We start from the raw sequence: 57154 nt of genomic DNA, 5'->3' as shown, positions 1-57154 counted from the left end.
GAAGTCCTCCGGCATCAAGACGATCAAGGACGCCAAGGGCAAGAAGCTCGGCTACGCCGATCCGGATTCCACCTCGGGCTATCTCGTTCCGCTGACGCAGATCCCGAAGGACACGGGCATGCCGAACGACAAGTTCTTCGCTTCCACGCAGTTCAACGGCGGCCATGAGAACAACCTGCTCGCTGCTTACGACGGCAAGGTCGACGTTGCTGTTGACGATAGCTCGGGCATCGGCGACTTCAAGGACGGCTACACCTCCGGTACCTTCCGCAAGGAAGTCGACAAGGGCGCTGTCGATCCGAACAAGCTCGTTGAAGTATGGCGTTCGCCGCTGATCCCGAACGGCCCGCTCGTCGTTCGCAACGCTCTCGGCGAAGAGTGGCAGAAGAAGCTGACCGCCTTCTTCACGGCCCTGCCGGAGAAGGACCACAAGTGCTTCGCAGCTATCGAAGGCGGCGACTACAAGGGCTACGCCCCGGTCAAGCACGACTTCTACAACGCTGTCGTAGAAGTTCGTAAGGCTGCTATCGGCGGCTGATTGCGCCATCCGTATACAGGGCGGCCGGCAACGGCCGCCCTTTTTCTTGTGACTACAGCGCCGCGCGTCAGACGCGCAAAGGACGCTGTAGAACTCTAAATTGCCGCATAATTTCATCCTTAAATCGAGCCCGATTAAGGAATTATGCAGTAGGCGGGGCGTTCATGACTATTGCCGATACACAGCAGCATGTGCCGATGCAGAGCACGAAGGAAATCGCCACCGCTTGGGACAGGATGATCGCCAGACGGCGTTTCTATACCGCGCTTGGTCTGGTGATCCTCATCGTAGCTTTCGTCAGCTCCGTGCGCTTTGCCGACGAGAGCAATGCAGGTCACTTCTTCGAACGCCTGCCGCATTTGTTCGACTTCCTGAGCTGGCTTATCCCGAAAGACTGGACCGATGTCTGGCGCGCGCTTTTCGATATTGCGAGCCCGAACGACAAGGGTGGCGAAGAATTCAATTTCGCCAATGGCCGCGTCTATGTCTGGGGCAGCTTCTACATCCCCGAATATTTCGAGCTGATGATCGTCACGATCAATATCGCGCTCGTTTCGACCATCATCGCCTTCATCTTCGCCGTTCCGCTCAGCTTCTTTGCGGCACGCAATCTGACGAAGAACTGGCCGCTGCGCATCTTTACAAAGCGCATCATGGAATTCCTGCGCGCCTTCCCAGAAATCGTCATCGCCGGCCTGTTTTCGGCGATCCTCTCGATCGGACCGGTGGCCGCCATTATCGCGATCACGCTCCACACGATCGGCGCACTCGGCAAGCTCTTCTATGAAGTTGCCGAAAACATCGACATGAAACCGGACGAAGGCATGCGCGCCGTCGGCGCGAACTGGCTGGAGCGCGTGCGTTTCGCCGCCCTGCCGCAGGTCATGCCGAACTATGCGTCCTATGCGCTGCTGCGCCTTGAGATCAACGTGCGCGCTTCGACCATCATCGGCGCCGTCGGCGGCGGCGGTATCGGTGAAGAGCTCAAGCTTTCCATTTCCCGCGGTTTCGGCGCGAAGACCGTGGCGCTCGTGCTGCTGCTCTTCGTGACGATTGTCGCTGTCGACCAGTTCTCCGCCTGGCTGCGCCGCCGGCTCGTCGGCGAACACGCCTTCCTCCTGCAACATTGAGGCTGCCATGACGGTCATCGACGCAAACCGCATGCATGAGATCGAAACGCGCTATCCGGAATATTTTCACAAGTCCTTCCGCCAGCGTTTCGGCGGTCTCCTCATTGTGCTCGCGACAATCCTCTACGGCTTTTATGCCGTCTGGTTTTTCGACCTGCCGAAGCTCATCGCCGAAGCCCACTGGGAACGCTTCGGCATCTATATGAGCCAGTGGATCAGCTATGACGTTCAGCCGGAATTCCGTATCCAGGACGATGGCACGATCCAGACGCGCTACCCGCGCTTCTCACCACTTGGCGACGATCCGCATCCGGATTGGCTGAAAACCAACACGGACGGCAGCATCACGGTCCTCGTCGGCGGCAGCGGCCGCACAGTGACGGTCAGCAAGAGCCAGACGACGATCGTTGCCCATGGCATGACGGTGCCGGTCGATGTCAGCAGCGGCGCACCGAAAGTCGTCGGTCCGGTTCCCGGCTGGATGACGGTCTATGACGACAACGTGCTTGCCAATCTCGGTTTTGCGGGGGATGTCAGCATTTCCGTCGACCGCGTGAAAGTGCGCAAGCGATTTATCGGCTGGGCGAACTTCGTCTTCGATACGCAGTCGCCCTTCTTCGACAAGCCGGCAAGCGAGGTCATCAGTCTCATCGTCTCCGGCCCGCGTATCCATCCCGATCAGTCGAACCTGTCGCTTGCTTTCGACAATATCTGGAACAACAGCGAATGGCAGCATGGCGATGTCTGGACCAAGCTGTTCCAGACGATCGTGATGGCCTTCCTCGGCACGTTGCTCGGTTCGCTCGCGGCCTTCCCGCTCGCCTTCATGGCAGCGCGCAACATCACGCCAAACAGGTTCCTGAACCAGGCCCTGAAGCGCTTCTTCGACTTCCTGCGTTCGGTCGACATGCTGATCTGGGCGCTGTTCCTGACGCGCGCCTTCGGCCCCGGTCCTCTTGCTGGTTCCGGCGCCATCTTCCTCACGGAGACAGGCACGCTCGGCAAGCTCTACTCGGAAGGTCTCGAGAATATCGACAACAAGCCGCGCGAAGGCGTGAAGTCGACGGGCGCCTCGACCGTGCTGGTGCATCGCTACGGCATCATGCCGCAGATCGTTCCCGTCATCGTCAGCCAGACGCTCTATCAGTGGGAATCGAACGTACGCGGCGCGACGATCATCGGCGCCGTTGGCGCCGGCGGTATCGGTCTCAAGCTCTGGGAAGCCATGCGCACCAATTCCAATTGGGAAAACGTCGCATACATGGTCATCCTGATCCTGATCGTCGTCTTCCTGTTCGATACCGCATCGAATGCACTGCGCCATCGCCTGATGGGCACTAAGGCCGGCCACTAAGCCCGATCAAATGATGATGACGGCCCGCCGTCATCATCATTCTGTCATGGAAATCTTTTAGCCGGAGCGTGCTTGCGGTTCACCGCCAAATCAATGCACATTGCGCTCCCCATTCGGACGATCTCCAGGATAAAAGCCTTGCGCTACGCTCTCTATTTTTCGCCGTCTAAGGATCATTCCCTGACGGATGCGGCCTCTGTCTGGCTCGGCCGCAATGCCTTTACCGGCGAGACCTATCCTGCACCCGAATACAAGACATTGCCGTCAAACGAACAATTCGAATTGACCGCCGATCCGCGCCGCTACGGTTTCCACGCGACGATCAAGGCGCCCTTCGAGCTTGCCTCCTCCGTGACCGAAAAGGACCTGATGGCGGTCGTCGAAGATTTTGCCGCCAAGACGCCGGCCTTTGAAATCCCCGAGCTGGTGCTCGGACAGCTCGGTCGCTTCTTCGCACTTGTTCCGGGTTCGCTGCACCAGCCGCTTCAGGATTTCGCCGCAAAGGTGGTAAAGTCTTTCGAGCCATTCCGGGCGGCACTCTCCGAGGCCGATATTATCAGGCGCAAACCGGAAAGGCTCTCCGAGAGCCAGCGCAATAATCTCATGCGCTGGGGCTATCCATATGTCATGGATGACTTCGGCTTCCATATGACGCTGACCGGTCAGGTGCCGGAAGAGCGCGCGGAAGTGATGAAGGCGATCCTGACGGAGCGTTTTGCAGCTTTCACCGGCAGGCCGCTTCACATTTCCGGCCTTGCCGTCTTTAGCGAGGAGGCGCGCGGCGCGCCTTTCAAAGTTCACACATGGCTGCCTCTTGCTGGCGCCAAAAGCTGAAAGATTTTCTGACATGAGCAAAGAAACCGTTCTTTCAAATGCCCGTATCGTTCTCGAGGACGACATCCTTTCGGGCTCTATCCTGATACGCGACGGCAAGATCGCCGATATTTCAAAAGGCATTTCGGTAGCCGGCGAAGACTTTGAGGGCGACTACATCATTCCTGGCCTCGTCGAGCTGCACACGGACCATCTGGAAGGCCATTATTCGCCGCGTCCGGGCATCCGCTGGAACAAGACGGCGGCCATCCAGGCCCATGACGCGCAGATCGTCACCTCGGGCATCACCACGGTCTTCGACTGCCTGCGCATGGGTGCTGACGAAGACGGCGGCTTCGAGCACGGCGAGATGCGCGAGATGGCCGATGCCATCCAGTCCGCCGAAAAGGAAGGACGCCTGCGCGCCGAACATCTCCTCCATCTGCGTTGCGAGGTTTCGGCCGACAACGTGCTGCAGCACTTCGCGGATTTCGAAAACGATCCTTATGTCGGTCTCGTTTCGCTGATGGACCACGCGCCGGGCCAGCGCCAGTTCCAGACAATGGACCAGTACATCTTCTACTATCAGAAGAAGCGCGGTCTTTCCGACGAGGAGTTTGCCCGCTTCTGCGCCAGACGCATCGCCGAGTCCGATCGCAATTCGACGCCAAATCGCGACGCGATCTCCAAGGTCTGCGCCGAACGCGGCATCACCGTCGCAAGCCATGACGATGCCACATCTGCCCATGTCGATGAGGCGATCGAAAACGGCGTTCGCCTGGCCGAATTCCCGACCAGCATCGACGCAGCCCGGCTGTCGCACGAAAACGGCATGAGCGTGCTGATGGGCGCACCGAACATCGTGCGCGGCAAGTCGCATTCTGGCAATATCGCCGCGCGTGATCTGGCTCAGCTCGGCGTTCTCGACGTGCTTTCGTCCGACTATGTGCCGCTCAGCCTGCTTCATGCGCCCTTCATTCTTGCCGACGAGGTCGAGGGCATTACCTTGCCGAAGGCAATTGCAATGGTGACGGCAACGCCAGCACGCACCGTCAGCCTCAACGATCGCGGCCGCATCGAAACCGGCCTGCGTGCCGATCTCGTCCGCGTCCACCGTTCACATGGCGTGCCGGTGACGCGTTCCGTCTGGCGTGAAGGACGCCGTGTCGCATGATGATGTCACACGAACCCCATCCGGGCGCTGGTGCCGAACGCGGCATCATGGTCGTCGTCGTCGGCCCGAGCGGGGCTGGCAAGGACACGCTGATGAACCTTGCGGCCCGGCATTTCGATCGCCGCGAAGACGTGCATTTTGCCCGCCGTGTCATCACTCGCGATGGCGATGCCGGTGGGGAGGATCACCTCGCCGTTTCGGATGCGGGATTCGCATCGATGGAGCAGTCCGGCGCCTTTGCGGTGTGGTGGGAGGCGCATGGTCTCAAATACGCCATTCCGGCGGAGGTTTCCGTTGCACTTTCCAGGGGTCACCTCGTCGTGGCCAATGGCTCGCGCTCGGCCCTGCACCGTTTCCAGGCTGCTTTCCCGCGGCTAAAGGTCATTAATGTGACGGCCCGCCCGGAAGTGCTGGCCGGCCGCCTGGAGGCGCGCGGCCGCGAGACGCACGAGGACATCATGGCCCGCCTCGCACGCGGCCCGCTGACGGTGCGCGGCGATTACGATGTCGTGGAGCTCGACAATAGCGGCTCCCTGGAAGAGGCGGAGCGCAAGATGGTCGACATCCTGGATGGCTTCCTGAAGGAAATCGTCTAAACGAGACAGGAAACGAGAATGGCCATTCGTGTCGTCCCCTATGACCCGGAATGGCCGTCTCTCTTCCGCCGGATCGTCGGCGAACTGGAGCCGCTTCTCGCCGACCTCACCCCCGTCTTTCATCATGTCGGCAGCACGTCCGTCCCCGGATTGGCGGCAAAGCCGAAAATCGACCTGCACGCTGCCTTCGCTAATGCGGATGTGCTTCCCGAAGCGATCGAGCGCGTAGAATCGCTTGGCGCCTTCACCTTCCATGGCGACAAATACCAGCAGCAGACCTGGACCTTCACCAGCGGCAAGGGCTCCTACGGCGCACGACTATATCTCTGCTCGGCGAATAATGTCGTTTTGCGAGACCGGCTCGCGTTTCGGGACTATCTACGCTCGCACGCGGAGCGCGCGAACGCCTATGCCGCCCTTAAGATGAAGCTCATGGGCGAGGCCAATGACGACTGGGATTATTATACCGGCGGCAAGCGTAACTTCGTGCTCGAGACGCTGCGGCTGGCCTCCGAAGAAGGATAGCCAGCCGCGCTCCGATTATTCGTTGTCGCCGCGGCCCGAGACGATCTCCCGTTTACCGACGTGGTTTGCCGGGCCGACCAGCCCTTCCTTCTCCATGCGCTCGACAAGCGAAGCGGCTCTATTGTAGCCGATGCCGAGGCGGCGCTGGATATAGGAGGTCGAGCACTTCTTGTCGCGCAGGACGACCTTGACGGCCTGCTGGTAAAGCTCGTCGCCATCCTCGGCACCCATGGCGCTCTTGTCGAAGACGGCGCCGTCCTCTTCGTCCTCGGCTTCTTCATCCTCGCCGGCCGTGACCGTATCGAGATATTCCGGCCGACCCTGCGTCTTCAGGTGTGCCACGACCTTCTCGACTTCCGCATCGGAAACGAAGGGACCATGGACACGGGAGATGCGCCCGCCACCCTGCATATGCAGCATGTCACCCTGGCCGAGCAGCTGTTCGGCACCCTGTTCGCCGAGGATCGTGCGGCTGTCGATCTTCGAGGTCACCTGGAAGGAGATGCGGGTCGGGAAGTTCGCCTTGATCGTGCCGGTGATGACATCAACCGAAGGACGCTGTGTCGCCATGATGAGATGGATGCCGGCAGCACGCGCCATCTGCGCAAGTCGCTGGATCGCGCCTTCGATCTCCTTGCCGGCAACCATCATCAGGTCGGCCATTTCGTCGACGATGACGACGATGTAGGGCATCGGTGCAAGGTCCAGTTCCTGCTGTTCCTCGATCGGCGCACCGGTCTGCCGGTCGAAGCCGACCTGGACCATGATATGGATGGCCTCGCCCTTCTCACGGGCCAGGGAGACGCGCCCGTTATAACCGTCGATATTTCGTACACCGAGGCGCGACATCTTGCGATAGCGCTCCTCCATCTCGCGCACCGCCCATTTCAATGCCATGACGGCCTTCTTCGGATCGGTGACGACGGGCGTCAGCAGATGCGGAATGCCATCGTAGACCGAGAGTTCCAGCATCTTGGGATCGACCATGATTAGGCGGCACTGTTCCGGCGTCATGCGGTAGAGCAGCGACAGGATCATCGTGTTGATGGCGACTGACTTGCCCGAGCCGGTGGTGCCGGCAACGAGCAGATGCGGCATCTTCGCGAGTTCGGCGATCACGGGTTCGCCGCCGATCGTCTTGCCGAGGCCGAGCGCCAGCTTGTAACCGCTCTTGTCGAAATCGTCGCTCTCGATCATCTCGCGGAAATAGACGGTTTCGCGCGTCGCATTCGGCAATTCGATGCCGATGACGTTGCGGCCGGGAACGACAGCCACGCGGGCTGACAGCGCCGACATGGAGCGGGCGATATCATCGGCAAGGCCGATGACGCGGGATGATTTTACGCCCGGCGCCGGCTCGAATTCATAGAGGGTGACGACCGGACCGGGGCGGACATGGATGATCTCACCCTTGATGCCGAAATCCTCCAGCACGCTCTCCAGGAGGCCGGCATTCTGCTCCAGCGTTTCCTGCGACATGATCTCGCCGAGCCGCTCCGGCGGCTCCTGCAACAGGGCACGCGGCGGGAATTCGTAGCCCGATGCATCAACCTTCTCGACGATCATGCGGGCAGAGCGAACCGGGGATAGTGCAGGTGCGGTGATCTCGACGCGCGATGCGGGCGGTGCTTCTGCCGGTGCCTGGTTCGACTGGACCACAGGCGCCTGTATTTCCGGCGTCTGAACCATCGGACCTTGGGCGACGGGAGCTGAAGCGACCGGAGCCGGAGCAACGCGTACTGCCGGAGGGCGCGCGGGGCGGGCCGGCGCTGACGTTACGGGCAGCGATGCGCGCGGCGCCACCGGCGCCGGATTATGTCGGCCTGGGCGCCATTCCATGATGCGGAAGCGCGAAGTGATCGATTCTGGTTCGACCTGCTGCAACGCGATGACCGGAGTACGCGACGGACCGGCATCGGTCTCCTCGAAGGCCATGACCTCCCAGAAGGCGAAATCCGAAATGGATGAAAGTTCTGTCGCTGCGCGTAGCGTCGTTTCGACGGGAACCGCTGCAACGGGCTGCAGCTGAGGTTCCGGCTGTGGCGCGACCGGTTCAGCCATTTCGGGCAGGTAAATATCGAAGGGTACGTTCACCGCGATCGGCGCGCGCATCTGCGGTGCCGCCAGGGGCTGCGGAACTGCTACCGCCTGCGGGGCAGGCACAATGATTTCCTCGCGGACAGGCTTCTCCGGCGCGTGGCGCTTGCTGATCAGCGTTTCCGGGGTGCGGGTGAAGCGGACATTCGGGGCGAGCGAGAAATTGCTCTGCCAGAGCGGCGGAATCGGCTTTTCGCTTTCATATGCCACAGTGGCATCTTCCACGTGATGGTCAGCTTCAAGTCCCGAAGAAAACTCTTCGGCGTCCGTCAAATTGGTTCTGGGAAAACGCATGCGACAGCTACTCACTCACGTCTGGTAATTTCTGACATCCTTCCGGATAGAAAATGAAGGTTAATAAGTTCCTTCCAGCCGTCCCGTCGCGGGACGGCTAAAAAGATGAAACATCATCAATTTCAGAGGCTTGATGAGAAAGGAAAAATCTTTGGCCGAATGAGACAAGCGTCCTAAAGCACGCCGCGATCTTCCAGATTCGCTTGCCGCGCTTCAGGCCTTTGTTTTCGCATGTCGTTATCGCAAAACCGCTGCGCACTTTTGCGCGGCATGCCTTAGTGCGCTTCATCCCAATTGGTCGCGGAGCGGGCATCGACCCGAAGCGGCACGCGCATCTCCAGCGCCGGCGAGGTGGCGTTTTCCATGACCGAAACGATGATCGGCGTCGCCTTTTCGACCTCTTCGTCTTCGACCTCGAAGATCAATTCATCGTGCACCTGCAAGAGCATGCGCACCCTATCGGCAAGGCCGGCCTCGGCGAGCGCCGGCTCGATCTTGATCATCGCGCGGCGAATGACATCGGCGGCCGAGCCCTGGATCGGCGCGTTGATGGCGGCCCGTTCGTTGAAGGCGCGGACGGAAGGATTGGACGAGCGAATCTCCGGATAATTGATTCGGCGGCCGAAGATCGTCTCGACGTACCCCTTGTCGCGGGCCATCTGCTTGCGGCTTTCCATGTAGTCGCGGATGCCGGGAAAGCGCTCGAAATATTTCTTGATGTAGTCGCCGGCTTCCGAGCGCTCGATGGAAAGCTGGTTGGCGAGGCCGAAGGCGGAGATGCCGTAGATGATGCCGAAGTTGATGGCCTTGGCGCGGCGACGCACCTCGCTCGGCATGCCTTCGACGGGCACGCCGAACATTTCAGAGGCTGTCATGGCGTGGATGTCGATACCGTCCTCAAAAGCGCGCACGAGCTGGGGAATTTCGGCGACATGGGCAAGCACGCGCAGCTCGATCTGGCTGTAGTCGGCCGAGATCAGCTTGTGGCCAGGCGACGAAATGAAGGCGGTGCGAATCTTGCGGCCTTCGGCGGTGCGCACCGGAATGTTCTGAAGGTTCGGCTCCGAAGAGGAAAGGCGGCCTGTCGTCGTCGACGCCAGCGAATAGGAGGTGTGCACCCGCTTCGTTTCCGGATGGATGTAACCCGGAAGCGCGTCCGTATAGGTCGATTTCAGCTTTGTGAGCTGGCGCCAGTCGACGATCTTGCGTGGCAGATCGAAGCCAGCTGCCGCAAGGTCCTCCAGCACGCTCGCCGAGGTCGACCACTGGCCGGTCTTGGTCTTGGTGCCGCCGGCAAGACCCATCTTCCCGAACAGGATGTCGCCGAGCTGCTTGGGAGAGCCGATATTGAACCTCTCGCCGGCGAGCTGATAGATTTCATCCTCGTACCTGGCTGCACCCTGAGCCAGTTCGCCCGAGAGGCGCGACAGGATCTGGCGGTCGACGGTGATCCCCCGTTCTTCCATGCGCGCAAGAACGGGCACGAGCGGACGTTCCAGGCGCTCATAGACGCGTGTCAGCTGGGTGGCGGCAAGGCGCGGCTTCAGCACCATCCACAGGCGCAATGTCACTTCGGCATCTTCGGCTGCATAGTGTGTCGCGCGCTCGATATCAACGAGGTCGAAGGTGACGTTCGACTTGCCGGAGCCAGCGACGTCCTTGTAGGCGATCGGTGTGTGACCGAGGAATTTTTCAGACAGCGGGTCCATGCCGTGCGCGCCGGTGCCGGCGTCGAGCACGTAGGATATCAGCATCGTGTCGTCGAAACTCTTGGTCTCGACGCCATAACGTTTCATCAGCAGGTAGTCGTATTTCAGGTTCTGAGCGACCTTGAGGATCGATTCATCCTCCAGCAGCGCCTTCAGCCGCGACAGCGCATCGCGCATCGGGATCTGGTTGTCGGCGAGACCGCCACCGAGAAGGTCGCCAACGCCCGTCTTGTGACCGATCGGCACATAGGCGGCGCGAATGCGTATGCCTGTCGGATCGGCGGTGTTATCGGCAATCGCCAGGGAGAAGCCAACGAGTTCGGCCTGCATGGCGTCGAGCGAAGTCGTTTCCGTATCGAAGGCAACGAGGCCGGTATCGCGCGCAGCGGCGATCCATTGGTCGAGAGTCGCAAGGTCGCGGATCGTCACATAGGAAGAATGATCGAACGGAAGGGTCGCGAACGCCTCGGTGCGCGCCTTGGCAAGATCGGCAGGCGCAAACGTGCCTTCGACCGCAGTCTTCGCCTTTGCGCGTGGTGGAACGGCCACGGCTTCGCCATTCATTTTGGGTACCGCGCCCGCGACAGGTTCCGGCTCGGCTGAATCGAGGTCCGGCCCATGCGCATCCGCGCCCCATTCGACCTTTACGAAGGCCGGTTCGATCTCGCTGGCGTCGCAATTGCAGAACTCCGCAACACGGCGCGTCAGCGTGGTGAATTCCATGGTTTTCAGGAAACCGATCAGCTTGGGGCCGTTCTGCGGTTCCAGGACGAGCGCGTCGAGATCGAGCTCCAACGGTACGTCGGTGCGCAGGCGCACGAGTTCGCGGGACAGCTTCGCCTTGTCGATGTTTTCGAGAATGGTCAGGCGGCGCTTTTCCTGCTTGATCTCATGGGCACGCTCGAGAAGCGTATCGAGATCGCCATATTCGGCGAGAAGCTGGGCTGCCGTCTTCGGGCCGATGCCGGGGATGCCGGGAACATTGTCGACGGAATCGCCGGTCATCGCCTGCAGGTCGATCATCTTTTCCGGCGGCACACCCCATTTCTCGATCACATCGGGGATGCTGATCTGCTTGTCCTTCATGCTGTCGTACATGTGGACATTCGGGGTGACGAGCTGCATCAGGTCCTTGTCGGAGGAGACGATCGTCACGTCGGCGCCGACCGCTTCAGCCTGGCGGGCATAGGTCGCGATAATATCGTCGGCCTCGAAACCTTCCGTCTCGATGCAGGGCAGATTGAAGGCGCGTGTCGCCTCGCGGATCAGGCCGAACTGAGGCACCAGCTCTTCGGGCGGCGCCGAACGGTTCGCCTTATAGGCGTCATAGAGATCCTTGCGGAAGGTCTTCGACGAGTAGTCGAAAATGACGGCGAGGTGGGTGGGCGTGGCAGCCACATCGGTACCGCGTGCATCCCTTAGCAGCTTCCAGAGCATGTTGCAAAAACCGGAGACAGCGCCGACCGGCAGGCCGTCGGATTTGCGCGTCAGAGGAGGCAGTGCATGAAAGGCCCGGAAGATGAAACCCGAACCGTCGATAAGGAAGAGATGATCGCCTTTTTTCATGGCAGCATGGATAGCGCGGCGGCCCTTCAAGGTCCATATAAACTTGGTTGCGCAAAAAGATTCCGCCTCACCAAACTGTTACTAATTTGTAATAGGTGGTTTTTTCTCTTTCCCTTGAAAAACCACATTCTCCATCACAAATCAAAGTCACCGGCGTTTGATCGCGCCGCGGGTCTGATAGCCGGCTTGTCCCCCGCCCGCGTCAGGCTTGGACAAAGGCCTCATCCCCCTCTCCGGGCCTTTGTCCTCACTTTCAAGCCGCCATGGCCTTCCTCCAGGCCTTGGCGGCTTTGTTTTTTGCGCAATTCGCTGCGGCACTCAAAATTTGAGAACTTCGTTCCTATTTTTTGATGGATCGTATGCGATTTGTTGCATTGTCTACCGAGCGATTTTGAGCCTAACTTACAATCATGGGATTTAATCGAATGGATTCCGGCGCCTACCTTGCCAGCCAGCTGGCGAAGGGTTTTGCCCGCTCGCTGCATCAGCGCGCGGCAGGGCTCGGTTTTTCTCCCGGACAGTTCCCTATCCTCCTGGAGCTTTGGGCCGAGGACGGGCTGACGCAGAAACAGCTTCTGGAGCGCGTCGATATCGAACAGGCGACGATGGCCAACACGCTCTCACGCATGGTGCGAGACGGGTTGATCGAGCGGCGTCCGCATCCTACCGACAAACGCGCGCAGCTAATCTTTCTGACAGAAAAAGCCAGGGCGATGGAGGCGCAAGCCATCGACACGGCGCGCGAGGCTGACCTTGCGCTGTTCAAGGGTTTTCGGGTCTTCGAACGAGAGCTGATGCTCGAATATATCCGGCGGCTGATCCAGAACGCCAAGGCGCTCTGACTTCACTCCGCCGCCGCGCGGTCGCGCTTTGCTTGCGTCACCTCTGCTTCGGTATTTGCCGAAAGGAAGTTTTCGCGAGCGGCGAGCTTGATACTCGGCTCGATATCCGGCTTTCCGAGCAAGAGCCCCTGCAACTGGGTACAGCCTTCTTCCACGACGATCTGACGTTGCATCTCCGTTTCGACGCCTTCGATGACAACAGGCATGCCGAGACTATGCCCCAGCCCGATGATGGCGCGGACGATCGAGCGAGCGCCGGCATCATGCTCCAGTATGCCGGTGAAGCTGCGGTCGACCTTGATCTTGTCGAAGGGGAAGGAACGCAGGTTGGAAAGCGAGGAGAAGCCAGTGCCGAAATCGTCCATGACGATGCGCACTCCGAGGCCGCGCAGGCGCTGAAGCGTGTTCATGACCCGGTTGCGATCGCGTATGAGCGCCACTTCGGTGATCTCCAGTTCCAGGCGTTCCGGCGCGAGGTCCGCCTCCTTGAGAATCTCAGCCACCCGCTGGCAAAGATTGGGCAACAGAAACTGAACCGGGGAGACATTGACGGCGATCGATAGCGGCTGCGGCCAGCGGGCGGCCTCCATGCAGGCTTCGCGCAGGATCCATTCGCCGAGCTGGACGATTGAGCCGCTTTCCTCGGCGATCGGAATGAAGATATCCGGCTCGCTCATGCCGTGGCCCGGCCGGTTCCAGCGCATCAAGGCTTCATAACCATTGATCTCACCGCTGCGCGCATCGAGGATTGGCTGATAGCTTACATGGAGCTGATTGCGGGTGATGGCGTGGCGAAGCTCGTGTTCGATCTGGCGACGGGCACGCACCGACTCGTCCATTTCCGCGTCGAAGAAGCAGGCTGCGCCGCGCCCGGCATGTTTGATGCGATAAAGAGCTGTATCGGCATTGTTGCAGAGCTCTTCGGCCGAGTCTCCATCCGCTGGATAGATCGCGATGCCGATGCTCGCGCCGACGGCCGTCGGATCGCGGGCAGTATCCATCTCGGCCGCGAATTCGTCGATGATACGTCGCGCAAGGCGATGGGCCGCGTCGGGTTGCTGCTTGCTCGGCTGGACGATGGCGAATTCGTCGCCGCCAAGTCGCGCGATCGTGTCATCCTTGTCGACGCAGCGTTTGAGGATCGTGGCGACCTTGCGCAGAATGCGATCGCCTTCGGCGTGACCGAAAATATCGTTGACGGCCTTGAAGCGGTCGAGATCGATACAGAAGACGGCGACCTGCGTTCGCTTGCATTCGGCGACCTGCAGAGCCTGGCGAATGCGCGTATCGAAAAGCGAACGGTTCGGCAGGTCCGTCAGAACATCATGATGGGCGAGATGCTCGATCATCTCTTCGGCGCGCTTGCGTTCGGTCAGATCGCGGACGACGAGAACGTCGCAATGGCGTCCGCGATAAACGATCCGCCGCATGACAACCTCGACAGGGATTTCCCTCTCGTCCTTGGCGATCAGCAGCATTTCCTCATGCTCGCTCTCCCGCTCAGCATGAATGAGAGCCAGCACGGACGAGGGAATGTTGCCCGTGAGTTCCGAGAGCTTCCAGCCTGAGAGGGCCAGGAAGCGTTCATTGGTGTCGATGATCTTGCCTTCTCGCAGGATGACGAGTCCTTCCTGCGAGACATTGGCGAGGCCGTGAAGATCGGTCAGATGGCTTTCGAGGAAGACTGCGCCGAAGGCCATGAGGATGAGGCCGGTGGCGACAGCCATCACGATTACGGCAAGCACCTGGGGCTGAAGCGTCATCGCCGGCACCTCGCGCGTCGCGTCCGGCACCAGTGCAATGCTGCTCATCGAGATGAAATGCAGCATGCAGATCGCCAGCACGAAGGCGCCGGAGGATGCGGCAAAGCGTTTCATGCCTTTCAGCTTGAAGAAGGCGAGGAAGGCAATGGTCGCCAGAGCCGCGCACGAGCAGAAAGCGACGACCGACATAAAGGCATCATAGACGACGATGGCCTGGGCCTCGATCGCCTGCATGCCAGTCATATGCATGGCCATGATGCCAAGCGCCATCAGCACGCCGACGAAAGCGAAAGAATAACTCCGGCCCTCCGACGCGATCAGGATGGCTACCCAGGCGCCGAAAATCGACAGGAATACAGAGAGAAACGTGAGACCCAGATCGTAGCTGATCGGCATGCCGCCGTCATAGGCGAGCATGGCGATGAAATGCGTAGCCCATACGCCGACACCGCAGGCAAAGGCTGACGTGGCGATCCACAGCTTGCGCTGTCCGGCGTCGCATTCCTGGGCACGGAAGAGAAGGAGCATTGTCGTCAGGCTGCCAACGAGACAGACAATTGCGGCGGCAATGACCAGTCGCCAGTCGTGGTTGTCTCTGATGCAGGCAATAACTGAGAACATTCGCCACCTCGAAAATCCACCTCGGCGCGAGATTATTTAGAACATGCTAAATAACTGTAACTTGCATTAGCGATACCTACTTCAGCCTTTCGGCATTTGGCGCCGACAAAAAAACTTGAAAATTTGACGCTCGAAACGGCAGCCGATTGGGTCTATCGTCCGGCCGAATTTCAGAAGGAGTCGGAAATGACCGAACTAAATCCTATCCTTGCGCGTGCGGACCAGAATCTCGATTCAAGCCTCGAAAAGCTGTTCGAGCTCTTGCGCATCAAGTCGATCTCGACCGATCCGGCCTACAAGGCTGAATGCCGCAAGGCAGCCGAATGGCTGATCGCCTATCTCAAGACGCTTGGCTTTGACGCCTCGGTTCGCGACACGCCCGGCCACCCGATGGTGGTCGCCCATCACGAGGGTGCCTCTGCCGATGCGCCCCACGTCCTGTTCTACGGTCACTATGACGTGCAACCGGTCGATCCGATCGAGCTCTGGGAAAACGACCCTTTCGATCCCGCCGTCAAAGATGCCGGCAACGGCCGCAAGATCCTGACCGGCCGCGGCACCTCCGATGACAAGGGCCAGCTGATGACCTTCGTGGAGGCCTGCCGCGCCTACAAGGAGATCAACGGCGCCCTTCCCTGCCGCGTCACCATTCTTTTCGAGGGCGAAGAAGAGTCCGGATCGCCGTCGCTGAAGCCGTTCCTCGAAGCCAATGCCGCCGAACTCAAGGCCGATTATGCCCTCGTCTGCGACACCAGCATGTGGGATCGCGATACGCCGGCAATCGCAGCTGCGCTTCGCGGCCTCGTCGGTGAAGAAATCGTGGTGACAGCCGCCGACCGCGACCTGCATTCCGGCCTGTTCGGCGGTGCCGCCGCCAATCCGATCCATATTCTCGTGGAGGCGCTGGCCGGCCTGCATGACGAAACCGGCCGTATTACACTTCAAGGTTTCTACGACGGTGTGGAGGAAACGCCTGCCAACATCAAGGCATCCTGGGAGGCGCTCGGCAAGTCGGCGGAAAACTTCCTCGGCGAAGTCGGCCTCTCCATTCCCTCAGGCGAAAAGGGCCGCTCGGTCCTGGAACTCACCTGGGCGCGACCGACGGCCGAAGTCAACGGCATTTGGGGTGGCTATACCGGTGAAGGCTTCAAAACCGTCATTGCTGCGAAGGCATCGGCAAAAGTCTCTTTCCGGCTCGTCGGCACGCAGGATCCGGCAGCGATCCGTGAGAGCTTCCGCAACTACGTTCGCTCGAAGATCCCCGCCGACTGCTCTGTCGAGTTCCACCCGCATGGCGCCTCCCCGGCCATTCATCTTTCCTATGACTCGCCTGTTCTGACCAAGGCGCGCAATGCGCTCTCCGACGAATGGCCGAAGCCTGCCATTGTCATCGGCATGGGCGGCTCTATCCCGATCGTCGGCGATTTTCAGAAAATGCTCGGCATGGAATCCCTTCTCGTGGGCTTCGGGCTTTCCGACGACCGTATCCATTCGCCGAACGAAAAGTACGACCTGGCCTCCTACCACAAGGGTATCCGCTCCTGGGTGCGCATCCTTGCTGCACTGAAGGCTTGAAACAAGAAAGGCGTGCCTGCGATCTTCGCGGCACGCCATCCGAAATCTGCAAACAAAAAGGCCGGGCAAACCGGCCTTCCGTTATCCGCCTCATCTCAGTGCCAGTACATCCGTGGTCAAAGGAGAAGCGGACAAAGCACAGCCAGACTGATCTCGAAAAGTTTACAGCCGGTAAACGGCTGACCCAATCAGATCGCGGAAATGATGCAACAGATGATGCGCACGACATTTCTGGGCTGCGATTTCTGAAACATTATATCGTAAGCCGCCTTTCACATTTCAAGACCCATGGAAAACCTTGATTCCCGTTCAAGCTGCGCTCATTCCGCCTCTCTCATAAGTGTTTGAAAGAAAACCAAAAATCCGTGCGGCGTGACCGATGCCGCCACGCTCTACCTTTGATTTTCCGGGTAAACGTGCATCCCAGGCGGGTCGCCCATCGTTTATTGCGAGGAGTAAAAGGTGAAAGTGAAAACCCTGGTGCGACGTGGAATTCTATGGCGATCGCGGGTGGGGTCTCAGGCCAATATGTCCAGGCGACCTATGAGCGGTACCGCATCTACGTCGGTCCGCAATATTGTCGTCCGCTCGGCATTCCGACGGTCACCTTCAGCGTCCGCCCCTATTGGGATCGCTACTACTGCAACCTCGACTTCTATCGTGAACGTGACCGCTGGCGCCGCGGACCGGTCTATTATTACCGCGATCGCGGTCCCCATCGCCCCTGAAACAAAAAGGACCCGACGCATCTGGTGATACGCCGGGCCTGATATCGATCGGCACGTGTTGAGGGGAGACGGCCGATCTTGGCGGGACGTGAGGGGTTTGTCCCGCTCATCATAGAACTGCGGGCAAGCCTATTGGTTCCCTCACCAGCCGGAAGATATGTGGCGCTGTGTCGCGAGCAGGTCGCGCATCTGCGCATAGGCGCCGAGCAGCATCTTCAGCCGGCTCTCGTCCATCCTGTCGAGACTGTGATGCTGCGCAAAAGCATGCACGCTCCAGACTTCGCGCGGGCGTGCCTCGTCCATTCTGACGGGATCAATCGTCATGTTCTGCCTGGATATTGCGCATTGCGCTTCTTCGGTGCGCGGAAGTCGCGGCGACATATGTCGGTTTTGGGGCGGTCACATGAACGGCAGCCATGGGAGGAAGTCATGGCTGGCTGACGGAGAAAATGCAGGCAGAGGGTGCACTTGGCCACATTGATGTTGTTCTTAACAGCCCGTTAATTCGCCGCATTTACAGTTCACTCGGATAAAACCGTTGCCTGGGGGCGCGGTCTTACAGCAAGGGTTCAGCCGCTCCACGATGGTAGCCAGACGTAGATCAGATGACAGGATCGAACCGTCCTTCAACGGCCGTGGCGGTCGTGAGGAAGACGACGAATTCGCGCTCGATGCCGACGATCGCATCGACGGGCGGCATGGCTCCAAACGTACATCGAAATCGCCCGCTTCCCGGCGCGCACCGGCAAAGCGCCGTTCCGAGCCGCGCGAACGGGAAGGCGGCGGGCTGTTCGCGTTCCTGCGCAGGGTCGTCTACTGGTGTATCGTGCTTGGTATCTGGGCCGGCATCGGTGTTGCCGGGCTCGTTTTCTATTACGGTTCGCGCATGCCAAGCGCCAGCACCTGGGCCATCCCGGAGCGGCCACCGAACGTCAAGATCACCGCCGTAGACGGCAGTGCGATCGCCAACCGCGGTGCGACCGGCGGCGAGGAGCTCTCCCTGGAGAACATGTCTCCCTATATTCCGGAGGCGATCATCGCGATCGAAGACCGGCGCTTCTATTCGCATTTCGGCGTCGATCCGTTCGGGCTGGCGCGCGCTTTCGTCAACAATGCGACCGGCCAGCCGATCCAGGGCGGCTCGACGCTGACGCAGCAGCTTGCCAAGAACCTGTTCCTCTCGCCCGAGCGCACGCTGGAGCGCAAGGTGCAGGAGGTGCTGCTCTCCTTCTGGCTGGAGCAGAAATACACCAAGGACCAGATCCTTGCGATGTATCTGAACCGCGTCTATTTCGGCTCGAATGCCTACGGCGTGGAAGCGGCGGCGCGGCGCTATTTCAACAAGTCGGCGCGCGATGTGAACCTCGGCGAGGCGGCCCTGCTTGCGGGCCTTGTGAAGGCGCCGTCGCGCCTTTCGCCAGCCCGTGATCCGGAGGCCGCCAATGCCCGTGCGCAGGTCGTGCTGCAGGCGATGCGCGACCAGGGCTATATCAGTGCCGACGAAATCAAGACGGCGATGTCGCAGACGCCGGCCTCTGCCCGCAGCTACTGGTCGGGCGCCGGACAATATGTCGCCGATATGGTGATGGACGAACTGCAGGGGCTGGTCGGCGACGTGAAGGAAGACGTCATCGTCGATACGACGATCGACAAGAATCTCGAAAAGAAGGCCGAACAGTCGCTGGTCGACGTGCTCGACAAGGAAGGCGGCAAGTTCGACGCATCGCAGGCCGCCCTCGTCTCGATCGACGGTACGGGCGCGATCCGGGCGCTCGTCGGCGGCAGGGATTATGCGACGAGCCAGTTCAACCGCGCCGTCAAGGCGAAGCGCCAGCCGGGCTCTTCCTTCAAGCCATTTGTTTATGCGGCCGCGCTTGAAAAAGGCCTGACGCCGGACTCCGTCTTCAACGATGCGCCGATCCGCATCGGCAACTGGACGCCGGAGAATTACGAGAAGAAATACAATGGCGAGGTAACGCTCCGGACAGCGCTTGCCAAGTCGCTGAACACTGTAGCGGCGCAGCTCGTGATGTATGACGGGCCGGATCAGGTGATCAAGCTTGCCCACCGTCTCGGCATCCAATCGGATCTGCAGCCCAATGCATCGATCGCGCTCGGTACTTCGGAAGTCTCTCTGATGGAGCTGACGGCCTCCTATGCCGCCTTCATGAATGGTGGCTACAAGGCAACGCCGCACGTGATCCGCCGGGTCACCACGACCGACGGCAAGGTGCTCTACGAGAACACCTATGACAATCCGCCGCGCGTGCTTTCCGAGCAGATCGTCGCGGAAATGAACATGATGATGATGGGCGTCATCAACGGCGGCACAGGCTCGAGCGCCAAGCTTCCCGGCTGGCAGGCTGCCGGCAAGACCGGCACGACGCAGAATTCGCGTGACGCGCTGTTCGTCGGTTTCACCAGCAACCTGACGACAGGCGTCTGGTTCGGCAATGACGACGGCACGCCGATGAAGAAGGTGACCGGCGGCGGGCTTCCCGCCAAGGCCTGGAAGGAATTCATGGTCGCCGCGCATAAGGGGCTTTCGCCAGCGCCGCTCTTCGGCATGGGCCAGACATTCTCTGATCCTGCCGCCGATCCCGGCAACGGCCAGCCGATGGCGCAGGCGCAGCCGGCACCCGAGCAGCCGTCGACAGTCGGCAGCATCATTTCCGGTGTTTTCGGCGGCAATGCCGATGTGAACCGCTATCCGCCGGTGCCCGGACAGCCGCAGGCAGCGATGCCCGTCAACGGCGGGCCGGTGCCGCCTGCCGATGTTGCCGGCGGGGGTTACAACGACATGGTGCCGCCCGGTGATGTGGGCGGACCGCAAGCAACGTCAGGGGCGCAGCCGCGACGCACGACCCTGCTCGATCTCATCATGGGACAGTAGGAGCCGGAGACAGTATTGCGACGGAAATGGATGCCTTGCGGGAGCACGTCCCGCGCAAGGCTCGGCGCGCAAGATTTGCACGGTTTGAAGGTGCAAAGCAGACCCTTTTCCGGCTACTGTAAAAATTGAATGCAACACATTCGTTTTGCTGGATTCCGGGCCATTTCTCGCCTTGCAGTCCAGAAAACCGCTCCTTATATACGCCGCATCACCGCAATCACGATTGCGTAATCTTAGTAGACCCATCCCGTAAGGGGCTGTCAGGGAAATGCCTTACCGGGGTTCCGACAGCTTGCTTCAAGGAGAGAATGACATGGCAAAAGTAATTGGTATCGACCTTGGAACGACAAATTCCTGCGTCGCGGTCATGGACGGCAAGGACGCAAAGGTCATCGAGAACGCGGAAGGTGCGCGTACGACCCCTTCCATGGTGGCATTTTCCGATGACGGCGAACGCCTCGTCGGCCAGCCGGCCAAGCGCCAGGCGGTCACCAACCCCACGAATACCCTCTTCGCCGTAAAGCGCCTCATCGGCCGCCGTTACGAAGATCCGACCGTCGAGAAGGACAAGCACCTCGTTCCCTTCACGATCGTCAAGGGCGACAATGGCGACGCCTGGGTCGAAGCCAACGGCAAGGGCTACTCGCCCGCACAGATTTCCGCGATGATCCTTCAGAAGATGAAGGAAACCGCCGAATCCTACCTCGGTGAAAAGGTCGAAAAGGCCGTCATCACCGTTCCCGCATACTTCAACGACGCGCAGCGCCAGGCAACCAAGGATGCCGGCAAGATCGCTGGTCTTGAAGTGCTCCGCATCATCAACGAGCCGACAGCTGCCGCTCTCGCCTATGGCCTCGACAAGAAGGACGGCAAGACGATCGCCGTTTACGACCTTGGCGGCGGTACCTTCGATATCTCCATCCTCGAGATCGGCGATGGCGTCTTCGAAGTGAAGTCCACCAACGGCGACACGTTCCTCGGCGGTGAAGACTTCGACATGCGTCTCGTCGAATATCTCGTTGCCGAGTTCAAGAAGGACAACGGCATCGACCTGAAGAACGACAAGCTTGCCCTGCAGCGTCTCAAGGAGGCTGCCGAAAAGGCAAAGATCGAGCTGTCCTCTTCGCAGCAGACCGAAATCAACCTGCCGTTTATTACGGCTGATGCTTCCGGCCCGAAGCACCTGACGCTGAAGCTGACCCGCGCCAAGCTCGAAAGCCTGGTCGACGATCTCGTTCAGCGCACGATCGCTCCGTGCAAGGCAGCCCTCAAGGATGCCGGCGTCACGGCTGCCGAGATCGACGAAGTCGTTCTCGTCGGTGGTATGAGCCGCATGCCGAAGGTGCAGGAAGTCGTCAAGCAGCTGTTCGGCAAGGAACCGCACAAGGGCGTCAACCCGGATGAAGTCGTTGCTCTCGGCGCCGCCATCCAGGCCGGTGTTCTGCAGGGCGACGTCAAGGACGTTCTGCTTCTCGACGTTACCCCGCTGTCTCTCGGCATCGAAACCCTCGGTGGCGTCTTCACCCGTCTGATCGAACGCAACACGACGATCCCGACGAAGAAGAGCCAGACCTTCTCGACCGCCGACGACAATCAGCAGGCCGTCACCATCCGCGTCTCACAGGGCGAGCGTGAAATGGCTGCCGACAACAAGCTGCTCGGCCAGTTCGACCTCGTTGGCCTGCCGCCGGCACCGCGTGGCGTTCCGCAGATCGAAGTCACTTTCGACATTGACGCGAACGGCATCGTGCAGGTTTCGGCCAAGGACAAGGGCACCGGTAAGGAACAGCAGATCCGCATCCAGGCTTCCGGCGGTCTTTCCGACGCCGACATCGAAAAGATGGTCAAGGATGCCGAATCGCATGCCGCCGAAGACAAGAAGCGCCGCGAAGGTGTGGAAGCAAAGAACCAGGCCGAAAGCCTTGTTCATTCCACGGAGAAGTCGCTTAAGGATTACGGCGACAAGGTTTCCGAAGCCGATCGTACCGCAATCTCCGATGCGATTGCCGCGCTGAAGTCCGCGACCGAAGCAACCGATGCCGACGCCGAAGACATCAAGGCCAAGACCCAGACCCTCATGGAAGTTTCCATGAAGCTCGGCCAGGCTATCTATGAAGCCCAGCAGGCTGAAGGCGGCACGGCCGACGCTTCGGCAGGTGATGACAATGTCGTCGACGCCGATTACGAAGAAGTCAAGGACGACGACCGCAAGAAGTCCGCTTAATCCGGGCTGCGGCCTACGCTAGACGATAGACATCCGGCTGCTCACCATGGCAGCCGGAAATCCATTTCCGGGGCTTAAATTGGCAAAAGCGGACTTTTACGAAACTCTGGGTGTAGCCAAGACGGCGGATGAGAAAGAGCTGAAAAGCGCCTTCCGCAAGCTGGCAATGAAATACCATCCGGACAAGAACCCGGATGACAAAGACGCCGAACGCAAGTTCAAGGAAATCAACGAAGCCTATGAAACGCTGAAGGACCCGCAGAAGCGCGCGGCCTACGATCGTTACGGCCATGCAGCCTTCGAGCACGGCGGCATGGGCGGTCCCGGTGGCTTCGGTGGCGGCGCCGGATTTGCCGGTGGCGGCTTCTCCGATATCTTCGAGGACATTTTCGGCGAGATGATGGGCGGCGGTCGCGGACGGCAGCGCTCGTCGGGTGGTCGCGAACGCGGCGCCGACCTCCGCTACAACATGGAAATCTCGCTGGAAGAGGCATTCTCCGGCAAGACGGCGCAGATTCGCGTTCCGACCTCGATAACCTGTGACGTCTGCTCCGGTTCCGGCGCCAAGCCAGGTACACAGCCGAAAACGTGCGGCACCTGCCAGGGCTCGGGCCGCGTACGCGCAGCGCAGGGCTTCTTCTCGGTGGAACGCACCTGTCCGACCTGTCACGGCCGCGGCCAGATCATTCCCGATCCGTGCCCGAAATGCCACGGCCAGGGCCGGGTGACCGAAGAACGCTCGCTCTCGGTCAACATTCCCTCGGGTATCGAGGACGGCACTCGCATTCGCCTGCAGGGCGAAGGCGAGGCAGGCACGCGTGGCGGCCCCGCGGGCGATCTCTATATCTTCCTGTCGGTGAAACCGCATGAGTTCTACCAGCGCGACGGGGCCGATCTCTATTGCGCCGTGCCGATCTCCATGACGACGGCAGCGCTCGGCGGCACCTTCGATGTGGCGACGCTCGACGGCACCAAGTCGCGCGTCACCGTTCCCGAGGGCACGCAGGCCGGCAAACAGTTCCGCCTGAAGGGCAAGGGCATGCCGGTGCTGCGTTCCAGCCAGACGGGCGATCTCTACATCCAGATCCAGATCGAGACGCCGCAGAAGCTTTCCAAGCGCCAGCGCGAGCTTCTGCAGGAATTCGAGCAGCTCTCCTCCAAGGAGAACAATCCGGAGTCGACCGGCTTCTTTGCCCGGATGAAGGAATTCTTCGAGGGCTAAGCTCGATATCCCCCAAGGTTACAAAAGCCGGAGGTTCCGCCTCCGGCTTTTTTCATGCGCGCTCCAATTCAAAACACCTGTTTCAAGTCAGGACGCGCGTCTGTGCGCAGATGTCTTGCGTTAACGCACAGATCCGATCGCGCTTGCAAGTTCCTGAAATCCATACTGTCTTTGGCCCCGCAGTCCGGGACTAACAGAGGGTATTTCCATGTCGGCAATGAACTTTTCAACCTGCCTGTCCGAAGATGTCGATGCACTGGCAGGCGCGCTCTATTCGTGGTGCGCCGAACGCAACATCAAACTTCGCAGCCAGCAAGGCCTTTCGATCGCCAGCATCGCGATCGACCTTTATCATGCCGGCCATCAGACGCAGGACGCCCTGCTCGTCGCGCTGCACGAGCGCGAGCTTCACTGAATTTCCCTCAAATTCAAGGATAGGCGCTGGAGCCGTCAAGCGGCGTTTTCGGCTGCCTGACCGCATATAAGGTTGAGGATCGTCTTGAGCGCCTGCTTGCCCGCAGTCGAGCTCAACCTGTCATAGCTGATCGCCAGTTCATAGGCTTCGGGGCTCAGTTCAACGCGGTTGGCAAACTGGGAAATTCCCGTACCCTCGAAAAGCTCGGAAATATCAACACCAAGAAAGACCGCTATCTGATGCAGCTTGCTGGCGGAGACGCGGTTGGTCCCCTTTTCGTATTTCTGGATCTGCTGGAATGTAAGGCCAAGCGCTTCGCCCAGTTCCAGTTGGGAAACACGTCGGCGGGCGCGAAGCTGTCTCACGTTTCGGCCGACAATGATATCAATCGGATCTGGCACTGCTGCACTCTTTCCCGGTAAACCCTTCATTTACCATATAGCGTCAGCTGAATATCTCAACCCGGAAGTTGCAAATTTCAACCGACTTTTTTTGGGCATTAGGCCACGAAACAACTATCCCTTCCGCCGATTATACAACTTCTACTTATCATTTGATGACTTAGCGGCGATGTCGCGAAAAGTTGAACACCCTGTAGTTGACTTCATTGCATGGGACGATAGTTAGTCGCGCCGGGACCCTTATGTACGACAAGAGGCTTCGAGTACTGCATGACATCCGCTCCCACCGGGAAATCTGATGCCGACAGTATCGTCATCGATATGCGCCGCCAGAAACTGACGATGATCCTCGATTCATTGAAATCGCTCCGCGGCTCGATCGAAGATCGGCCGGATCTCGTTTATTGGATCGAAAGGGCAATCGCAGAGGCCGAAGCACAGCTCGAAGAGCCGGCCCCGCAGAGCCATTGACGGCTGGGACAGCTCTCAGCCTTGATATCCCTGGCGCTTCGGCTTAGAGCCTTGCCTTGTCAGATTGAATCATTCTGACGAGGAAAGGCTCCAACTGTCAGCCTTGATGATTCCGGATATTCGATGCCGCACAAGGTTGCCCTTTCCCGTTTGAAGCTGACCGACTTTCGCAATTATTCGTCGGCCTCGCTTGCGCTCGACGCCCGGCATGTCGTGTTGACCGGCGACAACGGTGCGGGCAAGACCAACCTGATGGAGGCGGTCTCGTTCCTGTCACCGGGGCGCGGTCTGCGCCGAGCCGCCTATGGCGATATCACCCGCGTTGGCGCTACGGGCGGATTTTCGATCTTTGCCGAGCTCGATGGCATGGAAGGTAACGTCGAGATCGGTACCGGAATTGATGCCAGCGACGAGACGACGGCGCGACGGCTGCGCATCAACGGAACGACGGCAAAAACAGTCGACGAGCTGACCGATCATTTGCGCGTGCTCTGGCTGACACCGGCGATGGACGGGCTCTTTACCGGCGGCTCCTCGGACCGCAGGCGTTTCCTCGACAGGCTGGTGCTGTCGCTCGATCCCGAGCACGGCAGGCGGGCGAGCGACTTCGAGCGCGCCATGCGCAGCCGCAACAAGTTGCTGGACGAAGGCCGTTTCGATCCATCCTGGCTTTCCGGTATCGAGGAGCAGATGGCGAGCCTCGGCATAGCCATGGCGCTCGCCCGGCAGGAAATGCTCGGCCTGCTGACGCGACTCGTCGAGGAAAGCCGGGAGATCTCGCCCTTCCCATCGGCATCGCTGCAGCTTTCAGGCTTCATGGACGGCCAATTCTCCCGGCCCTCGGTCGATCTGGAAGATGAGTATGCGGCAACACTCGCCGCAAACCGGTACCGCGATGCCGGCGCCGGCCGCACGCTGGAAGGGCCACATCGCGCCGATCTCATCGTTCATCATCGGGAGAAGCAGATGGATGCGGCGCGCTGCTCCACCGGCGAGCAGAAAGCCCTGCTGGTGGGCCTTGTGCTTGCCCATGCACGGCTCGTCGGCAATCTTACCGGCCATGCGCCGGTTCTGCTCCTGGATGAGATTGCCGCCCATCTCGACGAGGGACGCCGTGCCGCGCTGTTCGACCTCATAGACGGGCTTGGCGGCCAGGCCTTCATGACGGGAACGGACCGTCAGATGTTTGCAGCACTTGGCGAGCGGGCACAGTTTTTCACGGTTGCGGACGGAAGGGTTTTCGAATGAGCGATAGCGCTTCTCCCGGCGGTTCGCGGCGTGATAGCATCACGGCCATGGAACCTCTCAGCCCAGACGAAATTGCACGCTATCATCGCCATATCCTGCTGCCGGAAATCGGGGGCGCGGGCCAGCAGAAGCTGAAGGCCGCGCGGGTGCTTGTCATCGGCGCGGGAGGGCTCGGGGCACCGATCCTGCAATATCTCGCCGCTGCAGGCGTCGGCACGCTCGGTATTGCCGATGACGACCGTGTTTCGCTTTCCAACCTGCAGCGGCAGGTGATCCACGATTCCGGTACGATCGGCGAAATGAAGACGGAAAGCGCAGCCAGTGCGATCGCTCGGCTAAACCCGCATATCAAAGTCGTCCGTTTCACTGAGCGCCTTTCCGCCGAAACGGCGCGCCTGCACCTTTCCGGCTTCGATCTCCTGATCGACGGCTCTGATAATTTCGATACGCGCTATATGGCGGCCGATGCAGCGGAAAACGCGCTTATCCCGCTTGTGACAGGTGCGGTTGGCCGGTTCGACGGATCGCTGACGGTGCTGAAACCCTATGAGTCGGCCGAAGACGGCACACAGAACCCTGGATATCGTGATCTCTTTCCCGAAGCACCGCCGGCCGGATTGATTCCCGCCTGTGCGGAAGCCGGCATCATTGGCGCACTGACGGGCGTGATCGGCACGCTGATGGCCATGGAAGCGATCAAGTTGATTACGGGCGCAGGCGAACCGTTAGTCGGTCGCCTGCTGCTCTACGACGCGCTGTCTGCCCGTTTCGACACGATCCGCTACAAACGTCGGCGCGCGAGGCAGAACAGGACCGCATGACGCCGTTTCGCATCGATGAGAGCTTTGTGCGCTGGAACGAGCTGCTCGATCTCATTCTCGCGTCCTTCGCCTATATGGAGGGCCGCATCGATCCGCCCTCCTCGGCAAGCCGCCTGACCGTGGAATCGCTGATGGAAAAGGCAAGGGCAGAAATCGCCTATGCCGTGGAGAAGGCCGGGCAACTCGTCGGCTGCATTTTCCTGCGGCCCGAGGCAGATTGCCTCTATGTTGGAAAACTCGCGGTCCTGCCATCCGCGCAAGGCAAGGGTATCGGACGGCGCCTGCTCGCTACAGCCGAGGAGACGGCACTCGATCTCGGCCTTCCGGCATTGAGGCTCGAGACTCGGATAGAGCTCGTCAGCAATCACACGACCTTCACTGCCTGGGGCTTTGAAAAGACCGCAGAGAAATCTCATCCGGGTTTTACACGGGTGACGTTTATCGAAATGAGGAAAGCGCTCGCCGGCTGACTAGCCGACCGCGCTCCGGCGGTCATCGGCCCGGCAGCACCCGATTCGGTGGGCGATGGCCATCGATGAAGGCGCGAATGTTGATGATGACCTTGTCGCCCATCTCCGCACGTCCCTCGATCGTTGCCGAGCTCATATGCGGCAGCAATACGACCTTGCCCTCATTGGCAAGCTTCACCAGCTTCGGATTGACCATGGGCTCGTTCTCGAAGACATCGAGCCCGGCGCCGGCGATCTTCCCCTCCCGCAGGCATTTGATGAGCGCCGCCTCGTCGACCACGTCACCGCGGGCTGTATTGACGAGATAGGCGGTCGGCTGCAGCAACGCCAGGCGGCGAGCCGACAGGAGATGGAAGGTCGCGGGGGTCGAGGGGCAGTTCACCGAGACGATATCGACGCGAGCGAGCATCTGGTCGAGGCTTTCCCAATAGGTCGCTTCCAATTCGTCTTCAGTCGCGGGATTGACGCGCTTGCGGTTGTGATAGTGGATCGACAGGCCGAAAGCCTTGGCGCGGCGCGCAACGGCCGTGCCTATACGGCCCATACCGACGATACCGATACGCTTTCCGTGAATGCGCCGGCCGAGCATCCAGGTGGGGGACCAGCCAGCCCATTCACCGGGCCGGTCCGTCAGCACGCGTGCGCCCTCGCCGATCCGCCGTGGCACGGCGAGGATCAGCGCCATGGTCATGTCGGCAGTGTCCTCGGTCAGCACATTCGGCGTGTTGGTGACGGTGATGCCACGGCGCGCGGCCGCTTCGATATCGATATGATCGGTGCCGTTCGAAAAGCTGGCGATCAGCTTCATCTGCGGCCCGGCCTGATCGATGAGGGCTGCGTCGATACGATCCGTCACGGTCGGCACGAGCACGTCGCAGGTTTTGACGGCTTCGACGAGCTCAGGAACGGATCGCGGCGTATCGTCGATATTCAACTCGGCATCGAAAAGCTCGCGCATGCGGGTTTCGACGACATCAGGCAGCTTGCGGGTTATGTAGACCTTCGGTTTTTTCTTCGTCGTCATAGCGGCTTGCTGTGCCTTGTTCAGAGGTCTTTAACCAAGTTGGGCGATCATTTCCCCGTTCCGGGCATTTTCTACCAGACCCGCACGCGAAGACAAACAAAACTCGCGAGGCGACCGGGGAATCCCGGAAGACGAGCAGGCAGGGCCTGATTCGAATTCGAGCCAACGGAAGCTTCCATGCGTCGCACAGTTATGAAGTCCTGCCTCGCCCTGGCGGTTGCCTTTGCCGTATCGGCAGGCACCATCGAATTTGCGCAAGCCCAGGCGGCCAAGGGGCCGAGCGGCCTGCCGCTGCCGCGCTTCGTGACGCTGAAGTCCAAGCGCGTCAACCTGCGGATCGGTCCGGGAACGGACTACGCCGTTTCGTGGCTCTATCTGAAATCGGGGCTGCCCGTCGAAATCGTCCAGGAGTATGACAACTGGCGCCGTATCCGCGATGCCGACGGTACCGAGGGCTGGGTCAATCAGTCGCTGCTCTCAGGCCAGCGCGCCGCTATTGCCGCGCCGTGGATGAAGGGCAAGGGCAAAGGCGTCTATGTCAATCTCCGCCGTGAAGCACAGCCGTCTTCCAGCATCGTCGCCAAGCTGGAGCCCGGCGTGATGATCACGATCGGCGAGTGCAGCGGAGAGTGGTGTTTCGCAAAGACCGACGGCGCCGAAGGTTGGGTGGCGCAGTCGGAAATCTGGGGCGCCTATCCGGGCGAGGCCTTTAAATAAGGCCCGCCTCCTTTGCGGCTTCGGACAGGGACTTCATCGGCCGCGGGCCGATCTGCTGAATGACGATGCCGGCGGCAAGGCAGCCGAGCTTGCCGCAATCTTCGAGAGAACGGCCCTGCGTGTAACCGTAGAGGAAACCCGACGCGAAGAGATCGCCCGCCCCCGTCGTATCCACTACTTCATTGATCTTGATCGCGTCGACGTAGTGGCGCTCGTTGCCCTTCAGGATCACGGCGCCGTTCTCGCTCATGGTGACGGCGGCAATCTTGCAGTCCTTGGCGATCTTGTTCAGCGCTTCCTCGAAATCGTCCGTCTCGTAGAGCGACAGGGCCTCCTGGCGGTTCGAGAAGACGATATCGACCTTGCCCGAACGCATCAGATCCAGAAATTCGGCGCGATAACGATCGACGCAGAAGCTGTCCGAGAGTGTCATCGACATTTCGCGGCCATTCTCGTGGGCGATGCGGGCGCAATCGAGGATCGCCTCCTTGGCGCGCGGCGGGTCCCAGAGATAACCTTCGAAATAGGTCACCTTGGCTTGAGCCACCACATCTGCTTCGACATCCTCAGGCCCAAGCTCGACGCAGGCGCCGAGATAGGTGTTCATCGAACGCTCGCCGTCATCGGTAACGAAAATCATCGAACGTGCGGTCGGCGGAAACGTGCCCTTGGCCCGGGTCTGATAATGAACGCCCTGAGCCCGGATATCATGCGCAAAGATCTCGCCGAGCTGGTCCTCCGCAACCTTGCCAAAATAGGCGGCCTTGCCGCCGAGGCTCGCCACACCTGCAGCCGTATTGCCGGCGCTGCCGCCGGAGGCTTCGAGTGCCGGGCCCATGCGGGAATAAAGCAGTTCGGCACGATCGGCATCGATGAGGTTCATCGCCGCCTTGGTGATCTTGTTGTCAATGAGGAACTGGTCGTCGCAACGGGCGATAATATCGACGATTGCGTTGCCGACTGTCAGAACATCGAATTTGGTCATGAAATGGGAAGTCCCGGATTTGTGATAGCCGGTAATCGGTCTTAGCGAAATTTGCCGGTATTGAAAGGCTAAACAGCACATCACCTTCCAAAGACTTCGCAAAACTGCCGTTTATTCGTCACGCCGCTGTCACCTTGCCTGCCTAAAACATGATCAGGAAGACCGGCATGCAGGTATCTCGTGTGGCCGGCTACGGGAGGGATGATCCCTCCAGTCTTACCGGGACGACGCTGACCACGGATGAACTGGCAGCATCGCGACCGGCTATCCGGCAGGACCGGATGCGGAAAAGCGGGCCGAGCCCGCTTTTTTTGTTGCGCCGCGAAAGATATTGCATCCATGGCATTTGTCATGGCCGGCGATTTGCTGTCTTTTGTTTTCGTATGTCGCTATCGCAAAACCGCTGTACACCTTTGCGCGACATGCTTTAGACCTCGGCTATCCCCGCGCAGAGCAGCAGTTTATGTCAGCCATCATCTTCGACGTTCTTCCAATCTTCCTTCTCATTCTCATCGGCTGGCTGATCGTCCGCGTCGGAATACTCACCGCAAGTGTCGGCGATGCTCTCAGCGAATTCGTCTTCAAGATCGCTGTGCCCCTGCTGCTTTTCCGCACCATCGCCGAGGCCGACTTCCACGGCGCGTCGCCGTTCCGGCTCTGGCTCGTCTATTTCTCCGGCGTCGCGGTGACATGGGCGGCCGGACACATCGTCGCTACGCGTTTGTTCGGGCGTGATGAGCGGATCGGCGTGCTTGCCGGCGTGTCCTCCGCTTTTGCCAACAATATCTTCATCGGCCTGCCGCTGGTCGAGCGCACCGTGGGTAGCGAAGGGCTTGTCGCCCTTTCCATCCTGCTTGCCGTGCATCTGCCGATCATGATGGTTGCCGGCACAATCATGATGGAGCATGCCGAACGCAAGATTTCCGGCAAGAGCGACCGCAGCATGACCCTGGTCCTGAAGCAGATCGGCCTGAACCTGCTGCACAATCCGCTGGTCATCGGCATCGTGGCAGGCGCCATCTTTCACGTCTCGGGCCTGACCATGCCGGCAACGATCCGTTCCGTCGTCGCGCAGATCGCCGGCACGGCCGGTCCGGCGGCTCTGATTTCGCTCGGCATGGCGCTGCAGAAATACGGAGTCTCCGGCAATGTCGGGATCGCCAGCGCAACCTCAGCCTTCAAGCTGCTGCTGTTGCCCGGCTGCGTGTGGGCAGCAAGCCATGTTTTCGGTCTCAGCAACGAATGGGCAGCGGCGCTGGTGCTGACCTCATCGGTGCCGACAGGGGTGAATGCCTGGCTGATCGCCAACCGCTTCGGCGTCGGCCACAGCCTCGCCGCGTCGACGATCACGGTGACGACAGCGCTCGGCGCCATCACGGTTTCCTTCTGGGCCTATATTCTCGGCGCTTAAGCCTGTCGCGATCCTTCAGATTCGCTGACCGCGCTTGAAGTCTTTGTTTTCAGCATGTCGTTATCGCAAACTCGCTGCACACTTTTGCTCGGCATGCTTCAAGGCAACAAAAAAGCCCGGCTTTTGACCGGGCTTCTTCTCGAAAAAATCGTCGCTGCTTAGTGCGTTGCGGTCGGAGCATTCGGATCCGGCAGCGGAGCCGGTGAATCTGCCAGCGTGTGCAGATAGAGAATGACGTTGGCGCGGTCCTGATCCTTCGGCAGACCGGCAAAGCCCATGGCGGTGCCCGGAACATCCTTCTTCGGTGCCAGCAGGAACTTGTTGAGGTTTTCGAAGGTCCAATGTTCGCTGCTGCCCTTGGAGAAATCCTTCATGGCGGAGGAATATGCAAAGCCTTCATGCGAGGCGATCGGACGATCTACGACACCAAAGAGATTCGGGCCGACCTTGTTCGGTCCGCCTTTGGTGCCGTCGTGACAGGCCTGACACTTCTTGAATACGGTCTCGCCGGCCTTGGCGTCCGCACTGGCAAGAAGCTGGGCAATCGGAACAGCAACGGCAGCAGGTGCGCCTTCACCGCCGGCGGCGGGTGCCTCTTCGGCGACGATGGCAAAACCTTCCTTTTCCGGCGCCTCGGAATGGAAGATCCCCTCGGACGCGATGGAGACAGACATCAGAACGAAGATCGTTCCCAGCAGCGCCCCCACGGCCGTATTGACGTATGAATTCATCTGCAATGCTCCCCTTGCAGCCGGCAGACCAGAAACCGGACCATCTTGAAATTGCGCGGAACCTATGTCTTTTGGCTATTCGTTGCAACTGTCTAAATGGTCTTGTGCGTGAGACTTTTTGCCACTTTTCAGCCCGGATTAGAAGGCCCGAACAATGACGGATTCAAAATTACATGACGTGCTGGTGCTGATCCCCGCGCGGATGACTTCCACCCGCCTTCCCGGCAAGCCGCTGGCCGATATTTGCGGTTTGCCGATGATCGTGCAGGTCGCGAAACGGGCCGCTGAAGCTGCAATTGGCCGGGTCATCATTGCCGTCGACGACCAACAGGTTTTCGATACCGTCGCAGCTGCGGGCTTTGAGGTGGTCATGACCCGCCAGGACCATCAGTCCGGTTCCGACCGCATCTTTGAAGCGCTTACCAAGGTCGATCCTGATGGCAAGGCAAAAATCATCGTCAATGTCCAGGGCGACCTGCCGACGATCGATCCGGAGACGGTGCGCGCAGCACTGCGTCCCCTTGAAAACGAGGCGGTCGACATCGCCACGCTGACGACCGAGATCGACAATGACGAGGACAAGACCGCGCCGCATATCGTCAAAGTCGTTGGTTCGCCGGTATCTGCCAGTCGCCTGCACGCGCTCTATTTTACCCGAACGACCGCGCCCTATGGCAACGGGCCGCTCTATCATCATATCGGGCTCTATGCCTATCGACGCGCAGCGCTCGAACGTTTCGTCTCGCTCGGCCCTTCTACGCTCGAAAGGCGCGAATCACTGGAGCAGCTCAGAGCGCTCGAAGCGGGCATGCGCATCGATGCCGAGATCGTTGACACGGTTCCCCTCGGTGTCGATACTCCCGCCGACCTCGAAAAGGCGCGGCGCATTCTCTCCGCGAAGGCCAACTGACGGATTTTCCTCATGAACATCAAGACCAACAGGATCGCCTTCCAGGGCGAGTTCGGCGCCAATTCCGACATGGCGAGCCGCGACATGTTTCCGACGATGGAGCCGCTGCCCTGTCAGACCTTCGAGGATGCCTTCACGGCGGTCGACAATGGGGATGCCGATATCGGCATGATCCCGATCGAGAACACGATCGCGGGGCGCGTCGCCGACATCCACCACCTGCTGCCTGAATCGCGCCTGCACATCATCGGCGAATATTTCATGCCGATCCGCTTTCAGCTCATGGTGCTGCCGGGTGTGACGAAGGATGAAATCCGCACTGTGCACAGCCATATCCATGCACTCGGCCAGTGCCGCAAGATCGTGCGCGCCAACGGTTGGAAGCCTGTGATCGCCGGCGATACGGCAGGGGCCGCAAAGCTCGTCAAGGAAACCGGCGACCGCTCGATGGCGGCGCTCGCGCCGCGCCTTGCAGCCGATCTTTACGGTCTCGATATCATCGCGGAGAATGTCGAGGACACGGAAAACAACGTCACGCGCTTCGTTGTGCTGTCGCGCGATGAAGAATGGGCGGAACGCTCGGCCAACGACGAGAAGATCGTCACCACCTTCGTCTTCAACGTCCGCAATATTCCGGCCGCCCTCTACAAGGCGCTCGGTGGCTTTGCGACGAACAACATCAACATGACGAAGCTCGAAAGCTACCAGCTCGGCGGCAAGTTCGTGGCGACCCAGTTCTACGCCGATATCGAGGGCCACCCGAACGACGCGCATGTGCGCCGAGCGCTGGAGGAACTGCGTTTCTTCTCCGAGAAGGTCCGCATCCTTGGCGTCTATAAGGGCCATCCGATGCGCGGGCTTCTCTAAGCATGCGAAAAGCCTCTCTGTCGAGTCGTCAGAGAGGCTTAAATCTCACTTATTTATCCGGCTCACAAACACGCAGGCGATGGCCATCCGGGTCCAGCACGACGAAAGTCGGGCCGAAGTCGAGTTCGGTCAATTCCTGGGCGACCGGCAGGCCACGGCTGCGCCAGTCTTCGTAATGCCTGGCGACAGCATTCTCACCGTCAACCATGAAGGCGACCTCGCCACGATTGCCGATGGCAGAGGGTTGCGGCTCGACCTTGCTGCGGCGCCAGAGGCCGAGAGTGAAGCCGCCGTCGAGCGGGAAGGCGACGAAGTTCGGGGCTTCCACCGCCGGCTCCCGGCTCAGGATATTGCGATAGAAAGCTGCGCTTTCAGCGGGGTCCTTGACATAGAGGATAATAAGATTGGGGCTGGCCATTTCAGTTCTCCACAGGGTTGAACGGTGCCCGGCCGAAAGCTGCTGCCATAAAATGGCAGCAGCTTTCCGAATGCAGCGCTATAGACAGCGCCGCTTCGTCACCGGGAGGAAATTCGATGAAGCCGACGTGCGGCCTTAACGGAAGAGGTCGTCGCCGACGCGCCAGTCCTGTCCGTCCGCAAAGCCGAGATCGCGCTTGCGCCATTGCGGCAACATCTCGAGATCAAGGCGGGGACGGCGTGACGATGCTACGGTGAACCTGTCGGCGAACAGGCGCACGAGGCGTGAACGGAGGGTTTTTCCGGCTTCGACGGAAGTACGACGGCCGGCATATTGAACGACTTGAGGCATTCCCATGATCAGTACTCCTTCCTGCTGGACTGGTACTGATAATAGCGCTGCCTGCTGACAGTTTATGGCAGTAGCGTTAGTGCTCGATGGGAGTATCCTGCGTGTCCCGCCACTCCTTCAGGAGAACAGTGCGGCGGCGCGGATAACGCGTGTCGTGGATCGTCATATCGATGATACGATCGGTGCGGAAATGACGGAAATCCTGGCGCAGTTCGCACCAGGCCATGATGATGCGCACATGCTCGAAGTAGCCGAGCGCGAACGGCCAGACCCGGCGACGGGAGACACGACCCTGCTCGTCGCCATAATGCAGTTCAAGAATACGCTCCAGGCGGATCGCTTTGCGGATGGCCGAAACATCCGCCTTGTCCTCATCCTGCCGTTTGCGGCCGACAAAAAGTGTGGCCGAATCGACCATATCGCGCATGTCGGGCGGCAGCACGGCGGCGATCTTTGCCAGCGCATCAGCGCCGGCATTGGCCAGGCGCGGCTCGGCGGCGCGCGCCACCCAACGCGAGCCAAGCACCAATGCTTCCAGCTCCTCCTCGGAAAACATCATCGGCGGCAGCATGAAGCCGGGTTTCAGCACGTAACCGATGCCGGCCTCGCCCTCGATCATGGCGCCCTGCGCCTGAAGGCTCGCAATATCGCGGTAGAGCGTGCGCAGGCTGACGCCCGTTTCCTCTGCCAACACGATGCCGGTGACCGGCCGCCGATAGCGCCGGAGCGTCTGAAGCAGGGTCAGCAGCCGTTCGGAGCGGGCGACCATGATTATATCCTCATGCAGAGGTGACGATCATCCGTGCGCACCGCCGCTACTCACCGTTTCCACTCGACCCAATCGCGCATAAGTCGATGGGCAATCGCCCCCTTCGGCGGCGACGCCTTGCCGTTGACGCCAGGACGCTCCAGCATTTCGATGGTTTCCTCGCGGGTGAACCAGCGGCAATCCTCGAGTTCGGTCTCATCGCGATGGATATCACGCGACTTTGCCTCGGCATAACAGCCGATCATCAGCGAATGTGGCATCGGCCAGGGCTGAGAGGCATGATACCGGATGCGGCCGGTCCTGATGCCGGATTCTTCCAGTGTCTCGCGGCGGACGGCATTTTCGATCGTCTCGCCGGGCTCCAGGAAGCCCGCCAGACAGGAATACATGCCCGGCGCAAAATGCGGGCTGCGACCGAGGAGGCAGAGATCGCGCTCTTCATCGATCGTGAGCATGATGACGACGGGATCGGTCCGCGGGAAGATCATGTGCTCGCAGGCGGTGCAGACCCGCTTGTAACCGCCGATACGGATTTCCATGACCGAGCCGCAGCGACCGCAAAACTGGTTGTCGCCGTTCCAGCGAATGAGGCTTGCTGCCTGGGAGAACTCGCCGAGCAGCATCTCGTCGACAAGCTCGTCACGGAAGAGCGAGCGTCCGTCGACCGGCTTGTACTGGCTCGCCATATCCTCGACATCAATGCCGACGGGCACGGCAAGGCGCGGCTCGCCGGTTTTGCGATAGCCGAGCAGTACGATTTCATCCCAATTCGGTTTGAGCTCCTGCAGCTCATAGCGAGCAAACAGCGGATCGAGCACCTGGCCATCGTGCTTGAGCACCAGCTTGTCCTTGGCGAAGGCGAAAATATGCGTGCCATCGCGGGCAAGCGCCTTTTCGACCGAGCCTTCATCGCGATGTTCGCTGTCACGGTTCAGGTCGTTGGCGGCAAAGGCGGTGAGATTGCTGGGTTCCGGATGCGGCACATCCGAATCGAAAAGCGAATGACTCATGATGAAAGGGCTTCCCGCAGCTTTGCTATGAATTCGTCTCTTGTCGCATCCTCGTAGGGTTCGGCCTTACCGAAACCCCAGACGGGACCCGGCCAATTCGCATCACCTTCGGAACGCGCAATAACATGAACATGAAGCTGGCGGACGATATTGCCAAGAGCCCCGACATTGATTTTCGTGGCACCCGTAACCTTTTTGAGTGCTGCGGAGACGAGTTCGATCTCGAAGGTCAGCAGCACCTGATCAAGCGGCGTCAGTTCGAAGATCTCTGTAATATCCGCCCGGCGCGGCACCAGGATCAGCCAGGGCCAGCGAGCGTCCTTCGATAACCTGATGTCGCACAGGCCAGCCACCATGATGCTGGTGCTGTCGTTTTCGAGCCTGGGGTCGAGCGCGAAATCGCTCAAAGGCATTCTCCTCATGTTTTCCAATGGACTAGCAGTTTTTTTGGAGCTTGGCTTGCTTTTGATGAGGATTTTGCCGATATGTGCATCCGGGAGGTTGGTGGTGGACGAGCCACTCGCCAACCGGGTCAGGTCCGGAAGGAAGCAGCCCTAACGAGCCCCGGCACGGGTCATCGTGCCAGCCTCCCACCTTCTCTTCCAAGAAGCCCGGGCTTCCGGGCGCAAGCAGGGCGATGAGCGACACCGAGCGACAATCACAAGATGCCGCCTCGACGGGCACCGGATACCGGGTGCTGGCACGCAAATACCGCCCCAAGGATTTCACGGACCTGATGGTCGGCCAGGAGCCGATGGTCCGCACGCTCACCAACGCCTTTGAAACAGGTCGCATCGCGCAGGCCTACATGCTGACCGGCGTTCGCGGGGTGGGCAAGACGACGACGGCGCGTATTCTGGCCCGCGCTCTGAACTACAAGACGGCCGACATCGACAAGCCGTCGATCGACCTTCGCGTGCCCGGCGAACATTGCCAGGCGATCATGGAAGGCCGCCATGTCGACGTGATCGAGATGGACGCCGCCTCGCATACCGGCATCGACGACATCCGAGAGATCATCGAGCAGGTGCGCTACCGGCCGGTTTCGGCCCGCTTCAAGGTCTATATCATCGACGAAGTGCACATGCTCTCGACGGCAGCCTTCAACGGATTGTTGAAGACGCTCGAAGAGCCGCCGGAGCATGTGAAATTCATCTTCGCGACGACAGAAATCCGCAAGGTTCCGATCACTGTACTCTCGCGCTGCCAGCGCTTCGACCTGCGCCGCATCAGCGCTTCCGATCTCGTCGGCCTGTTTTCGACGATCGCCGCCAAGGAAGGCATCGAGGCGGAACCGGATGCGCTGGCGATGATCGCACGCGCCGCGGAAGGCTCTGCCCGCGACGGCCTGTCGCTGATGGACCAGGCAATTGCCCATGGCGGCGGCGTTGTGCAGGCGGAAGCCGTGCGCGGCATGCTCGGCCTTGCGGACCGCGCGCGCATCGTCGATCTCTTCCAACATATCGTGCGTGGTGACGTCGCGAACGCGCTCAACGAATTCCAGAGCCAGTACGAGGCCGGCGCGAACCCGGTCGTGGTACTGACGGATCTCGCCGATTTCACGCATCTGGTGACGCGGCTGAAATATGTGCCTGATGCCGCAAACGACCCCTCGCTCAGCGAAGTCGAGCGCACCAAGGCGGCGGAATTCGCCCAGGGTGTCGCGGTCACCACGCTTTCGCGGATCTGGCAGATGCTCCTGAAGGGCATTCCGGAGACGGAAAACTCGTCGCGCACGGCGGGCGCTGCGGAGATGGTGCTTATCCGGCTTGCGCATGCAGCGCATCTGCCCGCCCCCGAAGATGCAGCACGCCGGCTCGCCGAATTTTCCACTGAAAATGGTGCGCCACGTCCATCCTCACCCGCGCCTTCGGGCAATGGCGGCGGCACGCGCGTTCCCTACCAGACGAACGTAACGGCACGGGCTCCGGAGCCTGCGCCGCGGCCTCAGCCCTCGGGCCCGACCGCCATGCTGCGGGCCGTGCCCAATCCCGAACCGCAGAGCGTCGGCCGCGTCGAGACGAAGCCGGCAGAAGCGCCGAAGCCGGTCGTGCGGGTCAATTCGATCAGCGACATCGTCGATCTCGCTGCCGAAAGGCGTGACGTCAAACTGAAGGCGCTGGTGCGCAACTTCGTACGGCCAGTGCGGATCGAGCCCGGCCGGCTGGATGTGAACCTCACCGAGGGAGCTCCAGGCACGTTGCTCAACGAGCTTGCCGTCAAGCTCAAGGAATGGACCGGCATCCATTGGATCGTCAGCACCAGCCGCGAAGAAGGCGGACCGACGATGGTGGAGGCGGAAACCAAGGCGCAGGAGCAGCGCGTCAGCGATGCCCGCCAGGATCCAGACGTAGCAGCGATCCTGGCCCAGTTTCCAGGCGCCAAGATCATCGACGTACGCGTGCGGGCGCCGACGCCGGAGGAAGAGGCAGAGGAGGTCAAACCACCTGCCGCAGCCGAATCCGAAGAGGGCGATATCCTGCCCGGCGACGACATAGAATTCTAGTTTCAAGAAGGAGAAGACGATGCGCGACATCATGGGCATGATGGGCAAAGTCAAGGAAATGCAGGCCAAGATGGAGCAGATGCAGGCTGAGATCGCCGAGCTGACTGCCGAAGGCAAGGCCGGCGGCGGGCTGGTCACCGTGATCATCTCCGGCAAGGGCGAGCTCAAGAGCCTGAAGATCGACCCTTCCCTCTTCAAGGAAGACGATGTCGAAATCCTCGAAGATCTGATCGTTGCCGCCCACAAGGACGCCAAGGACAAGGCGGAAGCCATCGCTGCCGAAAAGACCAAGGCGCTGACGGCCGGTCTGCCGATCCCGCCCGGTTTCAAGCTGCCTTTCTGATTTCGTCGACTGGTCCGGTAATAACTGGCCCCGGAAGAGGAGACGGGAGATGATGACCTTGACGACGCTGCTGGTTTTCGCCGGCGCTCTTTTCATTGCCGCCGGCACACCCGGACCGAGCGTTGCAGCGCTCGTTGCCCGGGTCATTTCGAAAGGCGCGCGCGATGTGCTGCCTTTCCTGTTCGGCATGTGGGCTGGAGATGCGATCTGGCTGACCTGCGCCATTGCCGGCCTCTCGGCGATCGCCGAAAGCTTCTACCACGTCTTCGTCGTCATTAAATGGTTGGGCGTGCTCTATCTTCTTTATCTCGCCTGGCGGATGTGGTTTGCCAAAGCTGATGTCGAGGAAGAAGAATTGCCGCAGGAACGTTCGCGCGGCCGGATGTTTTTCACCGGCCTGGCGATTGCGCTCGGCAACCCGAAGATCATGATGTTCTACGTGGCCCTTCTGCCGTCGATCATCGACATTCCCTCGGTATCGCTTGCCGGCTGGGCCGAACTCGTCGTCACGCTGTTCGTCGTTCTGGCTATTGTCGATTTCAGCTGGATGTTCCTTGCTGCAAAGGCGCGCGGTTTCCTGAAGAGCCGACGTGCTGTGCGGATCGCCAACCGGGTGAGCGCGGGAACGATGGCGGGGGCTGCCGTCACCATCGCTATGCGCTGAACTATTGCTGTGCTTCCAGCACGGCTCGCAGCTTGTAATGAACGGGCGCCGCCAGATAGCGCTCGCGGTCTGCCGCTGAAAGCCGGCGTCCGAAGGTTTCCATCATTTCCGGCATCGTGACTGGGGCGCCCGGGAATGGCTTGTACTCGACCTGCATTCCGGCTTCCACGATCCCATTTGATATCACGCGGCAATAGATGCCGGGACGTGCCGCCTTGGTATAGCGCTTGACGAATTTCGGATCGTCCATCCTTGCTGCGAAAGTGGCGCAGGGAATGCGGCAGGACGTCACTTCAAGGATCAGTTCGCTGATAATAAAGCGGTCGCCGACCGTGACGTCACGGTTATCCAGTCCTTCGATGACGAGGTTTTCGCCGAAAGTGCCGGGTTCGACGGGATAGCCGAGTTCGTTCGTCCACCAGTCGAGGCTCAGAGAACCTTCCAGATAGACAGCCTGATCGACGCCGCCATGATGTTTTCTGTTGCAGATGGCATCGCCGACGAGACCTTCGGCATCGATCATGACGCCACCGCTGACGGCATGTTTGAAAATACCGGTCTTGTAGCTCTTGCCGGGCAAGCGTTCAGCTGCGCCCTTGCAGACTGCGAGGATTTTCATCGGTCAGCTGATCCTTCGGCGATTCCGTTTTCGTTCCATATCAGCTAAGAACGGCGCATGGCAAAGCGAGTCACCGGCCCCGAAATTGAAAAACTGATCCAGCTTCTGGCGAAAGTGCCGGGCCTCGGGCCGCGCTCGGCGCGGCGAGCGGCACTCCATCTCATCAAGAAGAAGGACCAGCTTCTTGGTCCTCTCTCGCATGCGATGGGCGAAGCCTATGACAAGGTGAAGATCTGCTCGCGCTGCGGCAATGTCGATACCGTCGATCCTTGCACAGTCTGCACCGATGCACAGCGCGACCAGTCCGTCATCATCGTCGTCGAGGATGTTTCAGACCTCTGGGCGCTGGAGCGCGCCGGCGCGCTGAATGCCGCCTATCATGTGCTCGGCGGCACGCTCTCGCCACTCGACGGTGTCGGGCCTGACGATCTCAACATACGCGGACTGATCAATCGTGTCGGAGAAGGCGGCATCAAGGAAATCATCATCGCCGTCAATGCGACCGTCGAGGGGCAGACGACGGCGCATTACATCACCGATCAGCTTGCGGATCTCAACGTGAAGATCACGCGGCTGGCGCATGGCGTACCCGTGGGAGGTGAACTCGATTATCTCGACGAGGGCACGCTTTCGGCGGCGCTTCGAGCGCGCACGGCAATTTAGGGGGATATGCGAATATGCGTTTCTTTGGCCGGCTTGTTTTGACAGGCGCCGCCTTGCTGGCGCTTTCAGTCTCCACCAATGCCGCTCCTTCGAAAGCCGATGTCGAAGCGCAGTTTGAAAAATGGGTGCAGGCCGATCTCTGGCCTGACGCAAAGAAGAACGGCATATCGGAAAAGACTTTCCGCGCCGCCTTTTCCGGTGTCGAGCTGGATTGGACCCTGACCGATCTTGCGCCTCCCGGCTTTCCGCCGCCGAAGGAACAGAAGCAAACCCAGGCCGAGTTTTCCTCTCCCGGCCCCTATTTCAATGAGGACCGGCTGAAACGGCTTGCGGTGACCGGACGCAGCTTTGCCTCGCAATATGCATCTACGCTCAGCCGCATTGAAAAGACCTATGGCGTGCCGGGTTCGATCGTGCTGGCAATCTGGGGACGCGAAACCGGCTTCGGTGCGGCGAAGATTCCGAATTCCGCCGTCGAGGTACTGGCGACCAAGGCCTTCATGTCGACCCGCAAGGACATGTTCCGCATGGAACTGATCGCGGCGCTGCATATTCTCGACGGCGGCGACGTTACTCCTGCAGATTTCAAGGGATCGTCGGCGGGCGCACTCGGCCAGCCGCAATTCATGCCGACGAGCTACCTTAAATATGCCGTCGATTTCGACGGCGATGGGCATCGCAATATCTGGACCTCGGTCCCAGATACGCTCGCCTCGATTGCCAATTTCCTCGTGAAGAAGGGCTGGCAGCGCGATCGCGACTGGGGGTTCGAAGTGACAATCCCGGGAGCCGTCTCCTGCGCGCAGGAAGGGCCTGACCTTGCCAAGCCGCTCTCCCATTGGGCGTCGCTCGGCATCGACCGCATTTCCGGCAAGGGCTTTCCATCCGGCGAGTTGAAAGCGCAGGGCATGATGCTGGTGCCGGCCGGGCGCGACGGGCCGGAATTCATCGTCACGCCGAATTTCTACATCATCAAGGAGTACAATAACTCCGACCTCTATGCGCTCTATATCGGCAATCTGGCCGACCGCATCGCCTTTGGCTCCGGTGCCTTCCAGGGACAATGGGGCGACGTTGGCAAGATGCTGCGCTCGGACGTTGCCGCCATGCAGCGCGCGCTGGAGCGGCAGGGCTACGATGTCGGTGGCTCCGATGGCCTGCCCGGCTACAAGACACGCCGCTCGATCGGTCAGTGGCAGGAAAAGAACGGCATGAAGCCGACCTGCTTTCCGGAGGCATCGATGAAGGGCAAGCTGAAGTAACAGCTGAGGCGCATGCCCTGGTCAGAGGTTGCGCTTCAGTCCTTCATGGCTCGCAACAAAGCCGAGCTTTTCATAGAAACGGATCGACTCTAGCCGTGCCTTGTCGGATGTGAGCTGCACGAGACCGCACCCGCGCTCGCTGCAGCGCGCGATCGCCCATTCGATGAATTGCGAACCGAGCCCGGAGCCGCGATGACCCCTGGCGATGCGCACGCTTTCGATCTGGCCCCGCCACATGCCCGTTCGTGAAAGGCCGGGAAGAAAGCTCAGCTGCAGACAGCCGGCAACGCAGCCGGTCTCGTCGGTCGCGACGGCAAGCAATTGGTTGGGATCAGCCTCTATCGCGGCGAAGGCCGCGAGATAGCGCATATCGACGGGATCCGAGACGACCTCACGCGTGCTGCCGAGATCGTCATCGGCAAGCAGCCTGACGATGACGGCAAGATCGGATTGTCGTGCGCTTCGGAAGACCGGCATGCTGACCTCAGTGATGCAGGTCGATCGGCGCCTTGTGAAAGACGTCATCGACAGGTGGGATGGCCTGGCGTTCGATCATGCGCTGAACTTGCGGCAGGCCCTCGCCCCGATGAAGCGCACGAAGCCGGTCGGTATTTTCGGCATCGGCCTGCGTGCGGCGCTGGTTATGCCTGATATATTCGACCCAGGTCGGCGTGTGATAGGTTTCCGTCCAGAGACCGGGGTTTTCAAGGTCGCGCATAAGCGCCCAGTTACGAGCGCCGTCGCGAATGCGGATGCGGCGGCGCTCTCCCATCAGTGTCATGAACTCGGCCAGGTCTTCGTCGGCGATCTGGTAGCCGACCTGGATGACGATCGGGCCGCTACGCGGCGTGATATCCAACCCGAGAGCGGGCTCGGTGAAGCGGTTGAGCGGATCGAGATTGAGCGAAGCGAAAGCCGGCATGGAAAAGCGCAAGCCAATAACAACGCCAAGCAGCAGGACGGCAGCCGACATCAGCAGGGCATCCGAAAGACCATACTGGTCGGCAACAATGCCCCAGAGCCAGCTGCCGCCGGCAATACCGCCGAACGTGACGGTCTGGTACAGCGACAAGGAACGGCCAACCACCCAGCGCGGCGTCGATAGCTGAACGATGGTGTTGAAGAGGGAAAGGGCCGAAACCCAGCAGGCGCCGGCGATCAGAAGTCCGGCAGAGGTGAGTGCGGCGCTTGAGCTGAGCGCTGCGATCACGGCACTGAGCGCAAAGCCTGAAAACGCAAGGCGGATAATCGTCTCGCTGGAGAACATTACGCGCAGCCTGGGGCTGAGCACCGCGCCGCCAATCGCGCCGATGCCGAATGCGCCGAGCATGAAACCATAGGTCAGTGGTCCGCCAGAAACGAGATCGAGCGCAACGACCGGCAGCAGCGCCTGGATGGAGCTTGCGCCAATGCCGAAGACCAGTCCTCTCAGGAGGATCTTTTCGAGATTGGGCGACATGGAGACGTAACGCATGCCGGCAAAGATGGCGCTACCGAGGGTCTCGCGCGGCAGTGTCGAGGCAGGCGTACTCGGCCGCCACCGAAGCAATGCATAGATGAGAGCAATATAGCTCAGCGCGTTCACCGCAAAAGCCGCAGCGGCACCGGCAGCCGCCACGATGGCACCACCGATCGCCGGACCGACGCTGCGGGTAATGTTGAAGCCCATGCTGTTCAGCGTGACCGCGTCTGGCAAATCGGCACGCGGCACCATGTCACCGACCGAAGCCTGCCAGGATGGATTGTTGAGCGCCGTGCCGCAACCGATGAGAAACGTGAAGAAGAGAAGCAGTCCAGGCGTAATCCAGCCGAGAAGGGCGCATGCCGTCAGCAGGACCGAAACCACGAGCATCATGGATTGCGCAGTGAGCATGATCCGGCGCCGATCATAATTGTCGGCGAGAGCCCCAGAGAACAGTGAGAACAACATGATCGGCAGCGCCGTCGAGGTCTGCACCAGCGCAACCATATCCTCCGACGAGGTGATGACCGTCATCATCCAGGCGGCACCGACGGCCTGGACCAGGCCGCCGAAATTCGAGGCGAGGCTCGCAAACCAGATAGTGCGGTAGGTTTCATGCCGCAAAGGCGCAAATGTCGAAGACGTATAGGCCACGTTTCCCCCGCTTTTATCGTAATGCCGCAACAGCAATATATGCGGAAGATGAGCACTCGCCATAGGTTAGCGCATGCTCAAGGGGCCAAGGAGGCGGATTCCGCGCCGACCTTGCAATTTCTGAAAAACGGGACTATATGGCACTCAAATTCTTGATCGTACGATGAAGAGTGGGCCGCAAGGACCCGCTCTTTTTTATTAGCGCGATCACCCCGAATGCCAGAAATCGCAGGGAGCGCACCGCTTGTCGGATCTGACAAACGCAGACAATCAACATGAGCCGCGGCTGATCACCGAGACCGGGCTTGACCAGCGTCTTGCCGACATTATCGAACCCGTGATCGTCGACATCGGCTTCCGCCTCATTCGTGTACGGATGCTCAATCAGAACGGCATGACGATGCAGGTCATGGCCGAGAAGAACGATGGCACGATGACCGTCGAGGATTGCGAGCAGGTCTCGATGGCGATTTCTCCAGTGCTCGATGTGGAAGATCCGGTCGATAAAGAGTATCATCTCGAAGTGTCTTCGCCGGGCATCGACCGCCCTCTGGTGCGGAAGTCGGATTTCGTTCGCTGGCAGGGCCACCTCGTAAAGTGCGAAACGTCGATCATGATCGGCAATCGCAAACGCTTCCGCGGCAAGATCGTCGAAGCGGACGCCGACGGGTTCACGATCGAACGTGATCAGATTGCCTATGGTGAAGAGCAGAAGGTCGTCATTCCCTTCACGGCTCTCAGCGATGCCAAACTCATTTTGACCGACGATCTGATCCGCGATGCACTGCGCGCCGACAAGCTGGCAAAGGCACAGGCTGCAAATCAGAATGAAGCGTCGGGCGACGAAGAATAACCGATCAACGTAAGCTCCAGGGACGGGAACCCGGGTAGTCAAGGACGGAGAGACAATACAATGGCAGTCAGTGCAAACCGGCTCGAACTTCTGCAGATCGCAGATGCAGTGGCGCGCGAAAAGGTCATCGACCGCGAAATCGTGCTTGCCGCGATGGCCGATGCCATCCAGAAGGCAGCGCGTTCCCGTTACGGTACCGAATCCAACATCCGCGCCGACATCAACCCGAAGACCGGTGAAATCCGTCTGCAGCGCCTGCTCGAAGTCGTCGAGAAGGCCGAGGATTATTCGACGCAGATCCCGCTGGAGCTGGCTCGCGACCGCAACCCCGACGCCGCCATCGGCGACTTCATTGCCGATCCGCTGCCGCCGATGGATTTCGGCCGTATCGCCGCACAGTCGGCCAAGCAGGTCATCGTGCAGAAGGTGCGCGAAGCCGAGCGTGACCGCCAGTTTGACGAATTCAAGGATCGTACCGGCGAAATCGTCAACGGTACGGTCAAGCGCGTCGAATACGGCAACGTCATCGTCGACCTCGGCCGTGGCGAAGGCATCATCCGCCGTGACGAAATGATCCCGCGCGAGAACGTGCGCTATGGCGATCGCGTCCGCGCATACGTATATGATGTCCGTCGCGAACAGCGCGGCCCGCAGATCTTCCTGTCGCGCACGCATCCGCAGTTCATGGTGAAGCTCTTCACCATGGAAGTGCCTGAGATCTACGACGGCATCATTCAGGTGAAGTCGGTTGCCCGCGATCCGGGCTCACGCGCCAAGATCGCCGTGATCTCGAACGATAGTTCGATCGATCCAGTCGGTGCCTGCGTCGGTATGCGCGGTTCGCGCGTTCAGGCCGTCGTCGGCGAGCTTCAGGGCGAGAAGATCGACATCATTCCCTGGTCGCAGGACCCGGCGACCTTCGTCGTCAACGCCCTGCAGCCGGCTGAAGTCGCCAAGGTCGTTCTCGACGAAGATGCAGAGCGCATCGAAGTGGTCGTTCCCGACGAGCAGCTCTCGCTCGCCATCGGCCGCCGCGGCCAGAACGTCCGTCTCGCCTCGCAGCTGACGGGTTGGGACATCGACATCATGACGGAAGCGGAAGAATCCGAGCGCCGTCAGAAGGAATTCAACGAGCGTACCAACCTCTTCATGGATGCGCTGGACGTCGACGAGATGGTCGGTCAGGTCCTGGCTTCGGAAGGCTTCGCCGCCGTCGAGGAACTGGCTTATGTCGATCTCGATGAAATCTCTTCGATCGACGGCTTTGACGAAGACACCGCGCAGGAAATCCAGACCCGCGCTCGCGAGTTCCTTGAGAAGCTCGAGGCGGAGATGGACGAGAAGCGCAAGGCACTCGGTGTTTCCGACGAGTTGCGCCAGATCGCCGGCATGACCGCACAGATGATGGTCGCGCTCGGCGAGGACGGCATCAAGACGATCGAGGACTTCGCAGGCTGCGCGGCCGACGATCTCGTCGGCTGGACCGAACGCAAGAACGGCGAGACGAAGAAGTTCGAGGGCCTGTTCTCGAAGTTCGACATTTCCCGCGTCGAAGCAGAACAGATGGTTGTGCAGGCTCGCCTGCTCGCCGGCTGGATCACCGAGGAAGACCTGGCGAAGGACGCTGAGGCTGTCGAAACCGACGCAGCCGAGCAGGAAGCGTAATGACGGCGAAGCCGGACACATCTCCTGAGGACGACGATCTTGCAGGTTACGACGTGAACGGCCGCATGTGCATCGTGACACGCGAAAGCGGATCGCCGGAAGAGCTGATCCGCTTCGTGGCCGCCCCTGACGGGACGGTGGTGCCGGATCTCAAGCGCGAGCTGCCCGGACGCGGCTGCTGGGTGAAGGTGGACCGGTCGTTGGTCGAGAAGGCGGTGGCGAAGAAGCTCTTCGCCCGCGCACTCAAGGCCGATGTGAAGGCAGCCGAGGATCTCGGCGAGCGCGTGGAGCGGCTGTTTCTGCAGCAGCTCCTGCAGATGATGAACATGGCGCGCAAGGCGGGCCAGCTCGTCACTGGCTCAGCCAAGGTGGATGCCGCAATTCGCAGCGGGGCTGCGCTTGCGGTGTTTCATTCGACGGATGCCGCCGCCGACGGCGTGAGAAAGATAGACCAGGCCCGCAAGGCCTGGCACCTCGGAATGGAAACCGAGGAGGAAATACCTTCCTTCCGTCTCTTCTCGGAGAGCGAAATGGAAGGGGTGATGGGCCAGAATGCTTTTATCCATGCTGCAGTGCTTGCAGGGCAGGCGGGTGAAGGTGTAGTGAAGCGCGCAAAGATGCTCGAACAGTACCGTAACGGCGGTCAGTCCCGGGCACCGGGCGGCGCTGGCCAGCAAAAACAATGATGCGGTCACCGGCGGAAGCCGGCCGCAATATCATTGATCGATTGTATGTGATTGACAGGGTCTGATGGCTTCATCGTTCCCTGTCCGAAGGAACGGGAACGAATGACCGACAGCAACGACGACAAGACACTCAGCGTAGCGGGGAAGAAGACCCTCACCTTGAAACCATCAGGGATGAGCCAGGGTACCGTTCGCCAGGATATGGGTCGCGGTCGCACCAAGGCGGTCGTCGTGGAGACCCGCAAGCGGCGCCCGATGCGCCCTGAAGATGAAAAGCCGATAACGCCTGCTCCGGCAGCTCCGGTGCGTGCGCCCGAACCGGCGCCGGCGCCCGTGCAGGCACGCCCGCAGCAGCCGGCTCCGGCTCAGGCTCCGGCTCCGCGCCTTCAACAGCCCGGCGGCCAGAACAATCAGCGCCCACAGCAGGCCAGCCAGCGTCCGCAGCAATCCTACCAGCCGCAACGCCAGCAGGATCGCCCACGTCCCGTGGTTCTGAACCATCTTTCGCCCGAGGAAATGGATGCCCGCCGCCGCGCGCTTGCCGATGCGCAGGCCCGTGACGCACAGGACGCCGTCCGTCGTGCCGAGGAGGAAAAGCGCCGTGCCGTCGAAGAGGCGGCACGTCAGGCTGCCGAAGCGGAAGAAGCCAAGCTGCGCGCTGCCGAAGAGGCTGCACGCCAGGCCGAGGCTGCGGCAGCAGCCCTGGCCGAACCACCCGCCGCTCCTGTAGCGGAAGCACGTGTTGAAACTCCGCGTCCGCAGCAGCCGGCACCGGCATCCGCGCCGGCCGCTCGCCGTACGGAAACCGCGCCGTCGCCCTCAACCGCCCGGCCGGCACCTGGTGCACCGGCTGGCGTCCGTGGTCGCCGTAGCGAAGGCGAAGAGGAAGATCGCGGCGCTTCGCGCGGCGGTCCGGTCCGCGGCCGCCCGGTTCGTCCGGAGCCCGCAAAGCCCGTGACAACCCGTCCGAAGAGTGAGGAAGACCGCCGCCGCGGCAAGCTGACCGTGACGACTGCAAACGTCGATGAGGACGGCAACGCACGCGGGCGTTCGCTTTCGGCCATGCGCCGCCGGCAAGAAAAATTCCGCCGCAGCCAGATGCAGGAAACGCGCGAGAAGATCACCCGCGAAGTCGTTCTGCCTGAGACCATCACCATTCAGGAACTGTCGCAGCGCATGTCTGAACGTGCCGTTGACGTCATCAAGTACCTGATGAAGGAAGGTCAGATGATGAAGCCGGGCGACGTCATCGACGCCGACCTCGCAGAACTCATTGCCGGTGAATTCGGCCATACGGTCAGACGCGTCTCTGAATCCGACGTCGAACTCGGTATCTTCAACGTGTCAGACGACCAGGGCGAGCTGGTTTCGCGCCCGCCTGTCGTCACCATCATGGGCCACGTCGACCACGGCAAGACCTCGCTGCTCGACGCCATCCGCCATGCCAACGTGGTCTCCGGCGAAGCCGGTGGCATCACGCAGCATATCGGCGCCTATCAGGTAGAGCAGAACGGCCAGAAGATCACCTTCATCGATACTCCCGGCCACGCGGCCTTCACGGCAATGCGTGCCCGCGGCGCGCAGGCTACTGATATCGCGATCCTGGTGGTCGCGGCGGACGATAGCGTGATGCCGCAGACGATTGAATCGATCAACCATGCCAAGGCGGCCGGTGTTCCGATCATCGTGGCGATCAACAAGGTCGACAAGCACGAAGCCGATCCGCAGAAGGTCCGTAACCAGCTTCTGCAGCATGAAGTCTTCGTGGAATCCATGGGCGGTGAAGTGCTCGACGTCGAAGTTTCGGCCAAGACCGGCAAGAACCTCGACAAGCTGCTCGAGGCGATCCTGCTGCAGGCTGAAATTCTCGACCTCAAGGCCAATCCGAACCGAACGGCGGAAGGCACGGTTATCGAAGCCCAGCTCGACCGCGGTCGCGGTGCGGTTGCGACGGTACTTGTCCAGAAGGGCACTCTGCGTCCGGGTCAGATCATCGTTGCCGGCGACGTCTGGGGCCGCGTACGCGCCCTGGTGACGGACAAGGGCGACCATGTGAAGGAAGCCAGCCCGGCGACCCCGGTCGAGGTTCTCGGTCTTTCCGGCACACCGCAGGCAGGCGACAAGTTTGCCGTCGTCGAGAGTGAAAGCCGCGCCCGCGAAATCTCGGAATATCGTCAGCGTCTTGCCCGCGACAAGGCGGCTGCCCGCCTGTCGGGACAGCGCGGTTCGCTGGAACAGATGATGACGCAGCTCCAGGCCACGGGCGTCAAGGAATTCCCGCTGGTGATCAAGGGCGACGTGCAAGGCTCAATCGAAGCCATTGCCGGCGCGCTGGAAAAGCTCGGCACCGACGAGGTTCGTGCCCGCATCGTTCATTCGGGCGCAGGCGGCATCACCGAATCCGACATCTCGCTTGCAGAAGCATCGAACGCTGCCATCATCGGCTTCAACGTTCGTGCGAATGCGCAGGCACGCCAGTTCGCCGAGCGCGAGGGGATCGAGATCCGCTACTACAACATCATCTACGACCTCGTTGATGACGTGAAGGCAGCGATGTCGGGTCTGCTTTCGCCGGAGCGTCGCGAGACCTTCATCGGCAATGCCGAGATCCTGGAAGTGTTCAACATTACCAAGGTCGGCAAGGTCGCAGGTTGCCGCGTCGTCGAAGGCAAGGTCGAGCGTGGCGCGGGCGTGCGCCTCATCCGCGACAACGTCGTCGTGCACGAAGGCAAGCTCAAGACCCTCAAGCGCTTCAAGGACGAAGTCTCCGAAGTGCCGATGGGCCAGGAGTGCGGCATGGCCTTCGAGAACTACGAAGACATGCGTAAGGGCGACGTCATCGAGTGCTTCCGCGTCGAGCACATCACGCGCACGCTCTGATCGGGCGACGATTGAAATCTTGAACGGGCGCCGGATGATCCAGTCCGGCGCCCGATCCATTTGGGATAAAGAACAATGGCAACAAGACCCACAACATCGGCACCCTCGCAGCGCATGTTGCGCGTCGGCGAGCAGGTTCGCGCAGCGATCACCCAGGTGCTGCAGCGCGGCGAAGTGCGCGACGACATTATCGAAGCGACCGTAATCTCGATTTCCGAAGTGCGGATGTCGCCCGACCTGAAGATCGCGACGGCCTATGTCACGCCGCTCGGCGTTTCCAACCACAGTGTCGTCATCGAGGCGCTGAACCGCAATGCGAAATTCATCCGCGGCCGGCTTGGACCGCAGCTGAGACAGATGAAGTACATGCCGGAGGTGCGCTTCCGCGATGATACCAGCTTCGACAATTACAAGAAGATCGACGACCTGCTGCGCTCACCCGAGGTGAGCCGCGATCTCGACAATGACGAAGAATAACAGAAGAGGCTTATGTCCAAACCACGCAAACCCAAGGGCCGCCCGATTTCAGGCTGGCTGATCCTCGACAAGCCGGTGGATTTCGGCTCGACGGAAGCCGTTTCCAAGATCAAGTGGCTCTTCAAGGCGCAGAAATGCGGCCATGCCGGCACGCTCGATCCGCTCGCATCCGGGATGCTGCCGATCGCGCTCGGCGACGCGACCAAGACCGTTCCCTATGTGATGGACGGCCGCAAGATCTACGAATTCACGGTCAGTTGGGGCGAAGAGCGGGCGACCGACGACCTCGAGGGTGAGGTGACGCAAAGTTCCGACAAGCGCCCGAGCGAGCAGCAGATCCGCGATATCCTGCCGAAATATATCGGTACGATCAGCCAGGTGCCGCCGCAGTTTTCCGCGATCAAAATCGCCGGCGAACGCGCCTACGATCTGGCGCGTGACGGCGAGGCCGTCGAGATCCCCTCGCGCGAGGTCGAGGTTCACCGCCTTACACTTCTCGCCTGCCCGGATGCCAATACCGCGCATTTCGAGGTGGAATGCGGCAAGGGCACGTATGTGCGTGCACTTGCCCGTGATTTCGGCCGCGAGCTCGGCTGCTACGGCCACATTTCAGGCCTGCGCCGTACCTTCGTAGCACCCTTCGCCGAAGAGACGATGGTGCCGCTCGAAAAGCTCACAGCGCTCGAAGCGATTGAGGACATGGATGAGCGTCTTGCCGCGCTCGATGCACTCTTGATTGACACCTGCGAGGCACTGTCGGCCTTGCCGCATCTTATAATCAGCGATGATCAGGCGCACCGCCTGAAGATGGGCAATCCGATCCTGGTGCGTGGCCGCGATGCGCCGGTTGCCGAGAGCGAGGCCTATGCGACGGCACGCGGCAGGCTGATCGCGATCGGCGAGATCGGACAGGGAGAGTTCCGGCCGAAGCGCGTTTTCGCCTGACGGTTACAACCAGCGGCAATTGTCAGAAGACAGTGATGCGGTATGTTTCCCGACGGGCCATGACGGCCCGTCGAAGGGGAAGAATATGCGCAAAATCGCTTTGGGAATGCTGACGTTCTTTTCGCTGATTCTTTCGGTTACGATCGCTCAATCTGACGATCGCTGGGCCGAACTGCCAGCCTTTCCTCCCATGCCGGAGCCGAAGGCGAGCGGCATGGCTGAAGTCAACGATATCAAGATGTATTACGCCGAATACGGCGAGGGCGACCCGATCCTGTTCATCCATGGAGGGCTCGGAAATGCAGATGTCTGGGGCTATCAGGTAGCCGATTTCGCGAAGGATCATCGCGTCATCGTTGCCGACAGCCGCGGACATGGGCGCTCGACACGCAGCCAGCAGCCCTTCGGCTACGATCTGATGACATCGGACTATGTTGCGCTTCTCGACCATCTGAAGATCGGCAAAGTAACCCTGGTCGGATGGTCGGACGGCGGCATCATCGGCATCGACATGGCGATGAAACATCCGGAGAAGCTTACGCGCGTCGTCGCCCAGGCGGCCAATGTGACGACCGACGGCGTCAAGTCCGACGTCATGAGCAACAAGACCTTCGCCGACTACATCAATGTCGCCGGCGAATATTACCAGAAGCTATCGCCGACGCCGAAGGAATACGATGCCTTCGTCAAACAGATCTCGGAAATGTGGGCGACACAGCCTACCTGGACGGCTGCGGATCTCGGAAAGATCACCGTGCCGGTCACGCTCGCCATCGGCGACCATGACGAGGCTGTGAAGCTCGACCATACAGAAATGATGGCCAAGGAAATTCCGGGCGCAAAACTCGTCATCCTGAAGGACGCCAGCCATTTCGCCATGCTGCAGGATCCCGAGGGATACGATGCGATGATCCGGGACGCCATGGCGGGGCGCTGAAAAACCGCTGCGGGGATCCCTCTTTCCATTGCCGCTTATTTGGTTTATAGGCAGCGCCAGCATTGGGGTATCCCCGATTGCATTCGCGGCCAAGGCTGGACGACATCCCGGCTTTTGGCGACTTTAACTCCTCTCATAGAAAGGATTGTCCGATGTCGATCACTGCTGAGCGCAAGGCTGCGCTGATCAAGGAATACGCGACCGTCGAAGGCGATACCGGTTCCCCGGAAGTCCAGGTTGCGATCCTCACCGAGCGCATCAACAACCTGACCGAACACTTCAAGGACCACAAGAAGGATAACCATTCCCGCCGTGGTCTGCTGACGCTCGTTTCCAGCCGCCGCTCGCTTCTTGACTACCTCAAGAAGAAGGACGAAGGCCGTTACACCAAGCTGATCACCGGCCTGGGTATCCGCCGCTAATGATTTTTCGGCGGGCGAAGCACTTCGCCCGCCGAATGTTTTTTCGGGAGTACCTCTCCCGGTGACATTTTCCAGGTGCGCGTTATCTGCGTGACTGGAAAGACGGCAGGCCCGGATGGGCCGGTTCTGCCAGACCAACCGTTGACCTGTCATGGGGCAGGATTGCCGGATGCTTTCGGCCAGAGTTTCGCAAGAGCTTTGGCCCGATTTCCCAAGGGAAATCGTCCGCTCGAAGCTTCCCGTTGTCTTGCCCGTGATACGTCACACTGATTGCGGTCGACCCTGCGCTGCTCCTGACGGAGAAGGCGCGCTGGCTGCATTGAAGGACAAGACATGTTCGATACACATAAAGTAGAAATCGAGTGGGCAGGCCGCCCGCTCAAGCTCGAGACCGGCAAGATCGCCCGTCAGGCTGACGGCGCCGTTCTCGCCACCTATGGCGAAACCGTCGTCCTCGCCACCGTCGTTTCCGCCAAGGCTCCGAAGCCCGGCCAGGACTTCTTCCCGCTGACGGTCAACTATCAGGAAAAGACCTACGCAGCCGGCAAGATCCCCGGCGGTTATTTCAAGCGCGAAGGTCGCCCGAGCGAAAACGAAACCCTCGTTTCCCGCCTGATCGACCGCCCGATCCGCCCGCTCTTCCCGGAAGGCTACAAGAACGACACGCAGGTCGTCGTTACCGTCATCCAGCACGACCTCGAAAACAATCCCGATATCCTGTCCATGGTCGCGACCTCGGCTGCCCTGACACTGTCGGGTGTTCCCTTCATGGGTCCGGTCGGCGCCGCACGCGTCGGCTACATCAATGGCGAATACGTTCTCAACCCGCATCTCGACGAGATGGATGAATCGAGCCTCGACCTCGTCGTTGCCGGCACCTACGATGCCGTCCTGATGGTCGAATCCGAAGCCAAGGAGCTTCCGGAAGACGTCATGCTCGGCGCCGTCATGTTCGGCCACAAGGGTTTCCAGCCGGTTCTCGACGCGATCATCAAGCTCGCCGAAGTTGCCGCCAAGGAACCGCGTGACTTCCAGCCGGAAGACTATTCCGCTCTCGAAACCGAAATGCTCGGCCTTGCCGAAGGTGAACTTCGCGAAGCCTACAAGATCACCCAGAAGGCCGACCGTTACGCCGCCGTCGACGCCGTCAAGGCGAAGGTGAAGGCACACTTCCTCCCGGAAGAGGGCGAAGCCCGCTACACGGCCGAAGAAGTCGGCGCGATCTTCAAGCATCTTCAGGCCAAGATCGTCCGCTGGAACATTCTCGACACCAAGAGCCGCATCGACGGTCGCGACCTCGAAACCGTTCGTCCGATCGTATCGGAAGTCGGCCTCCTGCCGCGCACGCATGGTTCGGCGCTCTTCACCCGCGGTGAAACTCAGGCGATCGTGGTTGCCACCCTCGGCACCGGCGAAGACGAACAGTATGTCGATTCCCTGACGGGCATGTACAAGGAGCGCTTCCTGCTCCATTACAACTTCCCTCCCTACTCGGTTGGCGAAACCGGCCGTATGGGCTCCCCGGGCCGTCGTGAAATCGGTCATGGCAAGCTCGCATGGCGCGCAATTCGTCCGATGCTGCCTTCCGCCGAACAGTTCCCCTACACGCTGCGCGTCGTCTCTGAGATCACCGAGTCCAACGGCTCGTCCTCGATGGCCACTGTCTGCGGCACCTCGCTCGCTCTGATGGATGCTGGTGTACCGCTTGCCAAGCCGGTTGCCGGTATCGCCATGGGCCTGATCCTTGAAGGCGATCGCTTCGCCGTCCTCTCCGACATTCTCGGTGACGAAGATCATCTCGGCGACATGGACTTCAAGGTGGCAGGTACTGCCGACGGCATTACCTCGCTGCAGATGGACATCAAGATCGCCGGTATTACCGAAGAGATCATGAAGGTCGCTCTCGGCCAGGCCCAGGGTGGTCGCGCCCACATTCTCGGCGAAATGGCGAAGGCCATCACCGAAAGCCGTGGCCAGCTCGGCGAATTCGCTCCGCGCATCGAAGTCATGAACATTCCGGTCGACAAGATCCGCGAAGTCATCGGCTCCGGCGGCAAGGTCATCCGCGAAATCGTCGAAAAGACCGGCGCCAAGATCAACATCGAGGACGACGGCACCGTCAAGATCGCCTCCTCCTCGGGCAAGGAAATCGAAGCGGCCCGCAAGTGGATCCACTCGATCGTCGCCGAGCCGGAAATTGGCCAGATCTACGAAGGCACTGTTGTCAAGACCGCCGACTTTGGCGCCTTCGTCAACTTCTTCGGCGCCCGTGACGGCCTCGTCCATATCTCGCAGCTTGCTTCCGAGCGTGTCGCGAAGACCCAGGACGTCGTCAAGGAAGGCGACAAGGTCTGGGTCAAGCTGCTCGGGTTCGACGAGCGCGGCAAAGTTCGCCTCTCCATGAAGGTTGTCGACCAGGCCACCGGCCAGGAAATCCCGGCGGCCGAAAAGGGCGACAAGAAGAAGGACGAAGCAGCCGAATAAGCTGCGTCTTCCACGCTGATATCCGGGCGCGGAATTGTTTCCGCGCCCTTTTTGTATTCGACCTTCGCACAGTTACGAACGGCTGTGCATTTTCCCTGGAATTGCTCCAGATGACGGGACCAGACCATGAGCCGCGAGACGCTGAAGACCCTCTTCCATCCCTTTGCCAGTGAAACCGTCACGCCACCAGGCGAAGGCCAGCGTGTGCTCTTCCTCGGCGCCGAGGCGGGCTTTGCACTTCCTGAGGGCTTTGCCGCCGCTCTGGATGCCGTACAGGGCTTCAAGCCGCTCTACAGGCAGCTCCTGGCCCAGCGCATCGAGGCGAAGCCAGAGATCGAAGGCGAAGACTATGATGCCGGCCTGGTGCTCTGCACCAAGCACAAGGGTGAGAACGAGGCCAATATCGCCGCTGCCCTTTCGCGTGTGAAGGCCGGCGGCCTAATCGTCATTGCCGGCGGCAAGGAAGACGGCATCCAGCCGCTGCGCAAGCGGATGGAAGGCTTCGGCCTCGATATCGAACATATGCCGAAATATCATGGGGTCGCCTTCTGGTTCGGCCGGCCGGCCGATGTCAGCGAGATCGTTTCGAAGTTCGGCAAGTCGGCGGTGCGGGTCGAAGGCCGCTTCATCGCCTCGCCCGGCATGTTCTCGCATGACAGGCTCGACGCCGGTTCACAGCTCCTCGCCTCGCGCCTTCCGACTGATTTCACCGGTGACGTGGCCGATTTCGGCGCCGGCTGGGGCTACCTCTCGGTTGAACTGACAGAGAAATCCCCCAACCTTGCCCGCCTTGACCTCTACGAGGCCAACTACGAGGCTCTGGAGGCTGCGAAGGCCAATCTGGCGGAGAACTGCCCGGACGCGCCTGTGCGCTTCTTCTGGCACGATCTTGCGGGCGAGCAGGTGCGCGACAAATACGATCTCGTCATCATGAACCCGCCCTTCCATG

The 57154-nt window shown here is 60.4% G+C and carries 52 protein-coding genes, 1 other RNA gene and 1 pseudogene (2 of these 54 only partly in view); 38 read left to right on the top strand and 16 right to left on the bottom strand.

Translation table 11 applies throughout. The features are described from left to right. The 7 genes from phnD to FHT93_RS11495 all read left to right on the top strand — a co-directional run. On the top strand, window positions 1-538 hold the 3' portion of the coding sequence (gene phnD, locus FHT93_RS11525; RefSeq protein WP_007813929.1) for a phosphonate ABC transporter substrate-binding protein. 371 nt of this gene lie to the left of the window's left edge; the window shows 538 of its 909 coding nt (coding positions 372-909); its start codon lies beyond the left edge, outside the window; it ends in the stop codon at window positions 536-538. A 164-nt stretch (window positions 539-702) separates the two neighbouring features. Next, window positions 703-1668: a phosphonate ABC transporter, permease protein PhnE gene (gene phnE, locus FHT93_RS11520; protein WP_113016206.1), complete on the top strand. Its 966-nt coding sequence runs from the start codon at window positions 703-705 to the stop codon at window positions 1666-1668. A 7-nt stretch (window positions 1669-1675) separates the two neighbouring features. Continuing rightward, window positions 1676-3022: a phosphonate ABC transporter, permease protein PhnE gene (phnE, locus tag FHT93_RS11515; RefSeq protein WP_113211188.1), complete on the top strand. Its 1347-nt coding sequence runs from the start codon at window positions 1676-1678 to the stop codon at window positions 3020-3022. Between the two features lie 138 nt (window positions 3023-3160). Further along, window positions 3161-3856, top strand: coding sequence for a DUF1045 domain-containing protein (locus tag FHT93_RS11510; protein WP_112542816.1), 696 nt, complete (start codon window positions 3161-3163; stop codon window positions 3854-3856). A 13-nt stretch (window positions 3857-3869) separates the two neighbouring features. Continuing rightward, window positions 3870-5009 carry an alpha-D-ribose 1-methylphosphonate 5-triphosphate diphosphatase gene (locus FHT93_RS11505; RefSeq protein ID WP_112542817.1) on the top strand — a complete coding sequence of 380 codons (1140 nt, stop codon included), beginning with the start codon at window positions 3870-3872 and terminating at the stop codon, window positions 5007-5009. Continuing rightward, a complete protein-coding gene (phnN, locus tag FHT93_RS11500) occupies window positions 5009-5605 on the top strand; it encodes a phosphonate metabolism protein/1,5-bisphosphokinase (PRPP-forming) PhnN (protein WP_112970258.1) in 597 nt (198 codons plus the stop codon). Before FHT93_RS11505 ends, phnN begins: the two co-directional genes overlap by 1 nt. An 18-nt stretch (window positions 5606-5623) precedes the next feature. Next, a complete protein-coding gene (locus FHT93_RS11495) occupies window positions 5624-6130 on the top strand; it encodes a GrpB family protein (RefSeq protein ID WP_183847673.1) in 507 nt (168 codons plus the stop codon). A 15-nt stretch (window positions 6131-6145) separates the two neighbouring features. On the opposite strand, the gene FHT93_RS11490 is transcribed toward FHT93_RS11495, so the two are convergent. Beyond that, the gene (locus FHT93_RS11490; RefSeq protein WP_183847671.1) at window positions 6146-8521 is read right to left on the bottom strand and encodes a DNA translocase FtsK; all 2376 of its coding nucleotides are present in this window, start codon (window positions 8519-8521) and stop codon (window positions 6146-6148) included. Between the two features lie 275 nt (window positions 8522-8796). After that, window positions 8797-11796 (bottom strand): DNA polymerase I, encoded by a 3000-nt coding sequence (gene polA / locus FHT93_RS11485; protein WP_183847669.1) that lies wholly within the window; start codon window positions 11794-11796, stop codon window positions 8797-8799. Window positions 11797-12221: 425 nt separating this feature from the next. On the opposite strand from polA, the gene FHT93_RS11480 reads away from it, so the two are divergent. After that, the gene (locus tag FHT93_RS11480; protein ID WP_112542820.1) at window positions 12222-12638 is read left to right on the top strand and encodes a MarR family transcriptional regulator; all 417 of its coding nucleotides are present in this window, start codon (window positions 12222-12224) and stop codon (window positions 12636-12638) included. Window positions 12639-12640: 2 nt separating this feature from the next. Here FHT93_RS11480 and FHT93_RS11475 read toward each other — a convergent pair whose 3' ends face one another. Continuing rightward, window positions 12641-15022, bottom strand: a complete 2382-nt coding sequence (locus tag FHT93_RS11475) for an EAL domain-containing protein (RefSeq protein ID WP_183847667.1) — start codon at window positions 15020-15022, stop codon at window positions 12641-12643. Between the two features lie 186 nt (window positions 15023-15208). On the opposite strand from FHT93_RS11475, the gene FHT93_RS11470 reads away from it, so the two are divergent. Both FHT93_RS11470 and FHT93_RS11465 read left to right on the top strand, forming a co-directional pair. Then, window positions 15209-16597 carry a dipeptidase gene (locus tag FHT93_RS11470; protein WP_113211460.1) on the top strand — a complete coding sequence of 463 codons (1389 nt, stop codon included), beginning with the start codon at window positions 15209-15211 and terminating at the stop codon, window positions 16595-16597. Window positions 16598-17075: 478 nt separating this feature from the next. After that, window positions 17076-17307 (top strand): annotated as a pseudogene (locus FHT93_RS11465) (SH3 domain-containing protein); the annotation flags it as partial. Window positions 17308-17466: 159 nt separating this feature from the next. Here the strand turns inward: FHT93_RS11465 and FHT93_RS11460 are convergent. Continuing rightward, entirely contained in the window at window positions 17467-17649 is a 183-nt protein-coding gene (locus tag FHT93_RS11460; RefSeq protein WP_112542895.1) for a hypothetical protein, read from the bottom strand. Window positions 17650-17908: 259 nt separating this feature from the next. Between FHT93_RS11460 and FHT93_RS11455 the strand changes: the two genes are divergently transcribed. The 4 genes from FHT93_RS11455 (at window position 17909) to FHT93_RS11440 (ending at window position 24079) form a co-directional block, all read left to right on the top strand. After that, the gene (locus FHT93_RS11455) at window positions 17909-20218 is read left to right on the top strand and encodes a transglycosylase domain-containing protein (RefSeq protein ID WP_183847665.1); all 2310 of its coding nucleotides are present in this window, start codon (window positions 17909-17911) and stop codon (window positions 20216-20218) included. Window positions 20219-20531: 313 nt separating this feature from the next. Further along, window positions 20532-22442 (top strand): molecular chaperone DnaK, encoded by a 1911-nt coding sequence (dnaK, locus tag FHT93_RS11450; RefSeq protein WP_112542823.1) that lies wholly within the window; start codon window positions 20532-20534, stop codon window positions 22440-22442. A 79-nt stretch (window positions 22443-22521) separates the two neighbouring features. Continuing rightward, on the top strand, window positions 22522-23664 hold the full coding sequence (dnaJ, locus tag FHT93_RS11445; RefSeq protein ID WP_112542824.1) for a molecular chaperone DnaJ: 1143 nt from the start codon (window positions 22522-22524) through the stop codon (window positions 23662-23664). Between the two features lie 208 nt (window positions 23665-23872). Continuing rightward, the gene (locus tag FHT93_RS11440; protein WP_183847663.1) at window positions 23873-24079 is read left to right on the top strand and encodes a hypothetical protein; all 207 of its coding nucleotides are present in this window, start codon (window positions 23873-23875) and stop codon (window positions 24077-24079) included. Between the two features lie 35 nt (window positions 24080-24114). On the opposite strand, the gene FHT93_RS11435 is transcribed toward FHT93_RS11440, so the two are convergent. Next, window positions 24115-24480 carry a helix-turn-helix transcriptional regulator gene (locus FHT93_RS11435; RefSeq protein WP_112542825.1) on the bottom strand — a complete coding sequence of 122 codons (366 nt, stop codon included), beginning with the start codon at window positions 24478-24480 and terminating at the stop codon, window positions 24115-24117. Window positions 24481-24750: 270 nt separating this feature from the next. Between FHT93_RS11435 and FHT93_RS11430 the strand changes: the two genes are divergently transcribed. The 4 genes from FHT93_RS11430 to FHT93_RS11415 all read left to right on the top strand — a co-directional run bounded on the left by FHT93_RS11430 (window position 24751) and on the right by FHT93_RS11415 (window position 27490). Further along, window positions 24751-24951 carry a hypothetical protein gene (locus FHT93_RS11430; protein WP_113016197.1) on the top strand — a complete coding sequence of 67 codons (201 nt, stop codon included), beginning with the start codon at window positions 24751-24753 and terminating at the stop codon, window positions 24949-24951. 123 nt (window positions 24952-25074) lie between these two features. Next, entirely contained in the window at window positions 25075-26199 is a 1125-nt protein-coding gene (recF, locus tag FHT93_RS11425) for a DNA replication/repair protein RecF (RefSeq protein ID WP_183847661.1), read from the top strand. Further along, window positions 26196-27020 carry a molybdopterin-synthase adenylyltransferase MoeB gene (locus FHT93_RS11420; protein WP_113209341.1) on the top strand — a complete coding sequence of 275 codons (825 nt, stop codon included), beginning with the start codon at window positions 26196-26198 and terminating at the stop codon, window positions 27018-27020. The genes recF and FHT93_RS11420 overlap by 4 nt, the downstream gene beginning before the upstream one ends. Next, on the top strand, window positions 27017-27490 hold the full coding sequence (locus FHT93_RS11415; protein ID WP_183847659.1) for a GNAT family N-acetyltransferase: 474 nt from the start codon (window positions 27017-27019) through the stop codon (window positions 27488-27490). The genes FHT93_RS11420 and FHT93_RS11415 overlap by 4 nt, the downstream gene beginning before the upstream one ends. 22 nt (window positions 27491-27512) lie before the next feature. On the opposite strand, the gene FHT93_RS11410 is transcribed toward FHT93_RS11415, so the two are convergent. Then, entirely contained in the window at window positions 27513-28514 is a 1002-nt protein-coding gene (locus FHT93_RS11410; RefSeq protein ID WP_112970181.1) for a D-glycerate dehydrogenase, read from the bottom strand. Between the two features lie 177 nt (window positions 28515-28691). Here FHT93_RS11410 and FHT93_RS11405 point away from each other — a divergent pair, with 177 nt between their 5' ends. After that, complete coding sequence (locus FHT93_RS11405; RefSeq protein ID WP_112970182.1) at window positions 28692-29231, top strand: SH3 domain-containing protein; 540 nt, start codon at window positions 28692-28694, stop codon at window positions 29229-29231. On the opposite strand, the gene FHT93_RS11400 is transcribed toward FHT93_RS11405, so the two are convergent. Then, complete coding sequence (locus FHT93_RS11400; protein ID WP_112542832.1) at window positions 29224-30216, bottom strand: adenosine kinase; 993 nt, start codon at window positions 30214-30216, stop codon at window positions 29224-29226. The genes FHT93_RS11405 and FHT93_RS11400 overlap by 8 nt on opposite strands. Before the next feature lie 463 nt (window positions 30217-30679). On the opposite strand from FHT93_RS11400, the gene FHT93_RS11395 reads away from it, so the two are divergent. Continuing rightward, the gene (locus FHT93_RS11395) at window positions 30680-31627 is read left to right on the top strand and encodes an AEC family transporter (protein ID WP_113016192.1); all 948 of its coding nucleotides are present in this window, start codon (window positions 30680-30682) and stop codon (window positions 31625-31627) included. Window positions 31628-31785: 158 nt separating this feature from the next. Here the strand turns inward: FHT93_RS11395 and FHT93_RS11390 are convergent, their stop codons facing one another. Continuing rightward, window positions 31786-32358, bottom strand: a complete 573-nt coding sequence (locus tag FHT93_RS11390; protein WP_183847657.1) for a cytochrome c family protein — start codon at window positions 32356-32358, stop codon at window positions 31786-31788. A 154-nt stretch (window positions 32359-32512) separates the two neighbouring features. Here FHT93_RS11390 and FHT93_RS11385 point away from each other — a divergent pair, with 154 nt between their 5' ends. Further along, the gene (locus tag FHT93_RS11385) at window positions 32513-33268 is read left to right on the top strand and encodes a 3-deoxy-manno-octulosonate cytidylyltransferase (protein WP_113016190.1); all 756 of its coding nucleotides are present in this window, start codon (window positions 32513-32515) and stop codon (window positions 33266-33268) included. Between the two features lie 12 nt (window positions 33269-33280). Continuing rightward, window positions 33281-34135, top strand: a complete 855-nt coding sequence (locus FHT93_RS11380; RefSeq protein WP_112542836.1) for a prephenate dehydratase — start codon at window positions 33281-33283, stop codon at window positions 34133-34135. 49 nt (window positions 34136-34184) lie between these two features. Here the strand turns inward: FHT93_RS11380 and FHT93_RS11375 are convergent, their stop codons facing one another. The 5 genes from FHT93_RS11375 to FHT93_RS11355 form a co-directional block, all read right to left on the bottom strand. Then, on the bottom strand, window positions 34185-34553 hold the full coding sequence (locus tag FHT93_RS11375) for a VOC family protein (protein ID WP_112542837.1): 369 nt from the start codon (window positions 34551-34553) through the stop codon (window positions 34185-34187). A 135-nt stretch (window positions 34554-34688) separates the two neighbouring features. Further along, window positions 34689-34910 carry a hypothetical protein gene (locus FHT93_RS11370; RefSeq protein ID WP_112542838.1) on the bottom strand — a complete coding sequence of 74 codons (222 nt, stop codon included), beginning with the start codon at window positions 34908-34910 and terminating at the stop codon, window positions 34689-34691. A 70-nt stretch (window positions 34911-34980) separates the two neighbouring features. Then, window positions 34981-35676 carry a YafY family protein gene (locus tag FHT93_RS11365; RefSeq protein WP_112970185.1) on the bottom strand — a complete coding sequence of 232 codons (696 nt, stop codon included), beginning with the start codon at window positions 35674-35676 and terminating at the stop codon, window positions 34981-34983. Window positions 35677-35723: 47 nt separating this feature from the next. After that, window positions 35724-36683 (bottom strand): NAD(+) diphosphatase, encoded by a 960-nt coding sequence (nudC, locus tag FHT93_RS11360; RefSeq protein WP_113016189.1) that lies wholly within the window; start codon window positions 36681-36683, stop codon window positions 35724-35726. Next, the gene (locus FHT93_RS11355; protein WP_113016188.1) at window positions 36680-37090 is read right to left on the bottom strand and encodes an HIT family protein; all 411 of its coding nucleotides are present in this window, start codon (window positions 37088-37090) and stop codon (window positions 36680-36682) included. The genes nudC and FHT93_RS11355 overlap by 4 nt, the downstream gene beginning before the upstream one ends. A gap of 89 nt (window positions 37091-37179) precedes the next feature. Here FHT93_RS11355 and ffs point away from each other — a divergent pair. The 4 genes from ffs (at window position 37180) to FHT93_RS11335 (ending at window position 40196) form a co-directional block, all read left to right on the top strand. Further along, an RNA gene (gene ffs, locus FHT93_RS11350) (signal recognition particle sRNA small type) lies at window positions 37180-37277 on the top strand. A 43-nt stretch (window positions 37278-37320) separates the two neighbouring features. Continuing rightward, entirely contained in the window at window positions 37321-39189 is a 1869-nt protein-coding gene (locus FHT93_RS11345; protein ID WP_113016187.1) for a DNA polymerase III subunit gamma/tau, read from the top strand. Between the two features lie 19 nt (window positions 39190-39208). Continuing rightward, window positions 39209-39532: a YbaB/EbfC family nucleoid-associated protein gene (locus tag FHT93_RS11340; RefSeq protein ID WP_007813855.1), complete on the top strand. Its 324-nt coding sequence runs from the start codon at window positions 39209-39211 to the stop codon at window positions 39530-39532. A gap of 52 nt (window positions 39533-39584) precedes the next feature. Then, a complete protein-coding gene (locus tag FHT93_RS11335; RefSeq protein ID WP_112542898.1) occupies window positions 39585-40196 on the top strand; it encodes a LysE family translocator in 612 nt (203 codons plus the stop codon). A gap of 1 nt (window position 40197) precedes the next feature. Here FHT93_RS11335 and FHT93_RS11330 read toward each other — a convergent pair whose 3' ends face one another. Next, a complete protein-coding gene (locus FHT93_RS11330) occupies window positions 40198-40815 on the bottom strand; it encodes an MOSC domain-containing protein (protein ID WP_113016186.1) in 618 nt (205 codons plus the stop codon). Window positions 40816-40872: 57 nt separating this feature from the next. On the opposite strand from FHT93_RS11330, the gene recR reads away from it, so the two are divergent. Together recR and FHT93_RS11320 are read left to right on the top strand one after the other, a co-directional pair. Then, window positions 40873-41478, top strand: coding sequence for a recombination mediator RecR (recR, locus tag FHT93_RS11325; protein WP_112542843.1), 606 nt, complete (start codon window positions 40873-40875; stop codon window positions 41476-41478). Between the two features lie 14 nt (window positions 41479-41492). Next, complete coding sequence (locus tag FHT93_RS11320) at window positions 41493-42740, top strand: lytic murein transglycosylase (protein WP_113016185.1); 1248 nt, start codon at window positions 41493-41495, stop codon at window positions 42738-42740. Window positions 42741-42761: 21 nt separating this feature from the next. On the opposite strand, the gene FHT93_RS11315 is transcribed toward FHT93_RS11320, so the two are convergent. Together FHT93_RS11315 and FHT93_RS11310 are read right to left on the bottom strand one after the other, a co-directional pair. Beyond that, window positions 42762-43217 carry a GNAT family N-acetyltransferase gene (locus FHT93_RS11315; protein WP_113016184.1) on the bottom strand — a complete coding sequence of 152 codons (456 nt, stop codon included), beginning with the start codon at window positions 43215-43217 and terminating at the stop codon, window positions 42762-42764. A gap of 7 nt (window positions 43218-43224) precedes the next feature. Further along, on the bottom strand, window positions 43225-44856 hold the full coding sequence (locus FHT93_RS11310; protein ID WP_113016183.1) for an MFS transporter: 1632 nt from the start codon (window positions 44854-44856) through the stop codon (window positions 43225-43227). A gap of 244 nt (window positions 44857-45100) precedes the next feature. Here FHT93_RS11310 and rimP point away from each other — a divergent pair, with 244 nt between their 5' ends. From rimP to FHT93_RS11260, 10 genes are all read left to right on the top strand, one after another. After that, complete coding sequence (gene rimP / locus FHT93_RS11305) at window positions 45101-45709, top strand: ribosome maturation factor RimP (protein WP_113016182.1); 609 nt, start codon at window positions 45101-45103, stop codon at window positions 45707-45709. 60 nt (window positions 45710-45769) lie between these two features. Continuing rightward, window positions 45770-47374, top strand: coding sequence for a transcription termination factor NusA (gene nusA / locus FHT93_RS11300; protein WP_112970192.1), 1605 nt, complete (start codon window positions 45770-45772; stop codon window positions 47372-47374). Next, window positions 47374-48060, top strand: a complete 687-nt coding sequence (locus FHT93_RS11295; protein ID WP_112542849.1) for an RNA-binding protein — start codon at window positions 47374-47376, stop codon at window positions 48058-48060. The genes nusA and FHT93_RS11295 overlap by 1 nt, the downstream gene beginning before the upstream one ends. A gap of 102 nt (window positions 48061-48162) precedes the next feature. Next, on the top strand, window positions 48163-50940 hold the full coding sequence (infB, locus tag FHT93_RS11290) for a translation initiation factor IF-2 (RefSeq protein ID WP_113016181.1): 2778 nt from the start codon (window positions 48163-48165) through the stop codon (window positions 50938-50940). Window positions 50941-51015: 75 nt separating this feature from the next. Continuing rightward, window positions 51016-51417, top strand: a complete 402-nt coding sequence (gene rbfA, locus FHT93_RS11285) for a 30S ribosome-binding factor RbfA (RefSeq protein WP_112542851.1) — start codon at window positions 51016-51018, stop codon at window positions 51415-51417. 12 nt (window positions 51418-51429) lie between these two features. Next, the gene (truB, locus tag FHT93_RS11280; RefSeq protein WP_113016180.1) at window positions 51430-52362 is read left to right on the top strand and encodes a tRNA pseudouridine(55) synthase TruB; all 933 of its coding nucleotides are present in this window, start codon (window positions 51430-51432) and stop codon (window positions 52360-52362) included. Between the two features lie 85 nt (window positions 52363-52447). Further along, complete coding sequence (locus FHT93_RS11275) at window positions 52448-53299, top strand: alpha/beta hydrolase (protein ID WP_113016179.1); 852 nt, start codon at window positions 52448-52450, stop codon at window positions 53297-53299. 152 nt (window positions 53300-53451) lie between these two features. After that, window positions 53452-53721: a 30S ribosomal protein S15 gene (gene rpsO, locus FHT93_RS11270; RefSeq protein ID WP_112542854.1), complete on the top strand. Its 270-nt coding sequence runs from the start codon at window positions 53452-53454 to the stop codon at window positions 53719-53721. A 333-nt stretch (window positions 53722-54054) separates the two neighbouring features. Continuing rightward, window positions 54055-56205, top strand: a complete 2151-nt coding sequence (gene pnp, locus FHT93_RS11265; protein WP_112970197.1) for a polyribonucleotide nucleotidyltransferase — start codon at window positions 54055-54057, stop codon at window positions 56203-56205. A gap of 126 nt (window positions 56206-56331) precedes the next feature. Beyond that, window positions 56332-57154, top strand: the 5' portion of a protein-coding gene (locus tag FHT93_RS11260; RefSeq protein WP_183847655.1) for a class I SAM-dependent methyltransferase. It continues 194 nt past the right edge of the window; only the first 823 of its 1017 coding nucleotides appear in the window; the start codon lies at window positions 56332-56334; the stop codon falls past the right edge of the window.

Source organism: Rhizobium sp. BK379 (assembly GCF_014193955.1).
Taxonomy (GTDB): domain Bacteria; phylum Pseudomonadota; class Alphaproteobacteria; order Rhizobiales; family Rhizobiaceae; genus Rhizobium.
This window is presented reverse-complemented; position numbering and strand designations above follow the sequence as displayed.

Coding starts and splice junctions, on each gene's coding strand:
- phnE (WP_113016206.1), top strand. CDS start 703: ATGACTATTGCCGATACACAGCAGCATGTGCCGATGCAGAGCACGAAG.
- phnE (WP_113211188.1), top strand. CDS start 1,676: ATGACGGTCATCGACGCAAACCGCATGCATGAGATCGAAACGCGCTAT.
- FHT93_RS11505 (WP_112542817.1), top strand. CDS start 3,870: ATGAGCAAAGAAACCGTTCTTTCAAATGCCCGTATCGTTCTCGAGGAC.
- phnN (WP_112970258.1), top strand. CDS start 5,009: ATGATGTCACACGAACCCCATCCGGGCGCTGGTGCCGAACGCGGCATC.
- FHT93_RS11495 (WP_183847673.1), top strand. CDS start 5,624: ATGGCCATTCGTGTCGTCCCCTATGACCCGGAATGGCCGTCTCTCTTC.
- FHT93_RS11490 (WP_183847671.1), bottom strand. CDS start 8,521: ATGCGTTTTCCCAGAACCAATTTGACGGACGCCGAAGAGTTTTCTTCG.
- polA (WP_183847669.1), bottom strand. CDS start 11,796: ATGAAAAAAGGCGATCATCTCTTCCTTATCGACGGTTCGGGTTTCATC.
- FHT93_RS11480 (WP_112542820.1), top strand. CDS start 12,222: ATGGATTCCGGCGCCTACCTTGCCAGCCAGCTGGCGAAGGGTTTTGCC.
- FHT93_RS11475 (WP_183847667.1), bottom strand. CDS start 15,022: ATGTTCTCAGTTATTGCCTGCATCAGAGACAACCACGACTGGCGACTG.
- FHT93_RS11470 (WP_113211460.1), top strand. CDS start 15,209: ATGACCGAACTAAATCCTATCCTTGCGCGTGCGGACCAGAATCTCGAT.
- FHT93_RS11460 (WP_112542895.1), bottom strand. CDS start 17,649: ATGACGATTGATCCCGTCAGAATGGACGAGGCACGCCCGCGCGAAGTC.
- FHT93_RS11455 (WP_183847665.1), top strand. CDS start 17,909: ATGGTAGCCAGACGTAGATCAGATGACAGGATCGAACCGTCCTTCAAC.
- dnaK (WP_112542823.1), top strand. CDS start 20,532: ATGGCAAAAGTAATTGGTATCGACCTTGGAACGACAAATTCCTGCGTC.
- FHT93_RS11440 (WP_183847663.1), top strand. CDS start 23,873: ATGTCGGCAATGAACTTTTCAACCTGCCTGTCCGAAGATGTCGATGCA.
- FHT93_RS11430 (WP_113016197.1), top strand. CDS start 24,751: ATGACATCCGCTCCCACCGGGAAATCTGATGCCGACAGTATCGTCATC.
- recF (WP_183847661.1), top strand. CDS start 25,075: ATGCCGCACAAGGTTGCCCTTTCCCGTTTGAAGCTGACCGACTTTCGC.
- FHT93_RS11420 (WP_113209341.1), top strand. CDS start 26,196: ATGAGCGATAGCGCTTCTCCCGGCGGTTCGCGGCGTGATAGCATCACG.
- FHT93_RS11415 (WP_183847659.1), top strand. CDS start 27,017: ATGACGCCGTTTCGCATCGATGAGAGCTTTGTGCGCTGGAACGAGCTG.
- FHT93_RS11410 (WP_112970181.1), bottom strand. CDS start 28,514: ATGACGACGAAGAAAAAACCGAAGGTCTACATAACCCGCAAGCTGCCT.
- FHT93_RS11405 (WP_112970182.1), top strand. CDS start 28,692: ATGCGTCGCACAGTTATGAAGTCCTGCCTCGCCCTGGCGGTTGCCTTT.
- FHT93_RS11400 (WP_112542832.1), bottom strand. CDS start 30,216: ATGACCAAATTCGATGTTCTGACAGTCGGCAACGCAATCGTCGATATT.
- FHT93_RS11395 (WP_113016192.1), top strand. CDS start 30,680: ATGTCAGCCATCATCTTCGACGTTCTTCCAATCTTCCTTCTCATTCTC.
- FHT93_RS11390 (WP_183847657.1), bottom strand. CDS start 32,358: ATGAATTCATACGTCAATACGGCCGTGGGGGCGCTGCTGGGAACGATC.
- FHT93_RS11385 (WP_113016190.1), top strand. CDS start 32,513: ATGACGGATTCAAAATTACATGACGTGCTGGTGCTGATCCCCGCGCGG.
- FHT93_RS11380 (WP_112542836.1), top strand. CDS start 33,281: ATGAACATCAAGACCAACAGGATCGCCTTCCAGGGCGAGTTCGGCGCC.
- FHT93_RS11375 (WP_112542837.1), bottom strand. CDS start 34,553: ATGGCCAGCCCCAATCTTATTATCCTCTATGTCAAGGACCCCGCTGAA.
- FHT93_RS11370 (WP_112542838.1), bottom strand. CDS start 34,910: ATGGGAATGCCTCAAGTCGTTCAATATGCCGGCCGTCGTACTTCCGTC.
- nudC (WP_113016189.1), bottom strand. CDS start 36,683: ATGAGTCATTCGCTTTTCGATTCGGATGTGCCGCATCCGGAACCCAGC.
- FHT93_RS11345 (WP_113016187.1), top strand. CDS start 37,321: ATGAGCGACACCGAGCGACAATCACAAGATGCCGCCTCGACGGGCACC.
- FHT93_RS11340 (WP_007813855.1), top strand. CDS start 39,209: ATGCGCGACATCATGGGCATGATGGGCAAAGTCAAGGAAATGCAGGCC.
- FHT93_RS11335 (WP_112542898.1), top strand. CDS start 39,585: ATGACCTTGACGACGCTGCTGGTTTTCGCCGGCGCTCTTTTCATTGCC.
- FHT93_RS11330 (WP_113016186.1), bottom strand. CDS start 40,815: ATGAAAATCCTCGCAGTCTGCAAGGGCGCAGCTGAACGCTTGCCCGGC.
- recR (WP_112542843.1), top strand. CDS start 40,873: ATGGCAAAGCGAGTCACCGGCCCCGAAATTGAAAAACTGATCCAGCTT.
- FHT93_RS11320 (WP_113016185.1), top strand. CDS start 41,493: ATGCGTTTCTTTGGCCGGCTTGTTTTGACAGGCGCCGCCTTGCTGGCG.
- FHT93_RS11315 (WP_113016184.1), bottom strand. CDS start 43,217: ATGCCGGTCTTCCGAAGCGCACGACAATCCGATCTTGCCGTCATCGTC.
- nusA (WP_112970192.1), top strand. CDS start 45,770: ATGGCAGTCAGTGCAAACCGGCTCGAACTTCTGCAGATCGCAGATGCA.
- FHT93_RS11295 (WP_112542849.1), top strand. CDS start 47,374: ATGACGGCGAAGCCGGACACATCTCCTGAGGACGACGATCTTGCAGGT.
- infB (WP_113016181.1), top strand. CDS start 48,163: ATGACCGACAGCAACGACGACAAGACACTCAGCGTAGCGGGGAAGAAG.
- rbfA (WP_112542851.1), top strand. CDS start 51,016: ATGGCAACAAGACCCACAACATCGGCACCCTCGCAGCGCATGTTGCGC.
- truB (WP_113016180.1), top strand. CDS start 51,430: ATGTCCAAACCACGCAAACCCAAGGGCCGCCCGATTTCAGGCTGGCTG.
- FHT93_RS11275 (WP_113016179.1), top strand. CDS start 52,448: ATGCGCAAAATCGCTTTGGGAATGCTGACGTTCTTTTCGCTGATTCTT.
- rpsO (WP_112542854.1), top strand. CDS start 53,452: ATGTCGATCACTGCTGAGCGCAAGGCTGCGCTGATCAAGGAATACGCG.
- pnp (WP_112970197.1), top strand. CDS start 54,055: ATGTTCGATACACATAAAGTAGAAATCGAGTGGGCAGGCCGCCCGCTC.